At 35.0% G+C, this 57671-nt stretch carries 61 protein-coding genes, 3 pseudogenes and 1 riboswitch; of the genes and pseudogenes, 61 read left to right on the forward strand and 3 right to left on the reverse strand.

Annotation, left to right across the window (positions count from 1 at the left end; translation table 11 throughout):
- The first annotated feature begins 36 nt into the window (after positions 1 to 36).
- The 13 genes from C7N65_RS01225 to holA all read left to right on the forward strand — a co-directional run bounded on the left by C7N65_RS01225 (position 37) and on the right by holA (position 10246).
- Positions 37 to 723, forward strand: coding sequence for a 5'-methylthioadenosine/adenosylhomocysteine nucleosidase (locus C7N65_RS01225; RefSeq protein WP_105992646.1), 687 nt, complete (start codon positions 37 to 39; stop codon positions 721 to 723).
- 19 nt (positions 724 to 742) lie between these two features.
- The gene (locus tag C7N65_RS01230) at positions 743 to 1270 is read left to right on the forward strand and encodes a YqeG family HAD IIIA-type phosphatase (RefSeq protein ID WP_105992647.1); all 528 of its coding nucleotides are present in this window, start codon (positions 743 to 745) and stop codon (positions 1268 to 1270) included.
- On the forward strand, positions 1271 to 2371 hold the full coding sequence (gene yqeH, locus C7N65_RS01235) for a ribosome biogenesis GTPase YqeH (protein WP_105992648.1): 1101 nt from the start codon (positions 1271 to 1273) through the stop codon (positions 2369 to 2371).
- 12 nt (positions 2372 to 2383) lie between these two features.
- Entirely contained in the window at positions 2384 to 3193 is an 810-nt protein-coding gene (gene aroE / locus C7N65_RS01240) for a shikimate dehydrogenase (RefSeq protein ID WP_105992649.1), read from the forward strand.
- Positions 3194 to 3484, forward strand: coding sequence for a ribosome assembly RNA-binding protein YhbY (yhbY, locus tag C7N65_RS01245; protein WP_105992650.1), 291 nt, complete (start codon positions 3194 to 3196; stop codon positions 3482 to 3484).
- A gap of 1 nt (position 3485) precedes the next feature.
- Positions 3486 to 4058, forward strand: coding sequence for a nicotinate-nucleotide adenylyltransferase (locus C7N65_RS01250; protein ID WP_105992651.1), 573 nt, complete (start codon positions 3486 to 3488; stop codon positions 4056 to 4058).
- Positions 4048 to 4632, forward strand: a complete 585-nt coding sequence (gene yqeK, locus C7N65_RS01255) for a bis(5'-nucleosyl)-tetraphosphatase (symmetrical) YqeK (protein ID WP_105992652.1) — start codon at positions 4048 to 4050, stop codon at positions 4630 to 4632. The genes C7N65_RS01250 and yqeK overlap by 11 nt, the downstream gene beginning before the upstream one ends.
- Positions 4633 to 4983: a ribosome silencing factor gene (gene rsfS / locus C7N65_RS01260; protein WP_105992653.1), complete on the forward strand. Its 351-nt coding sequence runs from the start codon at positions 4633 to 4635 to the stop codon at positions 4981 to 4983.
- Positions 4984 to 5700, forward strand: coding sequence for a class I SAM-dependent DNA methyltransferase (locus C7N65_RS01265; RefSeq protein ID WP_105992654.1), 717 nt, complete (start codon positions 4984 to 4986; stop codon positions 5698 to 5700).
- 49 nt (positions 5701 to 5749) lie between these two features.
- A complete protein-coding gene (locus C7N65_RS01270) occupies positions 5750 to 6427 on the forward strand; it encodes a helix-hairpin-helix domain-containing protein (protein WP_105992655.1) in 678 nt (225 codons plus the stop codon).
- 70 nt (positions 6428 to 6497) lie between these two features.
- Positions 6498 to 6959 (forward strand): ComE operon protein 2, encoded by a 462-nt coding sequence (locus tag C7N65_RS01275; protein ID WP_105992656.1) that lies wholly within the window; start codon positions 6498 to 6500, stop codon positions 6957 to 6959.
- Between the two features lie 246 nt (positions 6960 to 7205).
- Positions 7206 to 9206: a DNA internalization-related competence protein ComEC/Rec2 gene (locus tag C7N65_RS01280; protein ID WP_234019035.1), complete on the forward strand. Its 2001-nt coding sequence runs from the start codon at positions 7206 to 7208 to the stop codon at positions 9204 to 9206.
- A 65-nt stretch (positions 9207 to 9271) separates the two neighbouring features.
- On the forward strand, positions 9272 to 10246 hold the full coding sequence (gene holA / locus C7N65_RS01285) for a DNA polymerase III subunit delta (RefSeq protein WP_105992657.1): 975 nt from the start codon (positions 9272 to 9274) through the stop codon (positions 10244 to 10246).
- Positions 10247 to 10279: 33 nt separating this feature from the next.
- Here holA and rpsT read toward each other — a convergent pair whose 3' ends face one another.
- Positions 10280 to 10531: a 30S ribosomal protein S20 gene (rpsT, locus tag C7N65_RS01290; protein WP_105992658.1), complete on the reverse strand. Its 252-nt coding sequence runs from the start codon at positions 10529 to 10531 to the stop codon at positions 10280 to 10282.
- Between the two features lie 262 nt (positions 10532 to 10793).
- On the opposite strand from rpsT, the gene lepA reads away from it, so the two are divergent.
- The 19 genes and pseudogenes from lepA to recO all read left to right on the forward strand — a co-directional run bounded on the left by lepA (position 10794) and on the right by recO (position 28709).
- Positions 10794 to 12617 (forward strand): translation elongation factor 4, encoded by a 1824-nt coding sequence (gene lepA / locus C7N65_RS01295; RefSeq protein WP_105992659.1) that lies wholly within the window; start codon positions 10794 to 10796, stop codon positions 12615 to 12617.
- Positions 12618 to 12686: 69 nt separating this feature from the next.
- The gene (gene hemW / locus C7N65_RS01300; RefSeq protein ID WP_105992660.1) at positions 12687 to 13808 is read left to right on the forward strand and encodes a radical SAM family heme chaperone HemW; all 1122 of its coding nucleotides are present in this window, start codon (positions 12687 to 12689) and stop codon (positions 13806 to 13808) included.
- 99 nt (positions 13809 to 13907) lie between these two features.
- Positions 13908 to 14867: a heat-inducible transcriptional repressor HrcA gene (gene hrcA, locus C7N65_RS01305; protein ID WP_105992661.1), complete on the forward strand. Its 960-nt coding sequence runs from the start codon at positions 13908 to 13910 to the stop codon at positions 14865 to 14867.
- 26 nt (positions 14868 to 14893) lie between these two features.
- A complete protein-coding gene (grpE, locus tag C7N65_RS01310) occupies positions 14894 to 15484 on the forward strand; it encodes a nucleotide exchange factor GrpE (RefSeq protein WP_105992662.1) in 591 nt (196 codons plus the stop codon).
- 51 nt (positions 15485 to 15535) lie between these two features.
- Positions 15536 to 17371, forward strand: coding sequence for a molecular chaperone DnaK (gene dnaK / locus C7N65_RS01315; protein WP_105992663.1), 1836 nt, complete (start codon positions 15536 to 15538; stop codon positions 17369 to 17371).
- 180 nt (positions 17372 to 17551) lie between these two features.
- Positions 17552 to 18686, forward strand: a pseudogene (gene dnaJ / locus C7N65_RS01320) (molecular chaperone DnaJ).
- Positions 18687 to 18691: 5 nt separating this feature from the next.
- The gene (prmA, locus tag C7N65_RS01325) at positions 18692 to 19630 is read left to right on the forward strand and encodes a 50S ribosomal protein L11 methyltransferase (protein ID WP_105992664.1); all 939 of its coding nucleotides are present in this window, start codon (positions 18692 to 18694) and stop codon (positions 19628 to 19630) included.
- A gap of 1 nt (position 19631) precedes the next feature.
- Positions 19632 to 20385 (forward strand): annotated as a pseudogene (locus C7N65_RS01330) (16S rRNA (uracil(1498)-N(3))-methyltransferase).
- 6 nt (positions 20386 to 20391) lie between these two features.
- Complete coding sequence (gene mtaB / locus C7N65_RS01335) at positions 20392 to 21738, forward strand: tRNA (N(6)-L-threonylcarbamoyladenosine(37)-C(2))-methylthiotransferase MtaB (RefSeq protein ID WP_105992665.1); 1347 nt, start codon at positions 20392 to 20394, stop codon at positions 21736 to 21738.
- Positions 21739 to 21868: 130 nt separating this feature from the next.
- Positions 21869 to 22045, forward strand: coding sequence for a 30S ribosomal protein S21 (gene rpsU, locus C7N65_RS01340; RefSeq protein WP_000048060.1), 177 nt, complete (start codon positions 21869 to 21871; stop codon positions 22043 to 22045).
- A gap of 209 nt (positions 22046 to 22254) precedes the next feature.
- Positions 22255 to 22959 carry an NfeD family protein gene (locus C7N65_RS01345; protein ID WP_105992666.1) on the forward strand — a complete coding sequence of 235 codons (705 nt, stop codon included), beginning with the start codon at positions 22255 to 22257 and terminating at the stop codon, positions 22957 to 22959.
- A gap of 28 nt (positions 22960 to 22987) precedes the next feature.
- Entirely contained in the window at positions 22988 to 23974 is a 987-nt protein-coding gene (floA, locus tag C7N65_RS01350) for a flotillin-like protein FloA (protein WP_105992667.1), read from the forward strand.
- Positions 23975 to 23986: 12 nt separating this feature from the next.
- Positions 23987 to 24613 carry a hypothetical protein gene (locus tag C7N65_RS01355; protein ID WP_105992668.1) on the forward strand — a complete coding sequence of 209 codons (627 nt, stop codon included), beginning with the start codon at positions 23987 to 23989 and terminating at the stop codon, positions 24611 to 24613.
- Positions 24614 to 24838: 225 nt separating this feature from the next.
- Complete coding sequence (locus C7N65_RS01360; RefSeq protein WP_105992669.1) at positions 24839 to 25786, forward strand: PhoH family protein; 948 nt, start codon at positions 24839 to 24841, stop codon at positions 25784 to 25786.
- Positions 25787 to 25792: 6 nt separating this feature from the next.
- The gene (gene ybeY / locus C7N65_RS01365; RefSeq protein ID WP_105992670.1) at positions 25793 to 26254 is read left to right on the forward strand and encodes an rRNA maturation RNase YbeY; all 462 of its coding nucleotides are present in this window, start codon (positions 25793 to 25795) and stop codon (positions 26252 to 26254) included.
- A 2-nt stretch (positions 26255 to 26256) separates the two neighbouring features.
- On the forward strand, positions 26257 to 26601 hold the full coding sequence (locus C7N65_RS01370; RefSeq protein ID WP_105992671.1) for a diacylglycerol kinase family protein: 345 nt from the start codon (positions 26257 to 26259) through the stop codon (positions 26599 to 26601).
- Positions 26602 to 26615: 14 nt separating this feature from the next.
- Complete coding sequence (gene cdd / locus C7N65_RS01375; RefSeq protein ID WP_105992672.1) at positions 26616 to 27023, forward strand: cytidine deaminase; 408 nt, start codon at positions 26616 to 26618, stop codon at positions 27021 to 27023.
- Entirely contained in the window at positions 27020 to 27919 is a 900-nt protein-coding gene (gene era / locus C7N65_RS01380; protein ID WP_105992673.1) for a GTPase Era, read from the forward strand. The genes cdd and era overlap by 4 nt, the downstream gene beginning before the upstream one ends.
- Before the next feature lie 25 nt (positions 27920 to 27944).
- Positions 27945 to 28709 (forward strand): DNA repair protein RecO, encoded by a 765-nt coding sequence (recO, locus tag C7N65_RS01385; protein ID WP_105992674.1) that lies wholly within the window; start codon positions 27945 to 27947, stop codon positions 28707 to 28709.
- Positions 28710 to 28757: 48 nt separating this feature from the next.
- On the opposite strand, the gene C7N65_RS01390 is transcribed toward recO, so the two are convergent.
- Positions 28758 to 30149 (reverse strand): glycine--tRNA ligase, encoded by a 1392-nt coding sequence (locus C7N65_RS01390; protein WP_105992675.1) that lies wholly within the window; start codon positions 30147 to 30149, stop codon positions 28758 to 28760.
- Between the two features lie 318 nt (positions 30150 to 30467).
- On the opposite strand from C7N65_RS01390, the gene C7N65_RS01395 reads away from it, so the two are divergent.
- The 29 genes and pseudogenes from C7N65_RS01395 to gcvPB all read left to right on the forward strand — a co-directional run bounded on the left by C7N65_RS01395 (position 30468) and on the right by gcvPB (position 57031).
- Positions 30468 to 31091 (forward strand): helix-turn-helix transcriptional regulator, encoded by a 624-nt coding sequence (locus tag C7N65_RS01395; protein ID WP_105992676.1) that lies wholly within the window; start codon positions 30468 to 30470, stop codon positions 31089 to 31091.
- A gap of 12 nt (positions 31092 to 31103) precedes the next feature.
- Positions 31104 to 31928 (forward strand): pyruvate, water dikinase regulatory protein, encoded by an 825-nt coding sequence (locus C7N65_RS01400; RefSeq protein WP_105992677.1) that lies wholly within the window; start codon positions 31104 to 31106, stop codon positions 31926 to 31928.
- A 115-nt stretch (positions 31929 to 32043) separates the two neighbouring features.
- The gene (dnaG, locus tag C7N65_RS01405; protein WP_105992678.1) at positions 32044 to 33816 is read left to right on the forward strand and encodes a DNA primase; all 1773 of its coding nucleotides are present in this window, start codon (positions 32044 to 32046) and stop codon (positions 33814 to 33816) included.
- Between the two features lie 80 nt (positions 33817 to 33896).
- Positions 33897 to 35006 (forward strand): RNA polymerase sigma factor RpoD, encoded by a 1110-nt coding sequence (rpoD, locus tag C7N65_RS01410; protein WP_105992679.1) that lies wholly within the window; start codon positions 33897 to 33899, stop codon positions 35004 to 35006.
- A gap of 129 nt (positions 35007 to 35135) precedes the next feature.
- Positions 35136 to 35807 carry a tRNA (adenine(22)-N(1))-methyltransferase gene (locus tag C7N65_RS01415; RefSeq protein WP_105992680.1) on the forward strand — a complete coding sequence of 224 codons (672 nt, stop codon included), beginning with the start codon at positions 35136 to 35138 and terminating at the stop codon, positions 35805 to 35807.
- On the forward strand, positions 35807 to 36901 hold the full coding sequence (locus tag C7N65_RS01420) for a Nif3-like dinuclear metal center hexameric protein (RefSeq protein ID WP_105992681.1): 1095 nt from the start codon (positions 35807 to 35809) through the stop codon (positions 36899 to 36901). Before C7N65_RS01415 ends, C7N65_RS01420 begins: the two co-directional genes overlap by 1 nt.
- Positions 36902 to 36924: 23 nt before the next feature.
- Positions 36925 to 38265: a DEAD/DEAH box helicase gene (locus C7N65_RS01425; RefSeq protein ID WP_105992682.1), complete on the forward strand. Its 1341-nt coding sequence runs from the start codon at positions 36925 to 36927 to the stop codon at positions 38263 to 38265.
- 16 nt (positions 38266 to 38281) lie between these two features.
- Entirely contained in the window at positions 38282 to 39175 is an 894-nt protein-coding gene (locus C7N65_RS01430) for a deoxyribonuclease IV (RefSeq protein WP_105992683.1), read from the forward strand.
- Positions 39176 to 39271: 96 nt separating this feature from the next.
- Positions 39272 to 40078, forward strand: coding sequence for a metal ABC transporter ATP-binding protein (locus tag C7N65_RS01435; protein ID WP_199790638.1), 807 nt, complete (start codon positions 39272 to 39274; stop codon positions 40076 to 40078).
- A pseudogene (locus tag C7N65_RS01440) lies at positions 40078 to 40985 on the forward strand (metal ABC transporter permease). Before C7N65_RS01435 ends, C7N65_RS01440 begins: the two are co-directional and overlap by 1 nt.
- Complete coding sequence (locus C7N65_RS01445) at positions 40927 to 41334, forward strand: Fur family transcriptional regulator (protein WP_105992686.1); 408 nt, start codon at positions 40927 to 40929, stop codon at positions 41332 to 41334. The pseudogene C7N65_RS01440 and the gene C7N65_RS01445 overlap by 59 nt, the downstream one beginning before the upstream one ends.
- Before the next feature lie 178 nt (positions 41335 to 41512).
- Positions 41513 to 42118: a superoxide dismutase gene (locus C7N65_RS01450; RefSeq protein WP_105992687.1), complete on the forward strand. Its 606-nt coding sequence runs from the start codon at positions 41513 to 41515 to the stop codon at positions 42116 to 42118.
- Between the two features lie 207 nt (positions 42119 to 42325).
- Positions 42326 to 44386 (forward strand): peptidoglycan D,D-transpeptidase FtsI family protein, encoded by a 2061-nt coding sequence (locus tag C7N65_RS01455; RefSeq protein WP_105992688.1) that lies wholly within the window; start codon positions 42326 to 42328, stop codon positions 44384 to 44386.
- Positions 44387 to 44516: 130 nt separating this feature from the next.
- Entirely contained in the window at positions 44517 to 45059 is a 543-nt protein-coding gene (locus C7N65_RS01460) for a 5-formyltetrahydrofolate cyclo-ligase (RefSeq protein WP_105992689.1), read from the forward strand.
- A 12-nt stretch (positions 45060 to 45071) separates the two neighbouring features.
- Complete coding sequence (locus C7N65_RS01465) at positions 45072 to 46532, forward strand: rhomboid family intramembrane serine protease (RefSeq protein ID WP_105992690.1); 1461 nt, start codon at positions 45072 to 45074, stop codon at positions 46530 to 46532.
- Positions 46513 to 46713, forward strand: a complete 201-nt coding sequence (locus C7N65_RS01470) for a YqgQ family protein (protein WP_105992691.1) — start codon at positions 46513 to 46515, stop codon at positions 46711 to 46713. Before C7N65_RS01465 ends, C7N65_RS01470 begins: the two co-directional genes overlap by 20 nt.
- Complete coding sequence (locus C7N65_RS01475) at positions 46713 to 47699, forward strand: ROK family glucokinase (protein WP_105992692.1); 987 nt, start codon at positions 46713 to 46715, stop codon at positions 47697 to 47699. The genes C7N65_RS01470 and C7N65_RS01475 overlap by 1 nt, the downstream gene beginning before the upstream one ends.
- A complete protein-coding gene (locus C7N65_RS01480; RefSeq protein WP_105992693.1) occupies positions 47699 to 48028 on the forward strand; it encodes an MTH1187 family thiamine-binding protein in 330 nt (109 codons plus the stop codon). Before C7N65_RS01475 ends, C7N65_RS01480 begins: the two co-directional genes overlap by 1 nt.
- Positions 48028 to 48651, forward strand: a complete 624-nt coding sequence (locus tag C7N65_RS01485) for an MBL fold metallo-hydrolase (protein ID WP_105992694.1) — start codon at positions 48028 to 48030, stop codon at positions 48649 to 48651. Before C7N65_RS01480 ends, C7N65_RS01485 begins: the two co-directional genes overlap by 1 nt.
- A gap of 59 nt (positions 48652 to 48710) precedes the next feature.
- Positions 48711 to 49685, forward strand: coding sequence for a competence type IV pilus ATPase ComGA (gene comGA / locus C7N65_RS01490; protein ID WP_105992695.1), 975 nt, complete (start codon positions 48711 to 48713; stop codon positions 49683 to 49685).
- On the forward strand, positions 49657 to 50730 hold the full coding sequence (gene comGB / locus C7N65_RS01495; protein WP_105992696.1) for a competence type IV pilus assembly protein ComGB: 1074 nt from the start codon (positions 49657 to 49659) through the stop codon (positions 50728 to 50730). Before comGA ends, comGB begins: the two co-directional genes overlap by 29 nt.
- Positions 50731 to 50748: 18 nt before the next feature.
- A complete protein-coding gene (gene comGC, locus C7N65_RS01500; RefSeq protein WP_105992697.1) occupies positions 50749 to 51078 on the forward strand; it encodes a competence type IV pilus major pilin ComGC in 330 nt (109 codons plus the stop codon).
- Positions 51079 to 51095: 17 nt separating this feature from the next.
- A complete protein-coding gene (locus C7N65_RS01505) occupies positions 51096 to 51506 on the forward strand; it encodes a prepilin-type cleavage/methylation domain-containing protein (RefSeq protein WP_234019036.1) in 411 nt (136 codons plus the stop codon).
- Entirely contained in the window at positions 51490 to 51801 is a 312-nt protein-coding gene (locus tag C7N65_RS12525; RefSeq protein WP_158698089.1) for a hypothetical protein, read from the forward strand. Before C7N65_RS01505 ends, C7N65_RS12525 begins: the two co-directional genes overlap by 17 nt.
- Positions 51785 to 52219, forward strand: a complete 435-nt coding sequence (gene comGF, locus C7N65_RS12890; RefSeq protein ID WP_415918783.1) for a competence type IV pilus minor pilin ComGF — start codon at positions 51785 to 51787, stop codon at positions 52217 to 52219. The genes C7N65_RS12525 and comGF overlap by 17 nt, the downstream gene beginning before the upstream one ends.
- Before the next feature lie 164 nt (positions 52220 to 52383).
- Positions 52384 to 52905, forward strand: a complete 522-nt coding sequence (locus tag C7N65_RS01520; RefSeq protein WP_105992701.1) for a shikimate kinase — start codon at positions 52384 to 52386, stop codon at positions 52903 to 52905.
- A riboswitch (glycine riboswitch) is annotated at positions 52902 to 53019 on the forward strand. (Overlaps the previous gene by 4 nt.)
- 81 nt (positions 53020 to 53100) lie before the next feature.
- Positions 53101 to 54195 carry a glycine cleavage system aminomethyltransferase GcvT gene (gene gcvT, locus C7N65_RS01525; protein ID WP_105992702.1) on the forward strand — a complete coding sequence of 365 codons (1095 nt, stop codon included), beginning with the start codon at positions 53101 to 53103 and terminating at the stop codon, positions 54193 to 54195.
- Positions 54196 to 54216: 21 nt separating this feature from the next.
- The gene (gene gcvPA, locus C7N65_RS01530; RefSeq protein WP_105992703.1) at positions 54217 to 55563 is read left to right on the forward strand and encodes an aminomethyl-transferring glycine dehydrogenase subunit GcvPA; all 1347 of its coding nucleotides are present in this window, start codon (positions 54217 to 54219) and stop codon (positions 55561 to 55563) included.
- On the forward strand, positions 55556 to 57031 hold the full coding sequence (gene gcvPB / locus C7N65_RS01535; protein WP_105992704.1) for an aminomethyl-transferring glycine dehydrogenase subunit GcvPB: 1476 nt from the start codon (positions 55556 to 55558) through the stop codon (positions 57029 to 57031). The genes gcvPA and gcvPB overlap by 8 nt, the downstream gene beginning before the upstream one ends.
- 98 nt (positions 57032 to 57129) lie before the next feature.
- On the opposite strand, the gene C7N65_RS01540 is transcribed toward gcvPB, so the two are convergent.
- The gene (locus C7N65_RS01540) at positions 57130 to 57516 is read right to left on the reverse strand and encodes a rhodanese-like domain-containing protein (RefSeq protein WP_105992705.1); all 387 of its coding nucleotides are present in this window, start codon (positions 57514 to 57516) and stop codon (positions 57130 to 57132) included.
- Positions 57517 to 57671 lie beyond the last annotated feature (155 nt).

Raw genomic sequence — 57671 nt, forward strand, 5'->3', positions numbered from 1 at the left:
ATATCACTGATAGTTAATTTGAAAGGGGAAATGACGATGATTGGTATCATTGGCGCAATGGAAGAAGAAATTATGATTTTAAGAGATAACATTACACATCTCGAAGAAATCACAATTGCGCATGTTAAGTTTTATAAAGGTCAGATCAACAAAAAAGATGTTGTTCTGACACTCAGCGGTATCGGCAAAGTCAATGCCAGTATTTCAACAGCATTGCTGATTAACGAATTTTCACCGGACGCTATTTTAAATACAGGTTCAGCAGGTGCACTTGATCATTCATTGAATATCGGAGATGTTCTGATTGGGACAAAAGCAATGTATCATGATGCAGATGCGCGTGCTTTCGGATACGAATTAGGTCAGATTCCTAATATGCCGTTAGCGTATGAAGCAGATAATGATTTGGCAGAACTTGCACAAGCTGTTATAGAGAAACAGCAGCTGACAGGCCGTTTAGGTCTCATTGTCAGCGGTGATAGTTTTATTGGTGAAGTCAAACAGCGCGAACATATTAAAGCACATTTCCCTGAAGCTATGGCAGTAGAAATGGAAGCAACAGCAATTGCACAGACTTGCTACCAATTCAAAGTACCGTTTATTGTTACAAGAGCAGTGTCTGATTTAGCAAATGGCGAAGCTAACGTAACGTTTGATGAATTTATTGGAAAAGCAGCGAAATCATCAAGTGAAATTGTATTACAAATGTTGAAATCTTTATAAGGATAAGGTGAATTGTTGTATGGGAATCTTAAGTAAAAACTTTATGCCGAATGCCTATGTGCAGTCTATACATGAAATTGATTTTGATAAGTTAGCAGAGAACGGTATTAAAGGTGTCATTACTGATTTAGATAACACTTTAGTCGGTTGGGATGTCGCAGACCCGACACCAGCTGTGATTCATTGGTTTAATATGCTCAATGAAAAAGGCATTAAAGTCACAGTAGTGTCTAATAACCACCAAAACAGAGTATCAAGCTTCTGCCAACCGTTAAAAGTCAATTATATTTTCGAAGCAAGAAAACCGATGGGCAAAGCATTTAAACATGCGGCAGATCGTATGGGGTTAAAACCAAAAGAAACAGTGGTCATCGGCGATCAAATGCTGACGGATGTATTCGGAGGCAACCGCCGCGGTATGTATACAGTAATGGTAGTACCTGTTAAAAAAACAGACGGTTTTGTGACGAAATTCAATCGTATTATCGAAAGACGTCTGCTCAACAGATATAAAAGAAAAGGCTATATTAAGTGGGAGGAAAATTGATTGACAGAAACGAGCAAATGTATCGGATGCGGCGCTGAACTACAGGCTGACGATCCGAAAAAACCCGGTTATGTCCCGGCGCATAATCTGCATAAAGAAGATGTAATCTGCCAGCGTTGTTTCAGATTGAAAAATTATAACGAGATTCAAGATGTCGGTATGGATAGCGAAGACTTTTTAGACTTGCTGAATAATTTAGCAGATAAAAAGGGACTCGTTGTTAATGTTGTGGATGTCTTCGACTTTGAAGGTTCATTTATCAATGCATTAAAACGTATTGTCGGCAACAAGAAAGTCATCTTAGCTGCTAACAAAGTGGATTTGCTGCCGAAACAAATCAATAAACGCCGTGTTAAAGAATGGTTGAAGAAATCAGCACGCAAATATGGTTTAGAAGCAGAGGATGTTGTCTTGATTTCAGCTGAAAAAGGCTATGCTATCAATGACTTGTTAGAAGCAATTCAAAAACATCGCAGCAATGACGATGTTTATATTGTCGGTACAACTAATGTCGGCAAATCTACTTTAATCAACAAATTAATCGAACAAAGCGTAGGGGAAAAGAATGTCGTTACGACATCAAGGTTCCCAGGTACAACATTGGATTTAATCGATATCCCATTAGACGATACGTCATTTATGTACGATACACCAGGCATTATCCAAGACCATCAAATGACACATTATGTATCAGAAAAAGAATTAAAACAGATTATGCCGAATAAAGAAATTAAACAACGTGTTTATCAATTGAATGAAGGTCAAACATTATTCTTTGGAGGACTTGCACGTATTGATTATGTCTCAGGCGGCAAACGTCCCTTAGTATGCTACTTCTCTAATCAGCTGCATATTCATCGTACTAAGACTGAAAAAGCAAATGATTTATGGCGTACACAGCTTGGAGACTTATTAACACCTCCAGGCAATCGTGATGACTTTGATTTAAATGATATGAAAGCAGTCCGCTTAGAAACGGGTAAAGAGAAAAGAGATATCATGATAGCGGGCTTAGGATTTATTACTATCGGTCCTGGCGCTAAAGTCATTGTCAGAGTACCGAAGTCTGTAGATGTAGTGTTAAGAAATTCTATCATGTAGCAGGTGATAATTATGAAATTTGCGGTAATCGGTCATCCTATCGACCACTCGTTATCTCCTATCATGCATAATGCCAACTTTAAAGCATTAGGGCGTGATGACACTTATGAAGCATTGAATATTCCACCCAAGCATTTTCATCTGATTAAAGAAATAATCAGCGAAAAGCAATTGGACGGCTTTAATATTACAATCCCGCATAAGGAAAGTATTATTCCTTATCTGGATGAAATCGATGTACATGCTTCTAAGATAGGTGCAATTAATACAGTTAAAATACAAGATGGCAAATGGACAGGGTATAACACAGACGGCATCGGTTATGTTAAAGGCTTAAAACGTGTGTATCCAGATTTAAAGCATGCGAAGATTTTATTGATTGGTGCTGGCGGTGCTAGCAAAGGATTAGCAGCTGCACTGAGTGAAATTGTAAATAAGCCGCTGACAGTTGCCAATCGTACGATGAAACGTTTCGATACTTGGGATTTAGAGGTCGAACAATATACACTTAAAGAAGCAGAAACTAATTTAGAACAATTTGATATTGTGATTAATACAACGCCCGCTGGGATGAATCATAACCAAGATGTTGTGATTTCATTGGATCAGTTAGCACCTGATACCTTAGTAAGCGATATCGTGTATATCCCAGAGAAAACACCGATACTTGCTTTAGCAGAAGCAAAAGGCAATCCTATCTATAATGGGTTGGATATGTTTGTGAATCAAGGTGCTGAGAGTTTTAAAATATGGAGCGGGGCAGAAGCGGATATTGAAGTAATGAAAAGTACAGTGATTGAACAATTAAAAAGGAGAAATTAAATGCTGACAGGTAAACAAAAAAGATTTTTAAGAAGCAAAGCACATCATGTTAACCCAACTTTCCAAATCGGCAAAGCGGGATTAAATGATAATATGATTGAGCAGCTGAATGAAATTTTAGAGAATAGAGAACTTATCAAGATTCATATCTTGCAAAATAACATGGATGATAAAAGTGAATTAGCACAAGCAGTCAGTGAAGCGACAAAAAGTGAATTGGTACAAGTAATCGGATCTATGATTGTGTTATATAAAGAATCTAAAGAAAACAAACAGATTGAACTCCCATAATATGACAAATAAAATTGTCTTATATGGCGGCCAATTCAATCCGATTCATATAGCGCATATGGTTGCAGCAAGCGAAGTATATCACCAGCTGAAACCTGATCGTTTTCTCTTTTTGCCGAGTTATATGTCGCCGTTAAAAGCACATCGTACTGAATTAAATACAAAACACCGTATTGCGATGTTAAAGGCAGCAATTGCGCAATTAAGCTTTGGTGAAGTCTGCTTAGATGAGATAGAACGAAAAGGCCAAAGTTATACGTATGATACGCTGCAAGCGATTAAAGCGGCACATCCAGATTCAGAACTCTATTTTGTGATTGGTACTGATCAGTACGATCAACTAGATAAATGGTATAAAATTGATGCATTGAAACAAATTGTGACGTTTGTCGTTGTGAACAGAGACAAAGCAGTTCAAGATGTTTCTAATGACATGATAGCAGTGAACATTCCTCGAATAGATATCAGCTCGTCTATGATCAGAACACGTGTTGCTGAAGGTGAATCTATTCAAGTGCTGGTTCCTGCAGAAGTGGAATCCTATATCAGGAAGGAGCGATTGTATGAAAATTAATGAAGCGGTAAAACTTGTAGAAGAAAAGCTGCCTAAAAAGCGTTATAAGCACTCTTTGCGTGTAGCAGAAACTGCTAAGCATTTAGCACAAATACACAAAGGGGATATAGAGAAGGCAGAACTTGCGGGTGTTTTGCATGACTATGCAAAATATGATGATTTAAGTTCTATGTACCAGATTGTAGGACAATATAACTTAGACCAAGATTTATTAAGTTATGGTTCAGAAATTTTACATGGCCCTGTCTGTGCGGTTATTATGAAAGAGAAGTATGGTATCGATGACCAAGAAGTTTTAGATGCGATTCACTTCCATACGACAGGGCGTGCGCAAATGTCGAAAACAGAAAAAATTGTTTTCATTGCGGACTATATTGAGCCGAAAAGAACAATACCTGGTGTAGAAGACATAAGAGAGATGGCAGAACAGCCAGGCAACTTAGATAAAACTATTTATGAAATTTCTAAAAGAACCGTGTTATTTTTAATTGGCAATGATATCTCTGTGTACAAAGCGACGATTGATTGTTTAAATTACTACAATTTCAGTGATGAAAGAATAAAGGATGATTAAATGCAAACAGAACAAATTTTAGATTTGGCGGTAGAAGCTGTTGAAAGTAAAAAAGCAGAAGAAGTGATTTCTCTTAATTTAGAGGGCATCAATGGTATGGCAGATTACTTTGTAATTTGTCATGGTAATAACGAGAGACAAGTACAGGCGATTGGAAGAGCGGTGAAAGAAGCGGCTGACAAAGCAGGTGTAGACATTACGGTCTTTGAAGGCTTAAGCGAAGCAAGATGGGTATTACTGGATTTATCTGGTATTATTGTTCACATCTTCCATAAAGACGAGCGCAGTTATTACAACATTGAAAAGCTCTATAGAGATGCACCGATGAAAACCTATGAGGAAGCTTACTAAATGGTTCAGTACCAAGGTTTTAGTCAATACTATGATGAATTAACACAAGATCAACCTTATGAACAATGGTTAGCTATTATACAGCAAGCTGCTTCAAAACGAGATTCTATTTTGGATATCGGTTGCGGAACCGGCAGCTTAACGCATTTATTAACAGATTTTAAGCATGTTACTGGTATGGATTTAAGCAGTGATATGCTAGCTGTTGCATCAAAAAAAGCTTCAAATATCAGATGGATAGAAGGCGATATGACTGATTTTGATTTAGGTCAAACTTATGATGTCATTACAATCTTATGTGATTCATTGAATTATGTTGCACAAAAGGATCAAGTTGCAGCAACTTTTAATCATGTATACGAGCATTTGAATGACGATGGAACTTTCATCTTTGATGTGCATTCCACATACAAAATGGAGACCTTATTTGCAAATCATAGTTATATTGACGAGACAGAACATATCTTCTTAGGATGGGACGCTGTTAAAGGCGAGGAACCCTATAGTGTTTGGCATTATATGACATTCTTTGAGCTTCAAAATGATGGCAGTTATCAACGTTTTGATGAAGAACATTATCAAAGAACGTATCTGCGCGAGGACTATATTGATATGTTGAAAAATGCCGGCTTTAAGTCGATTTCAACCTTCTATGATTTTGATGTTGAGAATCAAGATGAACAAAGCGATCGTTTATTCTTCATTGTAAAAAAATAAAGTAAATTCACTCCTTGAAACGTTTGTTATACAAAGGAGTGAATTTTTTATGTTTGACCAATTAAAACATTATTATGAGCAATACAAGCAATACACCTGGTTATCAGTAATTGGAATGTTGTTGCTGGTGGGTACTTTCTTATTTATCAATCCTAAAGAAGAAATTTCTCCAATAGAAGCTAAAGCTGCTGATAAACCTACGCATGAGTATCAAAAAGACAGCAAAAGTACTTCAGAAAAAGGAAAAGAACCTTCTGAGCCTATTAAAACGAATGGTGGAAAAGTTAAAAATATTGTAGTGGATGTAAAGGGTGCAGTAGAGCACCCTAACATTTACGAGATGAAAGATAACCAAAGAGTTAAAGATGTACTCGATAAAGCAAAAATAACCTCCAAAGCTGATTTGACCCTGATAAATCTTTCGGAAAAGCTTACCGACCAAAAAATGATAGTTGTACCTGAAAAAGGACAAACAGTCTCAAATGCAACCAGCACAAACGCTGCAGCTTCACCCAAACAAGCTGGAGGTACCCAGACTAAGGTTAACTTAAATAGTGCTAAAGAAAGCGAATTAACTACTGTTAACGGATTAGGGCCATCTAAAGCAAAAGCGATAATTGAATACAGAGAATCAAAAGGTCCATTTAATAGCGTAGATCAATTAAAAAATGTTAAAGGTATTGGTGAAAAATCCTTCGAAAAGCTAAAAGATTATTTCACAGTTTAGAGATAATGATTTATTAAAATGCCTTTTTGTAATAAAATAGTATTGTTATATAACAATGGAGGTGCAAAACGTGGACAGAATAAAATGGGAAGAGTACTTTATGGCGCAAAGTCATTTGCTTTCACTTCGTTCTACGTGCACTAGACTCTCTGTCGGTGCAACAATTGTAAAAGATAATAGAATCATTGCAGGAGGTTATAACGGCTCTGTAGCAGGCGAAGTACACTGTATTGATGAAGGCTGCTTAATGGAAGATGGTCATTGTATCAGAACAATTCATGCAGAAATGAATGCCTTATTGCAATGTGCGAAACAAGGGGTTTCTACAGAAGGGGCAACAATCTATGTAACACATTTCCCTTGCTTGAATTGCACTAAATCCATTATTCAAGCTGGTATTAAACAAATTTACTACGCCAAAGATTATCATAACCACGATTACGCAATTCAACTGCTTCAACAATCAGGAATTGAATATAAAAAGATACCATTTGATGCTGATCAAGTTGCAGAATTTTTAACTAAGAAGTGATAGATATTTGATATATATTGCACTTGCATTTTTAGATGGCATCTTATTGATTTATAATAAGCCGCTTGCTTACATGCTTGCTGGCTTATTATTATTCATAATTGCAAAAAGAAAGCTCCCAATATTATTAACTATAGTTATATTATGTCAACCCATAATAAGTTATACGATTTTTTCTAGCCATATTTCAAATAAATCCAAAATTTAAAGTGGTTTAAGACTTCAACATCTTTCAAAGGGCATTTAATGCTTCAACATTTGCAAATAAAGAAAGAAAAATATGCAGAATCAAAGGTTGAAATTCGAGATTTTCCCGTAAAATTGATTTACTTTCCAAAAAATCTTGCGGAAATAAACAAATTAAAGGGGATGGCTGCAAATCTAGACTGCTATATAGAAGGTCAATTTAAAATTGATCCGGACTTTAATGATGCAATATCTTTAATCGTAAAAAAATTAGACTATGCATCATGCAAGCCAGTAAAATCTCATAACTTGGAATCATTAATAGCACAACATAAATTTTATTCTCTTCATCGTCTCAAACTCTATTCTCCATATTGGCAAAATACATTTGCGATGATCACTGGTGATGTCAGTTATATTAGTCCGAGTGAATTAGAAACTGATAAGGAACTTGGTATTTATCATTTGCTTGCCGTCAGCAGCTCTCATGTTGTTGTTATCGCCTCTATTTTCTATTTTGTGTTTAATAGACTCTCTATTCCTCTTGTCTTTATCAAAATTATGATTATTACAGTATTATTGTTATTTGCTTACTATACTGATTTTGCGCCAAGTGCGTTACGGGCCATTTTATGTATGAGCTTAGTAATGATACTACCGAAAAAGTTTTACCATTCTCTAATTGATATCTTATGTACAGTATTTTTATTTCTATGCATCGTTAACCCTGATATTGTATTAGATATCGGTTTTCAATTTTCATTTTTAATTACATGCTTTATATTATTATCCTCGCCAGTACTTAATAATAAATCCACTTTATTTACCATGTTTATCATGACATTGATTGCGCAATTCGGCTCCTTTTTGATTAGCGCTTATCATTTCAACCAAATTCAATGGATTGGATTTGTTTCTAATTTTATATTTATTCCTTTTTACTCGCTTATTTTATTTCCACTTGCTATTGTTACTTATTTTTATTATCAGTGGTTTCCGTCGAATTCGTTGCTTAATTTACTGATAGTTAAATTATATGCCATTCATGATCAATTACTAATTCCTTTATTCAAGTACTTAGTACGATTTCGTTGGTTCATAGGAGAGATGAATGGTTTTCTCATTGTAATGACACTCGTTTGGTTGATTATCTTGCTGGTGTTAACAACCAATTCTAAGATTAAAGCAACTTTGATTTTATTTGTGGTTGGAAGTGTTGTTCTCACATATATTGCATCTATCCCACACACGAGATTCACTGCACTGAATGTAGGACAAGGAGATGCATTTTTATTTGAAACTCGACATAGACAACGTATTTTAATCGACACAGGTGGAAAAGCACAAGATGAAAACCAAGCTTTTAACTTTAACTCAAAAGATTCAAATGAATCACATTCCATCAGCAAGTTTCATATTTTAACCACATTAAGAAAAAGGGGAATCTCGTCACTTGATTATGTCATAGTGACACATCCACACGCTGATCATATTGGAGAACTTAATTATGTAATGACTCACGTGCACGTTAAAAATTTGATTGTTAACTTTAAAAGTTTTCCTGTTTCTTCTTTAATGCAGCTTCATGGATTATGTCATCAAAACAAGACGCATTTAATTGATGTTAATACAATAAAGTCTATAAGTTTGGGTGAAAATAAAATCACATTTTATGATACTGCCTTAACACAAAGCAAAGACTTGAACGATCATTCAATCATTGCTTTAATTCAAACGAAAAAATATAACATTTTAACAACAGGAGATGCTACTACTAAAAATGAAAATCTTTTGCTGCAAAAATACAAATTGCCAAAAATTGATATTTTAAAGGTTGGTCATCATGGCAGTCAAACGAGCAACAGTGTTACGTACATTAATGAAGTACATCCGACTTACAGTATAATTTCCAGCGGCAAAAACAATGTGTATAAACTGCCTAATAAAACTGTGTTAAAACGTTTAAAAGATGTCCATTCCATGATTTACAACACTCAAAACAATGGTGAAGTGACTTTTAATTTAGAACACAATATAGAAGTCATAACGCAAAATCAATAGGAATGGTGTCATATTAATACAAATGCTATAATACTAAAGTATGCTAATTTTGAGAGGTGCCAGTTGTGGAAAATAATATTATTACAATTTACGGTGAAGTACCTGAGCTAATTGATAAAAAGACAAATGAGCTTACACAACAATATTTGCAAACAGATAAAGATGACTTTAACTTTGCCAGTTTTAATTTAAACGAAACAGAAATCAGTGTATGTATTGAAGAAGCAATGACTTTACCTTTTTTCTCAGATGAAAAAGCAGTTGTGATTAAAAATGCTTATGTATTTACTGGTGAAAAGGGCAGTAAAGATGTCACGCATAATTTAGAACAGCTGCAAGAATTTATTGAAAAGTTCGATGGACCCTCACTTGTAATATTTGAAGTATATAACCAAAAATTAGACGAACGTAAGAAGCTTGTGAAAGCTTTAAAAAAACATTCAAAGCTGATTAAAATAGAACAAATGTCTGAAGAAGAATTGAAAAATTGGATTAAAACATCTTTGAATGAACAATATAAAGACATTAAGCAAGATGCGTTAAACCTTTTTATTAATTTAACAGGTATTAATTTCAATTTGGTAAAGCAAGAGTTGGATAAGATCATTTTATATTTAGGGGATAGACCTACAATTACAAAACAAGATGTTGAAACGATTGTTAATAGAAGTTTGGAACAAAACGTATTTCTATTAACTGATTACATTCAACAAGGTAAGAAACCAGAAGCTGTAAATTTGGTGAATGATTTGATTACCATGAAAGAAGAGCCAATCAAGTTATTGGCATTAATAGCAAGTAATTTCAGACTGTACTACCAATGTAAAATTTTAGCAAAAAAAGGGTATTCTCAACAACAAATTGCTAAAACAGTCAGTGTACATCCGTTCAGAGTTAAATTAGCTTTAAGAGCATCAAGACAATATGATTTAAGGCATTTAATGCAAATCATGAACGCATGTGCTGAAACAGACTACAAACTTAAATCTTCTTATATGGATAAACAATTAATATTGGAACTTTTTATTTTGTCCATATAAAAAAAGTTCAAGCCAAGAGCTTGAACTTTTTCATTATTTAGCTGCAACCATCAATTGTGATTTTACGCGGTCAGCTTTATTTGAGTGGATTAAGTTAGCTTGTGCTGCTTTATCAACTTTTTTCACAGCGATACGTACTAATTCTTCTTTGTTATCAGCGTTTTCAGCGATAGCTGTTTTCGCACGTTTAACTGCAGTACGCATAGCATTTTTTTGAGAAATGTTTTGTGCTTCAGCTTTGTTAGTTGTTTTAACACGTTTAATAGCAGATTTAATATTTGGCATCGAATGTCACCTCCTATAGTGATCTATGCTCATCAAATAAATATTTGATTACAACAAGAAATATTTTATCAAATGTACTATTAAACTGCAATCATTTATTTTTAAAGAGGCTTTTAACAAGCCCAGATTTACAGTAAAATAGAGTCTGACAATAAATGTACAATAAATTGCCATTAGTTGCAATTATGGGGCAAACACGTTATTATATCAAAGAATATCATACATAATGCTCTATTGAATATTATGAAAGCGAGTAGATAGAATGAATAATCAAGAACGGTTAAACCGACAAGAAAATATTAGAAACTTTTCTATCATTGCCCACATTGACCATGGGAAGTCAACTTTGGCTGATAGAATTTTAGAAAATACAAAAAGTGTAGAAACAAGAGAGATGCATGCGCAATTATTAGACTCAATGGATTTGGAAAGAGAACGCGGTATTACGATCAAATTAAACGCAGTTCGATTGAAATATGAAGCAAACGACGGCAAAAGTTATATTTTCCATCTTATCGATACACCAGGACACGTCGACTTTACTTATGAGGTATCACGTTCTCTAGCAGCTTGTGAAGGGGCAATATTAGTAGTGGATGCTGCTCAAGGTATTGAAGCACAAACTTTAGCTAACGTGTATCTTGCATTAGATAACGATTTAGAATTGCTTCCTGTAGTAAACAAAATTGATTTGCCGGCTGCAGAACCAGAAAGAGTTAAACAAGAACTAGAAGATGTCATTGGTTTAGACCAAGATGAAGTGGTTTTAGCAAGTGCTAAATCCAACATCGGTATTGAAGATATCTTAGAAAAAATTGTTGAAGTTGTTCCACCGCCGCAAGGTGATCCTGAAGCTCCATTAAAAGCATTGATTTTCGACTCTGAATACGATGCATATCGCGGTGTCATTTCATCTATCCGTATTATCGACGGTGTTGTAAAAGCCGGAGATAAAATCAAAATGATGGCAACAGGCAAAGAATTCGAAGTAACAGAAGTAGGTATCAATACACCTAAACAATTGCCTGTTGAAGAATTAACTGTCGGAGATGTTGGTTACATTATTGCCAGCATTAAAAATGTAGACGACTCACGTGTAGGTGACACTATTACACACGCTGAGCGACCAGCTGCAGAACCTTTAAAAGGTTATAAGAAAATGAATCCGATGGTATTCTGCGGACTCTTCCCGATTGATAATAAAAATTATAACGACCTAAGAGAAGCATTAGAGAAACTTCAATTAAACGATGCTTCTTTAGAATTCGAACCAGAAACATCTCAAGCATTAGGTTTCGGGTTCCGTACAGGTTTCTTAGGTATGCTGCACATGGAAATTATCCAAGAGCGTATCGAAAGAGAATTCGGTATTGAGCTTATTGCTACGGCACCATCTGTTATTTATGAATGTGTCTTGAAAAATGGAGACAAAAAAATTGTTGATAACCCTGCTCAAATGCCTGAACGTGATCAAATTGAAAAAATTTACGAACCATACGTTAAAGCAACTATGATGGTACCTAACGATTATGTTGGAGCTGTAATGGAACTTTGCCAACGTAAACGCGGTCAATTTATCAATATGGATTACTTAGATGATATTCGAGTAAATATTATTTATGATATACCATTATCAGAAGTTGTATTCGACTTCTTCGACCAATTAAAATCAAACACTAAAGGTTATGCATCATTTGATTATGAATTGATTGGTTATAAAGAAAGTAATCTTGTTAAGATGGATATCTTGCTTAACGGAGATAAAGTGGACGCATTAAGCTTTATCGTTCACAAAGACTTCGCGTACGAACGCGGTAAAGCTTTAGTTGAAAGATTAAAAACTTTAATTCCGCGTCAACAATTCGAAGTGCCTGTTCAAGCAGCAGTAGGTCATAAAATTATTGCACGTACAAACATTAAATCAATGGGTAAAAACGTACTTGCGAAATGTTACGGTGGGGATATCAGCCGTAAGCGTAAATTATTAGAAAAACAAAAAGCAGGTAAGGCTAAAATGAAAGCTGTAGGTAACGTAGAGATTCCACAGGATGCATTCTTAGCTGTACTAAAAATGGATGAAGATTAATAAAGGTTGGGACACTCGAACGTCCCAGCTTTTTATTTTGAATTTCATCCCTAAAAGAGAGGCGAAACCATGAAAGTAGAAAGTGCATATATTCATATCCCATTTTGTGTCAGAATTTGTACTTACTGTGATTTCAATAAATATTTCATTCATAATCAACCTGTCGATGAATATTTAGATTGCTTGATTGAAGAATTTAAAACTGCCGATAATAGAAATTTGAAAACGATGTTTGTCGGTGGCGGTACTCCCACAGCTTTAAGTAATGAACAATTAGAAAGATTATTGCAAGCCATCAATACACATTTTAATATCTCAAATGAATATACGTTTGAAGCGAACCCTGATGAACTTACACCTTCAAAAATCAAATTATTAAAGGATTATGGTGTCAATAGAATATCGATGGGGGTACAGACGTTTGATCAAGATTTATTAAAAGTACTTGGACGTACGCATCAAACAAACGATATTTATAATGCTGTGGATTTATCAAATCAATACAACATTGATTCAATCAGTTTAGATTTAATGTATCATTTGCCAGGTCAAACGATAGAGCAGTTTGAAAAAAGCTTGGATATTGCACTATCAATGGATATCAATCACATTTCAAGCTATGGTTTAATTTTGGAACCTAAGACTCAATTTTATAACCTATATCGTAAAGGAAAATTAAAATTACCTAGTGAAGACTTAGGTGAAGAAATGTATCAATTGCTTCTGAGTAAAATTAATCAATCTTCAATGCATCAATATGAAATCTCAAACTTCAGTCAGATTGGTCATGAATCTGAACATAATAAAGTATATTGGAAAAACGAAGGGTATTATGGCTTTGGTGCAGGCGCCAGCGGTTACGTGAAGGGCGTAAGATATTCTAATGTTAATCCAGTCAATCACTACATTAAGAAAATACAAAATAACGAACGCCCTATACTTCATCAGACAACACCAACGCGTAATGAACAAATGGAAGAGCAAATGTTTTTAGGTTTACGTATGAATCAAGGCGTAGATAAAGCAGTTTTCAAAGAAAAATTCCAAACTGACATTAATCAAATCTATGAGAAATCATTAATAGATTTAAGCAATAAAGAACTGATTATTAATGATGCCAATCATGTTGCTTTAACCGACAGAGGGAAAGTAATCGGCAATGAAGTTTTCGAAGCATTCCTGATTGATTAACTTTTTTTGCAGTCCAATGCTTTAACATTGACTTACTTTGACCAATTTGATAAATTATAATTAGCACTTGGAAGAAGAGAGTGCTAATGAGGTGGAAACATGATTACAGATAGACAATTGAGCATTTTAAATGCCATTGTTGAAGATTATGTAGATTATGGTTTACCTGTTGGATCTAAAACGATTATAGAGCGGCACAACGTAAATGTCAGTCCTGCTACTATTAGAAATGAAATGAAACAATTGGAATCAATTGGTTTAGTAGAGAAGTCTCATGCTTCGTCAGGCAGGTCGCCGTCAATGAAAGGTTTTAGATATTACGTAGACCAACTGTTGGAAAATACTTCTCCTCTTAAAGAATCGCACAACCAGCGTTTAAACAAATTATTAATGGAGTATAATTTCAATTTATCTGCTGCATTAAGTGTTTATGCAAATGAATTGTCATTATTTACCCAGTATACTACGTTGGTAATGAAACCGAATCAATCAAAAGATTTAATCAGCGATGTTCATTTGTTTAATGCGACCGCAAATTTGGTTATTATGGTAATTGTGTTCGAAACAGGTGACGTAGAGCACATTCAATTGACCATAGATGAAAAGATTTCTAAATCGCGTTTAATCCAAATTGCCAACTACATCAAAGAAATTTATAATAACAAAGGCTTTGAAGATAAAACATTTGAACAATCCAATGATATCTCAACGGTTCATCAATTAACAGATTTGCTTTACCAAAGGGTAAATGATAGTCAAAACGACATTTACCTTGGTGGAAAGTCTAATTTAATTGATACATTAAATGAACAGAATGTGAATTCAATACAACAAATTCTTCAATATTTAGAGTCCAATAAGATATTGAAACTGTTCGAAGAAGGTAATCACTCTGGTATCGATGTTAAAATCGGTCAAGAAATAGATAATGGATTAGAAGATATTTCCATTGTGATGAGTGATTATCATATTGATGAGCATCTTAAAGGGCACATAGCTGTTATTGGACCAACCGCTATGCGTTATCAAAATGTAATTCAATTACTATACAAAATATAGTGTTGAAACGTATTGGAGGACGGAAAATGGCAGAAAAAGATCAATCAGTAAACAATGAAGAAGTTGCTGAAAATGAAGAAACAGCAGTAGATTCAAATACTGAAGAACAGACTCAAACAACAGAGAATAATGAAGACGTTCAAAATGATTCAGAAGAGAATCAACAAGAGAATGAAATCCAACAACTTAAAGATGAGTTAAATGAAAAAGAAGAAAAATATTTACGTCTATATGCTGAGTTTGAAAACTATAAAAGACGTATTCAAAATGAAAATCAAACTTTAAAAACTTACCAATCTCAAAGTGTTTTAACAGATATCTTGCCGACGATCGATAACATCGAACGTGCATTGCAAATCGAAGGCGACGATGAATCATTTAAATCTCTTCAAAAAGGGGTACAAATGGTTTATGAAAGCTTATTACGCGCATTGGAAGAAAATGGTCTTGAAAAAATTCAAGCGCTTGGCGAACAATTCGATCCAAACTTCCATCAAGCTGTAATGCAAGATAATGATGATTCATACGAATCAGGCGCTGTTACACAAGAGCTTCAAACTGGTTACAAATTGAAGGATCGTGTATTACGCCCTTCAATGGTAAAAGTAAACCAATAAAAATAACTGATTAAATAAAACAACAAATGTAATTAGGAGGAATTATTAGTTATGGGTAAAATTATCGGTATTGACTTAGGTACAACAAATTCTTGCGTGTCTGTTTTAGAAGGCGACGAACCAAAAGTTATTCAAAATCCAGAAGGTGCACGTACAACTCCATCAGTTGTTGCATTTAAAAATGGTGAAACTCAAGTAGGTGAAGTTGCTAAACGACAAGCAATTACAAACCCTAACACAATTCAATCTATCAAACGTGAAATGGGTACTGACCACAAAGTAGACGTTGATGGAAAATCATATACACCACAAGAAATTTCAGCAATGATTCTTCAAAACCTAAAAAGCACTGCTGAAAGCTATTTAGGCGACAAAGTTGATAAAGCAGTTATCACAGTACCTGCATACTTCAACGACGCTGAACGTCAAGCAACTAAAGATGCTGGTAAAATTGCTGGTTTAGAAGTTGAACGTATTATCAACGAACCAACAGCAGCTGCATTAGCTTATGGTTTAGATAAAACTGAACAAGATGAAAAAGTTTTAGTATTCGACCTTGGCGGCGGTACTTTCGACGTATCTATCCTTGAATTAGGCGACGGCGTATTCGAAGTACTTTCTACTGCTGGCGACAACAAACTTGGCGGTGACGACTTCGACCAAGTAATCATTGACTATTTAGTAGAAGAATTCAAAAAAGAAAATGGTATCGACTTATCTCAAGATAAAATGGCATTGCAACGTTTGAAAGATGCTGCTGAAAAAGCTAAAAAAGACTTATCAGGTGTATCTCAAACTCAAATCTCATTACCATTCATTTCTGCTGGAGAAAGTGGTCCATTACACTTAGAAATCACACTTACACGTTCTAAATTCGAAGAACTTTCTGATGATTTAGTACGTCGTACAATGGAACCAACTCGCCAAGCATTAAGCGATGCTGGTTTAACAAGCAAAGATATCGATGAAGTTATCTTAGTTGGTGGTTCTACTCGTATTCCTGCAGTTCAAGAAGCTGTTAAAAAAGAAATCGGCAAAGAACCAAACAAAAGTGTTAACCCTGACGAAGTAGTTGCTATGGGTGCAGCAATCCAAGGCGGCGTTATCTCAGGTGACGTTAAAGACGTTGTATTATTAGACGTTACACCATTATCATTAGGTATCGAAATCATGGGCGGCCGTATGAATACACTTATTGAACGTAATACAACAATCCCAACATCTAAATCTCAAGTATATTCAACTGCTGCAGATAACCAACCAGCTGTAGACATTCACGTATTACAAGGTGAACGTCCAATGGCTTCAGACAACAAAACATTAGGACGCTTCTCATTAACTGATATTCCACCAGCTCCACGCGGTGTACCTCAAATCGAAGTTACATTCGACATTGATAAAAACGGTATCGTTAATGTAACAGCTAAAGACTTAGGTACTAATAAAGAACAAAATATCACAATCGAATCAAGCTCTTCATTATCTGACGATGAAATCGATCAAATGGTAAAAGATGCTGAACAAAATGCTGAAGCTGACAAAAAACGTCGTGAAGAAAGTGACTTACGCAACGAAGCTGACAGCTTAGTCTTCCAAGTTGAAAAAACATTGAAAGACTTAGGCGACAACATTTCTGAAGACGACAAAAAACAAGCTGAAGATAAAAAAGAAGACTTGAAAAAAGCGCTTGAAGGTGACGATTTAGATGATATTAAATCTAAAAAAGAAGACCTTGAAAAAGTAGTTCAAGATTTATCAATGAAAGTTTACCAACAAGCTCAAGAAGCTCAGCAACAACAAGGTGATCAAGGCGGCAACAACAGCGATGTTGAAGATGCTGACTTCACTGAAGTTAAAGATGATGATAAAAAAGACGATAACAAATAATATTTGAAATCGTATATGTTTGAAAGCTGCTATAACTAAATAATAGAAGAAGGCGGCTTCTTGAATTAAAATTTAAGTCAAAGTCAATTGTACATTGGCTTTGACTTTTTATTATTTAACGAACTATACTTTAAAAGGTAAATAAAATCTATACTAGCAGAAAAGATAGGAGAGATTACAGTGGCAAAAAGAGACTACTATGAAGTCTTAGGTGTCAGCAAAGATGCGTCAAAAGACGAAATCAAAAAAGCCTACCGTAAATTATCCAAAAAAATATCATCCAGATATTAATAAAGAAGAAGGCGCAGAAGACAAGTTTAAAGAGGTCACTGAAGCATATGAAGTCTTAAGTGATGAAAACAAACGTGTAAACTATGATCAGTTCGGCCATGATGGACCGCAAGGCGGTTTCGGCAGCCAAGGCTTCGGCGGACAAGACTTCGGTGGATTCGGCGGCGGATTCGAAGATATTTTCAGTTCATTCTTCGGCGGCGGCGGTGCTCAAAGAGATCCTAACGCACCGCGTAAAGGCGATGATTTACAATATACAATGACAATTTCATTCGAAGAAGCAGTGTTCGGCACTGAAAAAGAAATTTCAATCAGAAAAGAAGTAAAATGTGAAACTTGCGGCGGTTCAGGTGCAAAACCAGGTTCTAAAAAGAAAACTTGTCATTACTGTAATGGTGCAGGACACGTATCAGTCGAACAAAATACTATATTAGGCCGTGTACGTACAGAAAAAGTTTGTCCAGTATGTAATGGTACAGGTGAAGAAATTGAAGAGCCATGTCCTACATGTCACGGTAAAGGTACTGAAACTAAAAACGTTAAACTTAAAGTAAAAGTACCTGAAGGTGTAGACAATGATCAGCAAATCCGTTTAGCAGGCGAAGGTGCACCGGGTCATAATGGTGGACCTCAAGGTGATTTATATGTTGTATTCAGAGTTCAACCTTCTGATAAATTCATTCGTGAAGGCGATGACATCTTCTACAACTTGAAAATCAGCTTCCCTCAAGCAGCACTTGGTGATGAAATCAAAGTACCTACACTTAATGGTCATGTTATGCTAACTGTGCCAGAAGGTACACAAGATGGTAAGCAATTCCGCATGAAAGACAAAGGCGTTAAAAATGTTCACGGTTATGGGCATGGTGATTTATTCGTTAATATCAACGTTGTAACTCCAACGAAATTAAACGAAAAACAAAAATCATTAATGAGAGAATTTGCGGAAATCAGCGGTGAAGAAATTGAAGAACAACCTTCAAACTTCAAAGAACGCGCACGCAGATTCTTTAAAGGAGATTAAATGCGATGAACTGGATGGAAATTTCAATTGTTGTGAATCATGAAGTCCAAGATGCTGTGTCCAATATACTAGAAAATATGGGGTCAAACGGCGTTGCTATAGAAGATTCTAATGATTTAAAAGGTAATTTAGCGGATAAATTCGGAGAGATTTATGAGTTGAACCCAGAAGATTATCCGACAAGCGGCGTTAGAATAAAAGCATACTTTAATGAATTGGATTACTCAGATCAATTAAAGCAAGATATTTTAAATGAATTGAACAATTTGGATGATTTAGATAAAAATATCTTCAGTTTTGATGAAAAAACAATTCAAGAACAAGATTGGGCTAATGAGTGGAAGAATTATTTCCATCCTTTCAAAGCCTCTGATAGATTTACAATTGTTCCAAGTTGGGAACAATACGATAAAACAGATTCTGATGAGTTGTTGATAGAATTAGACCCAGGTATGGCCTTCGGAACAGGAGATCATCCAACAACAAGCATGTGTTTAAAAGCGATAGAAAGATATGTGACACCTGATCATTCAGTAATAGATGTAGGCACAGGCTCTGGTATTTTAAGCATTGCTTGCTCTCTGCTTGGCGTTAAAAAGATAAAAGCTTTGGATTTAGATGAACTCGCTATCAAAGTAGCAAAAGAAAACTTTGAAAAAAATGGTTGCGTAGATCAAATTGAAACAGCAACAGGCAATTTACTACAAGGTGAAACACATCACTATGATGTTGTTATAGCAAATATATTAGCGCATATTATTGAAGAAATGATAGAAGACGCTTATAATACTTTAAATGATGATGGTTTATTTATTACATCTGGTATCATCGAAGAGAAGAGCGATGAAATTATCAATCATATGAAGCGTACAGGATTTAATATCATTTCTATTAATCACGACAACGGTTGGGTTTGTATCGTTGGCGAGAAAGCGAGCAATTAATATGCAAAGATATTTTTTTAAATCAAAACGCTGATGAAGATCAGCGTTTTTTTATTACTGATAAAGAAGATATACATCATATAGCAAATGTGATGCGCCATCAGAACGGCGACAAAATCATAATTACTTTCGAAGATTTAAAAGTTTATACATGCGTCATTATTTCAATCAGCGACACAGAAATTGAAGTTGAGTTGGAAGAAGCACAACCGAACGATACTGAATTGCCGGTTGAAGTTACTATTTGCAGCGGGTTGATAAAGGCAGATAAATATGAATGGCTGCTTCAAAAATCTACGGAGCTTGGTGCCTCTCATTTTATCGCTGTACAAATGGACCGCTCAGTTGTGAAATTAAACCAAAGCAAAGTAGATAAGAAAATGGTACGTTGGAACAAAATTGTTAAAGAAGCAGCAGAACAAAGTTATCGACTTGTTATTCCGACAATAGAATTTGTATCGAATTTAAAGGAAGTTTATGTTAATATAGATAAATATGATTATGTACTAGTCGCTTACGAAGACGTTGCCAAAGAAGGCGAAATGAGTGAATTTAAACGTGCTCTAAAGCAATTTGGCAAAGGAGAACGTGTATTAATTATTTTTGGACCAGAAGGCGGTTTAAGTCCTGAGGAAGTTGAGTTGTTCAAAAACAATGGATACATAGTGGGCTTAGGTCATCGGATTTTAAGAGCAGAAACAGCTCCATTGTATGCGCTTAGTGCAATTAGTTATGAAAAAGAATTAATGGGGTGAAAATAAATGTCAACAGTAGCTTTTCATACTTTAGGTTGTAAAGTAAACCATTATGAAACTGAAGCAATTTGGCAATTATTTAAAGATGCCGGCTATGATCGTGTTGAATTCGATACTAATGCCGATGTCTTTGTTATAAATACATGTACAGTCACAAATACAGGCGATAAAAAAAGCAGACAAGTTATTAGAAGAGCAATTAGAAAAAATCCAGATGCAGTCGTATGCGTAACAGGTTGTTATGCACAAACTTCATCTGCGGAAATTATGGATATTCCAGGTGTAGATGTTGTCGTTGGAACACAAGACCGTACGAAATTACTTGGTTATATCGAAGAGTTTAAAGCAGAACGTCAACCAATCAATGGTGTCGGCAACATTATGAAAAACCGTAAATATGAAGAGTTGGAAGTGCCTTACTTTACAGACAGAACACGTGCTTCACTTAAAATCCAAGAAGGCTGCAACAACTTCTGTACTTTCTGTATTATTCCTTGGGCACGTGGTTTAATGCGTTCAAGAGATCCAGAAAAAGTTGTGGAGCAAGCAACTACTTTAGTCAACTCTGGTTATAAAGAGATTGTATTAACAGGTATTCATACTGGTGGATACGGTCAAGACTTAAAAGATTACAATTTAGCTCAATTACTGCGTGATCTTGAAGCAGTAGATGGACTCGAAAGAATCAGAATTTCATCAATTGAAGCAAGTCAATTAACTGATGAAGTCATTGATGTTATTTCAAATTCAAATAAAGTCGTACGTCACTTGCACGTACCATTGCAATCAGGTTCAGACACAGTTCTAAAAAGAATGAGACGTAAATACTCAATGGCGCATTTCTCTGAACGCCTGATGAAATTACATGAAGCATTGCCTGGATTAGCAGTAACAAGCGATGTGATTGTTGGGTTCCCAGGCGAAACAGAAGAAGAGTTCCAAGAAACTTACGACTTTATTCTTGATCACCATTTCTCTGAACTTCACGTATTCCCATATTCTGCTCGTACAGGTACACCTGCAGCTAGAATGGATGGACAAATTGATGAAAGTGTTAAAAACGAACGTGTCCATAAATTGATTGAATTAAGTAATCAATTAGCAAAAGAATACGCATCTCACTTTGATCAAAAAGTACTTGAAGTCATTCCTGAAGAAACAGGTGACGAACCTGGTACATTAGTAGGTTATGCAGATAACTATATGAAAGTACAATTCGAAGGCGATGAATCATTAATCGGCGAATTGGTCAGAGTTAAAATTACTGAAGTCGGCTATCCTTTAAATAAAGGCTATGTTACACGAGTTATTGATCATGCGACAAACAGCAGTGAATTCTCTGCTATCGTATAATGTACAAAAAATTAATTATTCTAATTGACCGCAACAATCAGTTATATTATAATTATGATTGCATGGTTTACACTCAACCATGTGAATGAATTTTAAAGTTCCGTTGTTATTTGGAGGGAGGGAAATACAGATGTCTAAAACAGTAGTCCGTAAAAACGAATCACTTGAAGATGCATTACGCCGTTTCAAACGCTCAGTTTCTAAAAGCGGTACAATTCAAGAAGTACGTAAACGTGAATTTTACGAAAAACCAAGTGTTAAACGTAAAAAGAAATCAGAAGCTGCACGTAAACGTAAATTCAAATAATTATTAAGTCTGTTGACTCCCTCAACAAACAATTAATTATTATATTAAGCAGTTTATAGACTCCAAGTTTTCTTATTGTAAAACTTGGGGTTTTTTCTTTTATTTAATAAAAATAATCTTATCTATTTTTTTGCGTATTAAAATGTATCAATATTCCTATAATTACCTAAAGCAATCATGTATAATAAAACTGAGAGCGAGGTGAATCTATGTCACATCAAGCTGAAATCCTACATAATATTTCAGTATTTCAGACTAATTCTGATCCCTTATTACATCAAATCAGCAATGTCATCACAAGTCCGTTAATTTCATTAATTCTGACTTGTATTATCTTTTTAGGTTTTCTTTATCAACTCTATTCTAAACGCATTAATTTTATGGGGATTATTGCGTCCATCGCTTTATTAATTCTATTTCTAGGTTATTTAATTCAAGGTGAAGTTTCACTAATATCCATTGGTTTATTCATTATAGGTGTTATACTGCTTATAATAGAATTTTTCGTTGTGGGTGCCATTATAGGAATCATCGGGATAATTCTGATTACCATCAGTATTATTATGCTCGGTGATAATATTTTATGGATGCTGATCAACGTAGTTATTGCTTTGATTCTGACTATTATAGAATGGGTGATTTTAGTGAAAGGATACAATAAGAAGATTTCGCTGTTTGAAAAAGTAATATTAAGGGATTCCACTACATCTGAAGCTGGCTACACTTCACATGATGACCGCTCTAATTTAGTAGGCCAAACTGCTGTCACTTTAACTGAATTACGTCCTGCCGGTATTATCTCGCTTAATGATGAACGTATCGATGCAGTATCTGATGGAACATTTATTCAAAGAGATGTGAAAGTCAAAGTAACAGAAGTTGAAGGTTCGAGAGTAGTTGTAAGAGAAGTTTAAAAACACATAACACTAGGAGGCACATTACATGTTAATACCATTAATAATCATCATTGTTATTGCAGTAATCGCTTTATTAATCTTATTTTCATTTGTACCAATCGGTTTATGGATCTCTGCAATAGCAGCTGGTGTAAAAGTAAATATCGGTACATTAATCGGTATGCGCTTAAGACGTGTATCACCGCGTAAAGTTATTGCACCATTAATTAAAGCACACAAAGCTGGTTTGAATTTAACAACTAACCAATTAGAATCTCACTACTTAGCTGGCGGTAATGTTGACCGCGTTGTAGATGCAAATATTGCTGCGCAGCGTGCAGATATTAACTTGCCATTTGAAAGAGGGGCAGCTATCGACTTAGCAGGTCGTGATGTACTTGAAGCAGTACAAATGTCTGTTAACCCTAAAGTCATTGAAACACCATTTATTACAGGTGTCGCAATGAACGGTATCGAAGTAAAAGCTAAAGCAAGAATCACAGTACGTGCTAATATTTCTCGCTTAGTCGGCGGTGCCGGTGAGGAAACAATTATTGCCCGTGTCGGCGAAGGTATTGTTTCAACAATCGGTTCAAGTGAACATCATACAGTCGTTCTTGAAAATCCAGATAACATTTCTAAAACAGTACTCAGCAAAGGTTTGGATTCTGGGACAGCATTCGAAATTCTATCCATCGATATCGCAGATGTAGATATCGGTAAAAACATCGGTGCTGACTTGCAAACTGAGCAAGCATTGGCTGATAAGAACATTGCTCAAGCGAAAGCTGAAGAACGTCGTGCTATGGCTGTAGCTTCTGAACAAGAAATGAAAGCTCGTGTTCAAGAAATGCGTGCTAAAGTTGTGGAAGCTGAATCTGAAGTACCATTAGCAATGTCTGAAGCACTAAGAAAAGGCAATATTGGTGTTAAAGATTACTATAACTTGAAAAATATAGAAGCAGATACAGGAATGCGTGAATCAATCAATAAACGTACACAACCTGACGATAATGAGTCACCAGATAAGTAAAGAGGTGATTAAATGAGTATCGGTCTTATAATTTTTATCATCAGTATTGTTATTTCATTAATCAGTGCAATCAATGATAAAAATCATAAAAAGCGTCAACAAAACCAACCAAAATCACCTAGAAGACAGCCTACAACTGAGCGAAAGCCTCATAAAGGCTTCTTAGAACAGTTAGGTGATAAGTTTGAAGAGATGGAAAAACAATTTGAAGCAGAAACACAACCTTCAAAACGTAATTCCTCTCCAAGACAATCAGAACCTGATCAAACGAGAACTCAAGAGACACGTCAACGAAAAACTGAATCATCTTCCAATAAGAGACTGAACCAACATGAAAAAGAACAAGAACTAAAGCAAGCACTTAACAATACTTTAAATAGTGAATTAAGTGACCTGCGTTCTGAAATGGACAGAAACAAAGAAAAGCAAATGGCAATTCTCGAACGTCGTGCACAAGAAATCATTGCGGATAAATACTTATCTGAACGTGCAAAGCGAGAACGTCTTAAACAGCTTTTCGCTAATAAATTCAGTCAGCATCGAGAACAAAACAATGATGATTTACGATTTAACGATGATGAAGTCTTAAACGGTATGATTTGGTCTGAAATATTAAAAAAACCGAAACAACTTCAATAATAAAAGAAATCGGGCTTGCGATGAAAATTGCAAGTCCGATTTCTCTTTTGATTCTGTCTCATGAACATTATTGGATTAATAATACGTTAGAACATGATATAATGAAACTATGAATATGTGGAAATTATTAACTAAGTCCGTAGTTTCCGTTGACAATAATATTCTGCATCTTAATTAAAATGAACACGCTGTTTGCCAGCGATATATGTGAAAAGGAGTTAATGTATGCCAGGAATAATAGTTATTGACGATATGCATCAAGCCCAAGCTTTAATCGGTAATAATGATGAACACTTGCAAGCAATTGAAGAGGCGTTTAATGTCATTGTTCATGCAAGGGGGCAAGAGATAGCTGTAAAAGGGCAGCAACAAGAAGAAATAGAAAAAGCAGAAGCTGTAATTAAAAACCTTTTAAAAGTAATTGATCAAGGCGTATCGATTAATCTTAAAGATGTGGAAGCAGCAATTAAAATGGCAGAAAGAGGGTCAATTCAACATCTTGTTGATTTATACGATGAAGCCATCACTAAAGATGCTTACGGTAAAACCATTCGTGCTAAAACAATGGGACAACGACTGTATTTAAATGCGATGAAGCATAATGATTTAGTATTCGGTATCGGACCTGCAGGTACAGGTAAAACTTTCTTAGCTGTGGTTTATGCTGCTAAAGAATTGCGACAAGGTAATGTGAAAAGAATTGTACTCACTCGTCCGGCAGTTGAAGCCGGAGAATCATTAGGTTTCTTGCCTGGTGACTTAAAGGAAAAAGTAGATCCTTATTTAAGACCGCTTTATGATGGTCTGCATACTGTATTAGGACCAGAACAAACTGCGCGATTTATAGAAAGAGGCATTATTGAAGTAGCACCGCTCGCATATATGCGCGGACGTACACTTGATGATGCATTTGTTATTTTAGATGAAGCGCAAAATACTACACATGCGCAAATGAAAATGTTTTTAACACGTTTAGGATTCGGCTCTCAAATGGTAGTGACAGGCGACATGACACAAGTCGACTTGCCAAAAGGCGTTAAAAGCGGGTTGAAACAGGCAGTTAATAGACTATCAGGTGTTAAAGGTATCAGTGTTCAAACATTAGATCAAAGCGACGTTGTACGCCATCCATTGGTAAGCAAGATTATTAGCCGCTACGAAGGAGATGAATAATCCGTTATGTTTACAATCGATTTTTCTGACCATACTGATGAAGTGGAAGAAGAATGGTATGAACAAATAGAAAGCTTGCTTAATTTTGCAAAAGAACAAGAAAACATCGAAGATGATGCGGAACTTTCTGTTACATTTGTAGATCAAGCAGAAATTCAACAAATCAACCGCGACTATAGAGATAAAGATAAAGTTACGGATGTTATTTCTTTTGCGTTAGAGGAAGATGAACCTGAAATTGAAGGTTTGGATATTCCGCGTGTTTTGGGCGATATCGTGATTTGTGCAGATGTCGCAAAGGCACAAGCAGAACAATATGGTCATTCATTTGAAAGAGAACTTGGATTTTTAGCACTTCACGGCTTTTTGCATTTATTAGGATATGATCATATGAATGAAGAAGAAGAAAAAGAAATGTTCGGCAGACAAAAATCAATTCTAGATGCTTACGGCTTAACGAGAGATTAACAATGAAACGGTTTATATATCCGATAGAAGGACTTGTCACGATTTTAAAAAAGGACCGCAATTTCGTATGGCACTTATTCATTGCCTTTATCGTGGTAATTGCGGCTTTCTTTTTCAAGATTAATCGTATTGAATGGATTGCAGTTATCCTCTCTATTTTTATGGTTTTAGCGTTTGAAGCAATCAATACAGCAATTGAATATGTTGTTGATCTTGTAACGGATGAATATCAACTCTATGCCAAGTACGCTAAAGATATTGCTGCTTTAAGTGTACTTTTAGCTTCAATAGCTGCAGCTATTATAGGTCTGATTATTTTTATCCCTTACATTCTAAGTCTAATATAAAGGAGATAGAAAATATGGCTTATAGTCAAAATCATTTTAACAAAGTCAGAGAAGCACAAAGTCGCGCCTATGCACCTTACAGTAATTTTAAAGTAGGCGCTTATTTAAAAACGAAAGATGGTAAAGAGTTTTATGGCGCTAATGTAGAAAACGCGGCATATGGAGAAGCAATCTGTGCTGAACGTTCCAGTTTAGTTGCCGCAATCAGCCAAGGCTATCGACCAGGTGATTTTGAGTCTATCACAGTAACCGTAGATGCTGAATCTCCTTCTTCGCCTTGCGGGGCATGTCGCCAAGTAATCAAAGAACTATGCGATGATGATATGCCGATTTATTTAACCAATCATAAAGGTGATATGATTGAAACTACAATCAGCGAATTACTCCCACTAGGTTTTTCAGGAAAGGATTTGAATTTATGACAGAACACAAATCAGGATTTGTCTCTATTATCGGCAGACCTAACGTAGGTAAATCTACGTTTATGAATAGAGTACTAGGACATAAAATTGCTATTATGTCAGACAAAGCACAAACAACAAGAAATAAAATACAAGGCGTTATGACAGAAGATGATGCACAAATTATATTTGTGGATACACCGGGTATTCATAAACCTAAACATAAATTAGGCGATTATATGATGAAAGTTGCTAAAAATACTTTATCAGAAGTCGACGCTGTTATCTTTATGGTAAATGCTGATGAAAAAATCGGCAGAGGCGATGAATACATTATGGAAATGCTGAAAAATGTTAAGACACCTGTATTTTTAGTAATTAATAAAATCGATTTGGTGCATCCTGATGAAATTATGCCGATTATCGAAAGTTATCAAGAGTGTATGGAATTTTCAGAGACAGTTCCAATGTCAGCACTAGAAGGGCTGAATGTCGAACACTTTATCGACGTACTTAAATCATATTTACCTGAAGGTCCTCAGTACTATCCTGATGGCCAAATTTCAGATCACCCGGAACAATTTGTGGTAAGTGAATTAATCAGAGAGAAAATCTTACATTTAACAAGTGAAGAAATTCCACACTCTATTGGTGTCAATGTCGATAGAATGGCTAAAGAATCTGAAGATAAAGTACGCATTGAAGCCACAATCTTTGTGGAACGCGACTCTCAAAAAGGGATTGTTATCGGCAAAGGCGGTAAAAAGCTGAAAGAAATCGGTAAACGCGCGCGATTAGATATTGAACATCTTCTCGGATCAAAAGTGTATCTGGATTTATGGGTAAAGGTCCAAAAAGATTGGAGAAATAAAGTCAACTTTATCCGTCAAATGGGCTATATCGAAGATCAAGATTAATAATAGAAGGTCGGTGGTACCTTTTATGTTAGTGAAACAAAAAGGAATAATTATTAAGACGGTTGATTATGGAGAATCTGATAAAATCATCACGATTTTAAGTGAAAGCGGCGCAAAAATTCCGCTTATGGTCAAACGTGCTAAAAAAAGCCGCACTGGTATGCAGGCCAATACACAAATGTTTGTTTACGGATTATTTATCTATGCGAAATTACGAGGATTAGGTATTTTGAATTCCGTGGATGTCATCAGTCAGAATTATCAATTACGCTTAGACATTTATGAAAGCAGCTATGCTGCATTGTGTACTGAGGTCATTGATAAATCCATGGAGGAAGAACAAGTGTCAAAGTTCAACTTTCAATTATTGGACTTCTGTCTTGATAGGATTGCACAAGGGTATAGTTCTCAACTCATGTCCGTCATTGTCTTGTTGAAGAAAATGCCTGAGTTTGGTTTTACGATTCCCTTCAATCAAGATGTGTTAAGCGGTAATACCGATCAATCTGTTTTATGCGGTTATAGCTTTAAGTATCATGGAGTCATTGCACAAGAAAACTTTGCTAAAGATGAACGTGCAATTCCTATATCTAACAAAACGCTCTATTTGTTAGATGTATTGCAAAAGCTGCCGATAGATAAAATGAATGCTTTAAAGATTCATCAAACGATTGTAGATGAGATGTCTGAACTTTTGATTATGTTATACAGAGAATATGCAGGGGTTTTCTTTAAAAGCCAGAAGCTGATCAACCAGCTGCATCGCTTAGAATCTCATAATAAAAAATAACAAGCGTATCGCTAATTTGCGATACGCTTGTTTTCTCTGTAAATACAATTAGAATTTAACTTTTTCAGCTAAGAAATCATTTAATTCTGAGATAGGCATACGAACTTGTTCCATAGTGTCGCGTTCACGAACAGTAACTTGTTTGTCTTCTAATGAATCGAAGTCAAATGTAATACAGTAAGGTGTACCGATTTCATCTTGACGACGGTAACGTTTACCGATTGATTGAGATTCATCAAAGTCGACTGTAAAGTCTTCGCTCAATTGTTCGTAAACTTTGATAGCTTCCTCAGATAATTTTTTGCTTAATGGTAAAATAGCTGCTTTGTATGGTGCAAGAGCAGGGTGGAAGTGTAGTACAGTACGTTCATCTTTACTGCCTTCAACACCTTCACGATCATAAGCATCGCATAAGAATGCTAATGTTACACGATCAGCACCAAGTGATGGTTCAATACAATATGGGATGAATTTTTCATTTGTTTCAGGGTCATGATATTTAAAGTCATCACCTGAGTACTCACTATGTTGTTTCAAGTCATAATCTGTACGGCTTGCGATACCCCAAAGTTCGCCCCAACCGAATGGGAATTTGTATTCAATATCAGTTGTCGCATTTGAATAGTGAGATAATTCATCTTCATCATGATCTCTTAAACGAAGATTGTCATTTTGGATACCAAGGTCTAATAACCATTTTTCCGCAAATGTTTTCCAGTAATTTTGCCATTCGATTTCTTCACCAGGTTTACAGAAGAATTCTAATTCCATTTGTTCGAATTCACGTGTTCTGAAAATGAAGTTGCCCGGTGTGATTTCGTTACGGAATGATTTACCGATTTGACCGATACCGAATGGTAATTTTTTACGCATAGAACGTTGTACGTTTTTGTAGTTAACAAAAATACCTTGTGCAGTTTCTGGACGTAAGAAGATTTCGTTAGTTGAATCTTCAGTTACACCTTGGAAAGTTTTAAACATTAAGTTGAATTGACGGATATCTGTCCAGTTAGCAGTACCGCTTACAGGATCTTTGATGCCTTCTTCATCGATAATACGTTTCATTTCATCAAAGCTTAAACCGTCTGCGATAAAGTTTTCATCGCCTTTTTCATTTTGCATATATTCTTCGATTAATTTGTCTGCACGATAACGAATTTTACTGTCTTTGTTATCGATCATCGGATCGTTGAAGTTGCCTAAGTGACCTGATGCTTCCCAAGTTCTAGGGTTCATCAAGATTGCAGCATCTAAACCAACGTTGTATGGTGATTGTGAAATGAATTTTTTCCACCAAGCACGTTTAATATTATTTTTTAATTCAACACCTAATGGACCATAGTCCCAAGTGTTTGATAAACCACCATAAATTTCACTGCCTGGGAATACAAAACCTCTGTGTTTAGCCAGTTGTACTACTGAATCCATATCTTTTGCCATAAAAAAACACTCCTCTTTAATAATAAAAAACTCATCCCAAGATAACGGAAAATAAATTCCGAAATCTTGGGACGAGTTTAATATTTCATAATTCATAATCATAAAAATAACCCGCGGTTCCACCCAAATTAGTGAAGACACTCGCTTAGTTTATATAAGTTTTTAGGCCAATTTTATTGTTAAGCTCGCACCATCCTTAACTCGCTTCAAATTTAATTCTAATGCATCACAAAATTAAAGGCAAGTGTTTATATACATTTGTAGAGCAATTCGATTACAGTTATAATATGAATTGTAAGTGTGAAGGGGTGAAGACATATAGAACTGAGTAACAGGCAAAGCGAGATTATAGAAATAGTGAAGCATAACGGGCCGATTACTGGGGAGAAGATTGCCGAACAACTAAGTTTAACGAGAGCGACGTTAAGACCTGACTTAGCAATTTTAACAATGTCTGGGTTTCTCGAAGCTAGACCTAGAGTAGGTTACTTTTATTCTGGTAAGACAACAAATCAATTATTAACAGAAAAACTGCGCCAATATGTTGTTAAGGACTATCAATCGTTACCGATTATTTTAAAAGGCGACATTTCTGTTTACGAAGCAATTTGTACCATATTCCTTGAGGATGTGAGTACATTATTTATAGTCAACAGCAATAATGATTTTATTGGTGTGTGTTCAAGAAAAGACTTACTCAGAGCATCTATGATTGGTGAAGATATACATACTATGCCAGTCAGCGTCATTATGACAAGAATGCCGAATTTAACACACGTCCTGGAAAACGACTTAGTCGTATTAGCTGCACAGCTTATGATAGAAAAAGAAATTGATTCTTTACCAATCGTTCGTGGTAAAGAGAATGGTAAGTTAGAAGTAATTGGACGTATTTCAAAAACTACGATTACAAAGCTATTTGTATCAATTTTTGATGAGTAGGAGAAGGATTTCATGCAAAAGATAAAAATAATAATTGCATCTGATTCGGTAGGAGAAACAGCCGAACAAGTTGCAAAAGCTTGTGTTTCTCAATTTAATTCCAAAAGATTTCAAAGTGAAGTCGTGCGTTATCCATATATTGAAACCAATGAAAATGTGGATGAAGTCATTGAAGTCGCAAAAGAGAATGAACTGAATATTGTAGTCTTCACATTAGTCAAACCCGATATTAAAGAATATATGGAAAATCAACTTGCGGAGCATGAAATCAAGCATGTTGATATCATGGGACCGCTAATGAACATTTTAACTGAAGAAATCGATGAAAAACCTTATTATGAACCGGGCATTGTCCATAAACTTGATGAAGCATATTTCAAGAAAATAGAAGCGATTGAATTTGCGGTTAAATATGACGATGGCAAAGACCCTAAAGGATTGCCAAAAGCAGATATAATATTAATTGGTATTTCACGTACTTCCAAAACACCTTTATCGCAATTTTTAGCACACAAACGTTATAAAGTTATGAATATACCGATTGTACCGGAGATTAATCCTCCTGAAGCATTGTTTGAAGTCGATCCTAAAAAATGTATTGCTTTAAAAATCAGTGAAGAAAAGCTGAACATTATTAGAAAAGAACGTTTAAAACAATTAGGATTAGGCGATTCTGCAAGATATGCGACAGGCCAACGTATCCAAGAGGAGCTCGACTACTTCGAAAAGGTTGTTGAAAAAATCGGCTGTCCTGTCATTGATGTTTCTGACAAAGCTATCGAAGAAACAGCAAATGACATCATGTATATCATTGAACAAAACAATATGAATAAATAAACTGCCGAATACGCTGATAGTGCATTATCAGCGTATTTTTTAAAAATGAGCGAATAACTTTTAATTTTTATAGAAAATGATATAATAATATGACTAATGTATATAGGTGGTTAGTGTGCGAATAGAGCAATCAGTAATAAATGAAATAAAAGATAAAACAGATATTCTGGATCTTGTAAGTGAATATGTGAAATTAGAAAAAAGGGGACGCAATTATATCGGTTTGTGTCCTTTTCATGATGAAAAGACACCTTCATTTACCGTTTCTGAAGATAAGCAGATTTGCCATTGCTTCGGTTGTAAAAAAGGCGGCAACGTCTTCCAGTTCACACAAGAGATCGAAGGCATTTCATTTGTCGAGGCTGTTAAAGAGCTTGGGGAACGGGTAAATATAAAAGTAGATGTCGGCAATTCAAATGAACAAAACCAGATTGCTTCAGATGATTTAATGATGATTAAAATGCATGAACTCATGCAAGAGTATTATCATTATGTCTTAATGAAAACTGTAGAAGGCGAGAAGCCGCTTGAATATTTGAAATCAAGAGGATTTTCAGAACAGCTTTTAAGAGATAGAAAAATCGGTTTTGCGCCTGACAACTCTCATTTTTGTCATGATTTTTTACAAAAGAAAGGATATGATATTGAGTTAGCGTATGAAGCTGGCTTACTTTCTCGAAACGAAGAAAACTTCAGTTATTATGACCGATTTAGAGATAGAATCATGTTTCCTTTACAAAACGCGCAAGGCAGAACAGTAGGCTACTCAGGACGAACATATAAAAACCAAGAACCTAAATACTTGAATAGTCCTGAAACACCTATTTTCCAAAAACGCAAATTATTGTATAACATCGATAAAGCACGAAGAGTAATTAGACAAAAGAACGAACTTATTTTGCTCGAAGGTTTCATGGATGTCATTAAAGCTGATAGTGCAGGGGTTAAACAAGTTGTTGCGAGTATGGGAACTCAAATTTCCCAAGAGCACATTGCATTTATTAAAAAACTTACATCTAATGTGACTTTGTTATTTGACGGCGACTTTGCCGGACAAGAAGCAACTTTGAAAACAGGTCAGCAACTACTTGAACAAGGACTCAATGTCTTTGTTATTCAGCTGCCATCTAAAATGGATCCGGATGAGTATATTACTAAATACGGGGAAGATGCATTCAATAAATATATCGACCATGAGAAGCGTGCATTTGTCTTGTATAAGGTCAACTTATTCAAAGATGAAATAGCACATAATGATATGGCTTACGAAAAATATTTAAAAGAAATAACAGATGATATTTCTTTAATGCCGTCAGGGATTTTACAGAAAAAAGTATTGCAAGACGTTTCTGAATTGTTTAAAGTTAGTTTTGATAGTCTAAATAATGAAGTGGTAAAGCATAATCATCAAACATTTCAACAAGTGCCATCTGCTCCGCCTGCATTCAAGCAGCAGAAATTTACTAAACAAGAAGATGCTGAGCGTAAACTATTGAAGCATTTCATGTTCAATAAAGATGTATTTCTTGAGTATAGTAAACAAGTCGAGGCAGATGACTTTACAAATCAACAATTTAAGCGTATATTTAATATTTTGCATGACTATTATACTGAGAACGAATATTATGACTTAAGCACTGCACTATTGTATAGCGATGGCGAAACAGATCGCGAAACATTAATATCGCTAGACAATCTTCTACTTAACAACAATCCCTACGAGCATGAGCTTGATGAATATATTCAAATCATTATTAACAGCCGTAATAATGAATCAGCAGAATCACTCAATGAAAAATTGCGTGAAGCTACAAGAATCGGCGACAAAGAATTGCAGAAATATTATTTGCAAAAAATTGTAGCATTAAATCAAAAACGAATGAATTAAAATAAAACTATAAGAATCATTAATAGCGTTGACCTAGGTTAACGTGTTGTGTGCGTATATTAATTTTGGGAGGCCTTTTTATGTCTGAAAACCAAGTAAAAGTAGTTAAAAAACAAACCATCGATCCGACATTAACTTTGGAAGATGTAAAAAAACAATTATTAGAAAAAGGGAAAAAAGAAGGTCATTTAAGCCATGAAGAAATCGCTGAAAAACTTCAGAATTTCGATATGGACTCAGATCAAATGGACGAATTCTTTGATCAATTAAATGATAATGATATCAACCTAGTTAACGAAAAGGATAGTTCTGATACAGACGAAAAATTGAATCCTAATGATTTAAGTGCCCCTCCAGGTGTTAAAATTAATGATCCGGTCCGCATGTATTTAAAAGAAATCGGAAGAGTGGACCTTTTAAATGCACAAGAGGAAATCGAACTTGCGAAAAGAATCGAGCAAGGTGATGAAGTTGCAAAAGCACGTTTAGCAGAAGCCAACTTACGTTTAGTTGTAAGTATTGCTAAAAGATATGTAGGTCGCGGAATGTTATTCTTAGACCTTATTCAAGAAGGTAATATGGGCTTAATCAAAGCAGTAGAAAAATTCGACTTCAGCAAAGGGTTCAAATTCTCTACTTATGCGACATGGTGGATTCGTCAAGCCATCACACGTGCTATTGCTGACCAAGCTCGTACAATCAGAATTCCGGTGCATATGGTTGAAACGATTAATAAATTAATCCGTGTTCAACGTCAATTGCTTCAAGACTTAGGTCGTGATCCAGCACCTGAAGAAATCGGGGAAGAGATGGACTTACCGCCTGAAAAAGTACGTGAAATCTTAAAAATAGCTCAAGAGCCTGTATCATTAGAAACACCGATTGGTGAAGAAGACGATAGCCACTTAGGCGACTTCATTGAAGACCAAGAAGTACAAAGTCCTTCTGATCATGCGGCTTATGAGTTATTAAAAGAACAATTAGAAGATGTATTAGATACATTAACTGACCGTGAAGAAAATGTATTAAGATTACGTTTCGGTCTTGATGACGGACGTACAAGAACACTCGAAGAAGTAGGTAAAGTCTTTGGTGTTACAAGAGAACGTATTCGTCAAATCGAAGCTAAAGCGCTTAGAAAGTTAAGACATCCAAGCCGTAGCAAACGACTTAAAGACTTTATGGACTAATTAAGTGAAAATAGCGAGACAATAAGCTGAAAATGTTTGGCTGACGAAGGCTAGGAAGTATGGAATTCACCTACAGTCAATCGAATTTATTGCTTGTTGTCTCGCTTTTTATGTTAGAGAGGTACAAACATGATTGTATTAAACCAAAGATTAACAGCAGTAAGTAAATATATCACAGGCAGTACATTAGCTGATATCGGTTCAGACCATGCCTATTTGCCGATATATGCTATACAAAACGCATTATGCGCTTCTGCAATAGCCGGTGAAGTGGTTAAAGGCCCATTTCAAGCCGCGCAAGAGAATGTTAAAAAATATGGCATGGAAAAAGTAATTGATGTTAAACTTGGTAATGGATTAAATGTATTAGAATTAAATAATCATATCGACACGATAACAATTTGCGGAATGGGCGGTCCGTTAATTGCTGATATTTTAGATAAAGGCAGTGAAAAGCTTGGTAACCATCCACGCTTAGCTTTGCAAAGCAATATTCAAACATCAGCTTTAAGAAGAACATTAATGCAATTAGATTATCATATTGTTGAAGAAGAAATTATGGAAGAAAAAGGGCATATTTATGAAATTGTAATCGCTGAATATGGACCACAATCGATGGATGAATATGCATTGAAGTTCGGCCCGAAACTATTGGAAAATAAAACTGCAGTATTTACAAAACATTGGCAACGAGAATTAGATGCTTTAAAGAATATCAAAAAGCATTTAGATGAATATAAACATAAAGACCGTTTAGAACAAATTGATCGTGAAATTAAACTCATTCAAGAGGTGTTATAATGAAAACTTCAGAATTACTTTCTATTATTAACCAGCATGTACCCTTTGCTTCTGCGGAATCATGGGATAATGTAGGTTTATTAATCGGAGATACCAATCAAGAAGTCAATGGCATTTTAACAACATTAGACTGCACATTTGATGTAGTAGATGAAGCGATTGAAAAAAATATTAATACAATTATTGCTCACCATCCGCTTATCTTTAAAGGTGTTAAAAATATTAACGAAGGCGGTTATGGTACAATCATCCGACGTTTAATTCAGAACAATATTCAACTGATAGCACTGCACACAAATCTAGATGTATACCAATACGGTGTCAACGCTATGCTTTCAAAACGAATCGGCATTAAAGATACAGAAATCTTAGAACCCCAAACAGAAAGCTATTATAAAGTTCAAGTGTTTATCCCTGAAGAAAATGTAGTTGAGTTTAAAGATCAAATGAATGACCAAGGGTTTGCTTCTGAGGGAGACTATGAATATTGCTTCTTCTCTACTAAGGGAGATGGACAATTTAAACCTGTAGACGGTGCTAATCCCCATATTGGACAACTTAATGAAATTGAGACGGTAGAAGAAGTCAAAGTTGAATTTATGATTCAAAATAACGAACGCGCTAAAGCAGAACATTTCATCAATGCACTACATCCATATGAGACACCTGTTTATGATTTTATACCTTTAACAAAATCATTGAACCGAGGTTTGGGTATGATTGGCGACTTGCCTGAACAAACTACATTAAAAGCATTAGCTTCAGCTATTAAAACACAATTGGATATTCCAAGTGTCAGATTCACAGGCAATCCTAATGCATTAATTTCAAAAGCTGCCGTAATCGGCGGTTCTGGTATCGGTTATGAACAATACGCTCACCAAAAAGGTGCAGATGTCTTTATTACAGGAGATATCAAACACCACGATGCCTTAGACGCAGAAATCGATGGTTATCATCTAATTGATATTAATCATTATAGTGAATATGTGATGAGAGATGGATTAAAAACATTGCTGGAACAATGGCTAGAAGGCAAAGTTGATAATATCGAAGCATCACATTTAAATACTGATCCGTTTAATTATGTATAAATCAAAGAAAAGGAGGGATTTTAATGGCCGTAGAACATCCGTTTAACCAATTTGAGCTTAGTTCACAATTAATTGACGCTGTAAAAGACTTGAATTTTAATCAGCCAACTGAAATCCAACAAAGAGTAATACCTAAAATTTTGAAAGGGAACAACATTATCGGTCAGTCTCAAACTGGTACTGGTAAATCACATGCATTCCTATTACCACTTATGGAAGGCATCGATCCAACGGTGCAAGAGCCGCAAGCAATTGTAGTAGCACCGACAAGAGAATTAGCGCAACAGCTATTTAATGCTGCACAGCATCTTGCTCAATTTAAAGGTGATGTAAAAGTATCATTATTTATCGGCGGTACAGATTTCGAAAGAGATAAACAGCGTTGTAATATTCAACCGCAACTCGTAATTGGTACACCGACTAGAATTAATGACTTATCTAAAGATGGCACTTTGCATGCACATCTTGCACATTACCTCGTTGTTGATGAAGCAGATTTAATGATTGATTTAGGTTTAATTGAGGACGTAGACCATATTGCAGCACGCTTGGATGAAAGTGCGCATATTGCAGTGTTCAGTGCGACGATTCCTAAGTCATTACATCCTTTCTTAAATAAATACTTGAACCAACCTGAATTAATCGAAGTTGATAGCAAAACACAAAACAAGAAAAACATCGACTTCTATTTAATCCCGACAAAAGGTGCGTCAAAACTAGATAAAACGAAAGCTTTGATTGATATTGTTAATCCATATCTTTGCCTGATTTTCTGTAATAGCCGAGAAAATGCAGATGAACTTGTGGAAGCGTTAACCGCTGATGGTTTGAAAATCGGTATGATTCATGGCGGTTTAAGTCCACGTGAAAGAAAACAGCAAATGAAACGAATTCGTAATTTAGACTTCCAATTTGTGATTGCCAGCGATTTAGCTTCTCGCGGTATTGATATTGAAGGTGTCAGTCATGTGATTAACTATGATGTGCCGAAAGACATTGACTTCTTCACACACCGTGTGGGCCGTACAGGCAGAGGACAGTATAAGGGCGAAGCATTTACACTTTATACACCAGATGAAGAAGACTTAATTGCAGAAATCGAGAAAAAAGGCTATCACTTTAAAGATGTCGACATCAAAAACGGCGAGTTAGTTGAAATCAAAGCACACAATACGCGTAAAACAAGACAAAATAAAGATGATCACTTGACTACACAAGTCAAACAGAAAATCAGACGCGGCAATAAGAAAAAAGTTAAACCAGGATATAAGAAAAAATTCAAAAGAGAACTTGAGCAAGCAAAACGTCAAGAACGTAAACAATACAGTAAGCGCAAAAACAGAGAGCAGCGTAAAAACAAGTAAAGGATAGGTGGAAAGATTGTTAATAGGGTCTCACGTACCGATGAATGGTAAAAAAATGTTATTAGGTTCTGCTGAAGAAGCACATAGATTAAATGAAAAAACGTTTATGATTTATACAGGTGCACCTCAAAACACGAGAAGAAAACCTATTTCAGAATTAAATATCGAAGCTGGAAAAGAGGCAATGAAACAATACGGACTGTCTAATATTGTTGTACATGCACCTTATATTATTAACATCGCAAACACTCAAAAACCACATGTCTTTGAGTTAGGTGTTGAGTTTTTACAAAAAGAGATTGAACGTACCGAAGCAATCGGCGCAAAAGATATCGTATTGCATCCTGGCTCTCATGTAGGAGCTGGTTCTGAAGCAGGTATTAAAAAGATTATCGAAGGCTTGAACGAAGTACTGACAAATGAAAATGATGTACGTATCGCTCTAGAAACTATGGCAGGCAAAGGTTCTGAAGTAGGCAGAACGTTTGAAGAACTTGCGCAGATTATTGATGGTGTCAATCACAATGAACGCCTTTCTATTTGTTTTGATACTTGCCATACACATGACGCAGGTTATGATGTCAAACACGACTTTGATGGGGTATTAGATGAATTCGATAAAATCATCGGATTAGATCGTATCAAAGTCTTACATGTGAATGATAGTAAAAATGAAGTAGGCGCACATAAAGACCGTCACGAAAATATTGGTTTTGGTCACATCGGCTTTGATGCATTAAATTACATCGTGCATCACGAGGTCTTTGAAAATATTCCTAAAATACTAGAAACACCATTTGTCGGCGAAGATAAGAAAAATAAAAAGCCGCCATATAAGCATGAAATTGAAATGCTTGAAAATCAAACATTTAACCCAGATTTAAAACAAATTATTATGAATGAATCTTAACATCGAGTGTGATGTGGCGCGATTAAAAGACAAAGTCAGCTTTGTCTTTTAATTTTTTGTTATATTCTTAATCGTAAGCATTACAATTTACATAATATGAAGATAAGGTTATATTTATTACGAGGTGAAGATATGTCTACCCCAGTTTTTGAATTGAAAAATATCAATTACTCTTTTGGTACAAAACAAGTACTCGAAAATATTAATATAAAGATTTACAAAGGCGATTTCTTAGCTATTGTGGGACCTAATGGAGCAGGAAAGTCCACAATTTTAAAATTAATGCTAGGCTTGCTGCCGATGCAAAGTGGAGAAATGTTTATTGATGGCATTAAGTATCAGCGCAAGGTATCCGAATTAAAAATCAGCTATGTTTCTCAAAAAGCAAAAGCATTTAATTCAGGATTTCCAGCAAGTGTAAAGGAAGTAGTACTTAGTGGATTAACGAAACAAAAACGACTCTTTCAATGGTTTAACAGAAAAGATGTTGATAAAGTGAAAAGCATTCTTAAAAGGTTAAATATTGAATACTTGCTCAATAAGAACATCGCAGAATTATCAGGGGGACAGCAGCAACGTGTTTTAATCGCAAGAGCACTGATATCCGATCCATCTGTTTTAATATTAGATGAACCGACAAACGGAATTGATGCTAAGCATGTAAATGAATTCTACAACACGTTAGAACAGTTGAAACAAGAAGGTGTTACAATTATTTTAGTAACACATGATATTGGTGTAGTTGTTGATACTGCTACTAAAGTAGCTTGTCTCAATAAACATTTGCACTTCCACGGACCGGCACAAGAATTCAAATCATTAGATCAAGTAGAAATTTCAAAAATATACGGCTATCCTGTAAAATTCGTGGATCATCAACATGAAAGGGAGTGCTGTAACTAATGATTGAAGCATTAATGAATTTTGATTTTATGAGATACTCTTTAATAAGCGGGATTTTAATCGGATTTATCGCACCATTTATCGGTGCATTCATAGTTGTCAGACGTTTATCGCTGATTGCTGATGCTTTAAGCCACGTCACATTAGGCGGTATCTCATTTGAAATGTTCTTAGCAACATTGTTTCCGGTGTTTATGTATGTCAATCCGATGTGGGGCGGAATCGCCTTTGCAGTGATCGGTGCTTTATTGATTGAAAAGTTAAGAACGTCCTATCAAAATTACCAAGAAATTGCTATACCTATTATTATGAGCGCAGGTATAGGTTTAAGTGCAATATTTATTTCTTTAGCTGATGGATTCAACCAAGAATTAGTTGGATTATTATTCGGTTCTATCAGTGCCGTTTCATTAAGTGATATGGTAACAGTGCTTACTATTGCAGTCATTGTTACATTGTTCATTCTACTATTTTATAAAGAACTCTTTATTTTATCGTTCGATGAAGAATATAGTAAGGTTATCGGCGTTCCTAGATGGATACAATTTTTATTTATCATTATTGTTGCAATGGTAATTTCTGCATCAATGAGAGTAGTCGGAATTTTACTTGTAAGTGCACTTATGACTCTTCCAGTAGCCATTGCAATGAGAATAACAAAAGGTTTCAAACAGCTTATTTTCACTAGTATTATTATTGGTGAAATTGCTGTTATCGGAGGATTAGTAATCGCCTTTTACCTAAATTTATCTCCTGGCGGTGTCATCGTAGTATTATTAGTATTACTATTAGTAATCGTTATGGCTATTCAATATATGCGCTCTAGATTTAAAAAAGGAGTAAGTTAAATGAATACAGCAGATGCTATAAAATTATTAAAAGACGAAGGTCACAAATATACAGATAAACGAAAAATGATTATCGATATTTTTGTTAAAGAAGACAAGTATGTAAGTGCGAAAACGATTCAACAAAGAATGGATGCGGCATTCCCTGGAATTTCTTTTGACACAATCTATAGAAATTTATATTTATTTAAAGATTTAGGTATTATTGAAAATACTGAATTGGATGGAGAAATGAAGTTCAGAATCGCATGTACACATCATCATCACCATCACTTTATTTGTGAAGTATGCGGAGATACAAAAGTGATTGATTATTGTCCAATGGATGCTATTAAAGCACAACTTCCTAACGTGCTGATCCATACACACAAACTTGAAGTTTATGGTGTATGCGAAAAATGTCAATAATGAATTTAAAATTAATAAATATACCAACTCAATATGTTTAAATAATCTTCTTCAGGATATAGATATAGAGGAAACAGTCATATTCTAGATTTTACATTTTCTTATAAGCAGAAAAATTGTAAGGTATCTAACGAATTGATATAGTAGTGTTGAAAACAATTTAGGAGGATGATTATTTATGGCTTTTGAATTACCAAATTTACCATATGAGTTTGATGCATTGGAACCACACATCGATAAAGAAACTATGGAAATTCACCATGACAAACACCATAACACTTATGTTACAAAATTAAACGCAGCAATCGAAGGTACTGATTTAGAAAACAAATCAATCGAAGAAATTGTTGCTAATTTAGATAGTGTACCATCTGACATTCAAACTGCAGTACGTAATAATGGCGGCGGTCACTTAAACCATTCATTATTCTGGCAAATTCTTACACCTAACTCGGAAGAGAAAGGTACAGTAGTTGATAAAATTAAAGAACAATGGGGTTCTTTAGACGAATTCAAAGATGAATTTGCTAAAAAAGCTGCTGGACAATTTGGTTCAGGATGGGCTTGGTTAGTAGTAGATAAAGACGGTAAATTAGAAATCGTTACTACAGCAAACCAAGACAACCCAGTAACTGAAGGCAAAACTCCTATCCTTGGTTTAGATGTTTGGGAACATGCTTATTACCTTAAATATCAAAACAAACGTCCAGACTATATCAATGCATTCTGGAACGTTGTAAACTGGGAAAAAGTTGACGAATTATATAACGCAGCAACTAAATAAGTTCTAGTTATAACTTGATATATTGAATATCAACTTTAGCAGCAATTGGTCAATACCAATTGCTGTTTTTTAATTTTGCATAGAATCCTTGTAGCGGCTTTTATTAAATTCTTAAATTTATACTGTGATTTCTATGCAAATTATAGAAAAAAGTTCCGTTTTCATATATCATTTGTTTAGAGAACTGTTGAATTGAGGTAGGTTGTATTGTTAAAAAGAATAAAGGAAAAAACGAATGATGAAAAAACTAGAAATCTTATGGATAAAAGGATTGGATTTTTCTTCGGTCTCGTAGTTGTAGTATTTTTAATCATTGTTTTAAGGTTGGGTTACTTACAAATCGCACAAGGTTCTCACTATAAGCAGCTCATAAAAAATGATGAAAATATTACGGTCAATGAATCTGTTCCTAGAGGACGAATTTTAGACCGTAACGGAAAAATTCTTGTTGATAATGCTTCTAAAAAGTCTATTACATATACAAGAGGTAGAAAGACTTCGCAAAAAGATATATTAAAAGTAGCTGAACGTTTATCTAAATTAATAGATATGAAGACTGATCGAATTACCAAAAGAGATAAACAAGACTTTTGGATTCAATTACACCCTAAAAAAGCTGAAGATTTAATGAAAAAAGAAGATAAGATGCTGAATAACGGGGAAATCACACAAGAACAATACGACGAAGAATTACACAATAAAATCAAAGGTAAACAACTGGATGAGTTATCTGATAAAGATTTACAAGTTTTAGCGATTTATCGTGAAATGATGTCAGGTTCAACATTGAATCCTCAAACAATTAAGAAGGATGATGTCAGCGATAAAGAATATGCTTCAGTATCTCAACAACTGTCCAAACTTCCTGGTGTCAATACCTCTATGGATTGGGATCGCAAATATCCTTACGGTGATTTACTAAGAGATTTATTCGGTAGTGTATCTACCTCAGAAGAAGGTATTCCGAAAGAATTAACGGATGATTATTTATCTAGAGGTTATTCTAGAAATGATCGTGTAGGAAAGTCTTACTTAGAATATCAATACGAAAGTATTCTTCGAGGCAAAAAGAAAGAAATGAAATATACGACAGATAAATCTGGTGAAATTACGAATACAAAAGTCATTAACCCTGGATCCCGCGGGGATGATTTAGTGCTGTCAATCGATATTGATTTACAGAAAAAAGTAGAAGAAGCTTTAGAAAAGCAAATTACTAAATTAAGAGGCGAAGGCGCTAAAAACATGGACAATGCATTAGTGGTTGTTCAAGACCCTAATAATGGAGATATTTTAGCTATGGCCGGCAAGCAGATTAAACCAAATGGTGAATTAACTGATTACACTATCGGAAACTTCACATCGCAATATACTGTAGGTTCATCAGTTAAAGGCGGTACATTGCTTACTGGTTATCAAAATAAAGCAATACATGTCGGAGAACATATGATAGATGAACCGCTGCATTTCCAAGGCGGACTCACTAAGCGTTCTTATTTTAACCAGAACGGTAAAGTAGATATCAACGATAAAGAAGCGCTAATGCATTCATCAAACGTTTATATGTTCAAAACCGCGTTAAAACTTGCTAAAGACCCATACCATTTCAACATGGGACTTCCAACAGATATTACTGATGCGGGTCAAAAATTGAGAAAAGGCTTAAATCAAGTCGGTTTAGGTGTTAAAACAGGTATCGACCTTCCTAATGAAGTAGCGGGACAAATTGAAAAACTGAACACTAACAGCGGTAACTATTTAGATCTTGCAATCGGACAATATGATACGTATTCACCGTTGCAACTATCGCAATATGTATCTACTATTGCTAATAATGGTTACAGAATCACACCGCATGTCGGCTTAGAAATCAGAAAAGCGACTGACAAAGATACATTAGGACCAGTTAAACACAAAATTCGCGGCAATGTCTTAAATCGCCTGAATAACTCACCAGATGAAATCAAGCAAGTCCAAAAAGGATTTGATATGGCATTTAACAAAGAACCAGGTACAGGTTACCAAAGTTTCCATAATACCGTTGTTCCATCTGCCGGGAAAACTGGTACTGCCGAAGTGTTCCAAGACGGCAAGCCAAGAGTTAACTCTACTTATGTAGGTTATGCACCAAAAGATAACCCTAAATTAGCATTTTCAATTGTCTATACGAACCAGCCTGTCCCTGAACCTTGGTTGCAAGGCGGAGACTTAGGCAGAGATATTATTAATTATTATTTCGAAAAAGAAAAGAAATCATCTAAATCATAAAATAATGCCGATGGCCTGCAATCTAGGTCATCGGCATTTTCATTAGCAAACAACATACGGGTCTAATGACACTTCAATATAGAAACGTTATAATAAACATATCACTAAATAGAAAAATCGGGGTGTAATCATGAAAAAATCTGAATTAAGGAAATCAACATTGCAAAAGATGCAGACAATTGATAATCAAAATAAAGAGAAAGCAGACCAATGGTTAGCTGATCAGCTTTTTAATACAGATGAATATAAAGCAGCGCAAACCATCGGCATCGTACTTTCTATGGATCATGAAGTGAACACAAAGCCGATCATAGAAGAAATTATACGTCAAGGTAAAAAAGCATTTGTGCCCGCTACCGATTATCAAAACAAATCAATGACTTTTCAAAATTTAACTGATTTTTCGCAACTCAAAACGGATGAAAAAGGCATTCAATATGTAGATGCGGATACAGAAAAAACTAACGACTTGGATTTACTTATTGTTCCTGGCGTCGTTTTTAATCATGATGGATATAGAATCGGTTACGGCGGCGGTTATTTCGATAAATTCTTAAGCCGTCATCGAACTCAAACATTAAGTTTGGTTTATGATGTACAAATGAACGATTCATTTACAGAAGAAGCACATGATGAAGTCGTAGATCGTCTTATCATTGCTGAAACTAGATAAATTGGAGGCACCATGAATATAGAAAAACAATTTTGGAAATTAATATATTTTTATGTAAAATATTTGAACTACCAAATCGCACATACTAATGAAAATGAAACAGAAGTTTGGTTGTCCAATAAGAATAAGAAAAAGTTAGTAATTATCAAAACAGGTGTAAGCAGTACACAAGAACTTCGTTTTGATAAAAGCAGAGTATTAGAACATCAAGAAGAAATTGCTGCGTATACAGGTTTTAAACCTCAAGATGTAACTTTCAATTATCTTACAGAGAAAATGTTTACCTATGAAAATCTGAGTGAAATACATCCAATCAGAATGCGCTTTAATGTTATTCGGAACCAAAAAGAGTTACTGAAAGTGTTGCCGAATCCATTATTAACAAAACTCTATGCCAGAGATAGCGAAAAAACATCGCTTTATTACAAGCGGCGTTTGCACAGTAATAATCCTTTAGAAAAATACATGATGAAATTTGCACCGGTTACATATTCTCTGATTGCAATTAATATAATTGTATGGTTGTTTATGTTCTTGATTGTAAATGCATTTTCAAGCAGAAGCTTACTAGATTGGGGCGGATTGGTTCATTTTAATGTGGTGCATGGCGAGATTTATCGACTTATCACTTCCATGTTCATACATTTTAATTTTGAACACATATTAATGAATATGCTTTCACTCTTTATTTTTGGTAAATTAGTCGAAGCCATCGTCGGCCACTGGAAAATGCTAGGTATCTACTTTATTTCAGGGATTTTCGGAAATATCGTTTCTTTAGCAATAGATACGAACTCTATCTCAGTAGGTGCAAGCGGAGCAATATTCGGTTTAATAGGCAGTTTGTTTGCGATAATGTATATCAGTAAAACATATACTTCTAAAATGCTGATGCAGCTGATTTTTGTTTTAGCCATCTTAACCGTGGTTTCATTGTTTATGGCTAACGTGAACATCTATGCACATATTGGCGGATTTGTTGGAGGCGCATTAGCCACATTTATCGGTTACTATTTCAATCGTGATCGTAAAATGTTTTGGATTTTATTAGGTACAGCAATATTACTGCTTTTGATTCTGTTAGTAAGAACATTCACTATTAAGGAAGATAACATTTATGATAAATTAATAAGTGATGAGATGAGCAATGGTAATTATAATAAAGCTGAAGCACTTATCAAGCATACAATGGATAAAGGGTATGCTGATGATGAAACTTATTACCTCAGCGGCTTGCTTAAAGCTACTAAGGACTCTAAAGCTGAAGGTATTTCAACATGGGAGCGCGGATTAAAACATTACCCTGAATCCGGCATACTGAATTATGAACTTGCAATTGCAAATCGTTCATTAGGCGACGATAAATCTGCATTACGACACATAAAAAAAGCAGTGAAATCCGAACCTGATAATGAAAAATATAAGTATTTAAAAAAAGAGTTGGAAAAACAAAATGAATCGAAAAATAGATAGTTTTTATGATGTTCAACAATTACTTAAACAATTTGGGTTTATAGTTTACTTTAAAAATAAAAGCGACATGTATGAAATGATGGAACAAGAAATAAGAGAACTTTATGAGTATCAACTTATCTCAAAGGATGCATTTATCAAATGTATTTTAATTATCAATCAAAGAAGGATGAATAAGTAATGAGAAATTTAATATTGGCAGCCGATGTCGGTGGAACAACATGTAAACTAGGAATTTTTGACAAAGATCTTGAAAGAATCACAAAGTGGTCGATTCAAACTGATATTAGTGATACTACAGGTGTTGTATTATTAAAATCAATTTATAGTTCATTTGTACAAAAAATGAACGAGTTGGAATTAAAAATGGAAGATGTTATAGGTTTCGGCGTTGGTGTCCCAGGCCCAGTAGACTTTGAAACAGGCATTGTTCATGGTGCAGTCAACCTAAACTGGCCAGGAGATGTAAATGTTAGAGAAATTCTATCCCAATTTGTGAATTTCCCTATCTTTGTCGACAACGATGCTAATGCAGCTGCGTTAGGTGAAAAACATAAAGGTGCTGGTCATGATGCTGATGATGTTGTTGCGATTACATTAGGAACTGGTGTCGGTGGGGGTATTATCTCAAACGGCAAACTTGTGCATGGGCATAATGGTTCTGGTGCTGAAATCGGTCATTTCAGAGTAGACTTTGATCAACGTTTTGCATGTAACTGCGGAAAGTATGGATGTTTAGAAACAGTAGCATCTGCGACAGGTGTTGTGAATCTAGTAAAATTCTATCATCCGAAACTTACAATTAAATCCTCAATCCTAGAATTGATAAAAGAAGATAGAGTAACAGCGAAAGATGTTTTCGATGCCTCTAAACAAGGTGATTTATTCTGCTTATTCATTACAGAACGTGTCGCTAATTATATTGCTTATGCCTGCAGTATTATCAGTGTCATGAGCAATCCAAAATATATTATTTTAGGTGGAGGTATGTCTGATGCTGGTGATATTTTAATTGAAAATATCAAAACAGAATACAGAAACCTAACATTTACACCAGCACAAAACGGTACTGAAATTGTTAAAGCGCAATTAGGCAATGATGCAGGTATCACAGGTGCTGCGGGATTAATTAAAACATATGTTATTGATGAGGAGCGTGCTAAATAGTGGCAATTGTAGATGTAGTTGTAATTCCGGTAGGTACAGAAGGTCCTAGCGTGAGTAAATATATCGCTGATATCCAAACTAAATTAGAAGAATACAAAGAACAAGGATTGATTGATTATCAACTTACACCAATGAATACACTGATAGAAGGCGAATTAAAGGATTTATTCACAGTGGTACAAGCGATTCATGAATTACCTTTTGATGAAGGCATTGAAAGGGTATGTACAAATATAAGAATAGACGACCGTCGTGACAAATCTAGAAAGATGAACGATAAATTGGTGTCTGTTCAAAAACAATTAGACAAAAAACGTGGTGAGCAATAATGAATATTTCATCTCTAGCTTTAGGAATTGCGAATACAAATACGTACTTTATTGAAGGTCAAGACGGCGTTTTGCTAGTCGATCCATCAAGTGATGGTCATCAAATCATTTCGAAACTTGAATCCATTGATAAGCCTTTAAAAGCAATTATTCTAACACATGCACATTTCGATCATATCGGTGCATTAGATGAAGTTCTAGAGCAATATGATGTTCCAGTTTATTTACACAAAGAAGAATTTGACTTTCTTACTGAACCTGAGAAAAACGGTTCGCAAAAGTTCAGCCAATATGGATTAAAACCAGTCGTAAGCAAAGCACAACCAACTGCTTTAGATGAGGGTGAACATACAATTGAAGGCTTTAATGTAAAAGTAATGCATACGCCAGGACATTCACCAGGCAGTTTGACATACGTGTTTGACGAATTTGCGGTAGTAGGCGATACTTTATTCAACAATGGTATCGGGCGCACAGATTTATATCGTGGAGATTATGAAACACTTGTGGATTCAATTCAAGATAAAATTTTTACGATTCAAGATGATCTTCCGCTATATCCTGGACACGGTCCATCTACAACAGTTGAAGACGAACAATTAAACCCATTTTTACATGGTTAAAAATTTAATAGAGTAAATGAATCACCTCCTGCGTTTATCTATGTAGGAGGTGATTTTTTATGAAAAAATTGTTTGAGAAAATTTTAACGGATGCAATCTCTAATCGTGTTTCAGACATTCATTTTATCCCGATAGAAAATGCAGTAACAATCAAATTCAGAGTGAATGATATCTTATCGGATTATGAAATGATTGAAACTGCTACTTATAAACGACTGCTTAATTTTATGAAATTTCTATCGGGATTAGACGTATCAACTTACCATCAAGCACAAAGCGGCCAAACAACATTCAGGCTTAAAACGCTATACAATTTAAGAATTTCAACGTTGCCGCTTTCATTAGGGATGGAGAGCTGCGTTATCAGAGTCTCACCGCAATATTTTACTAATGAATTTGAGAGCGAAGGCCCAAAACACTTTCATCACTTGATGAATAAGAAGCAGGGACTGATTCTTTTTACAGGGCCAACCGGTTCTGGTAAAAGTACAATGATGTATGAAATGGTGACATTTGCGAAAGAGACCTTGAACCTTAATATTATTACTGTTGAAGATCCTGTTGAAAAACGCATTTCCGGCATTACCCAGATTTCCGTCAATGAAAAAGCAGGCATCAATTACGAAAATTCATTTAAAGCCATCTTAAGATGTGATCCAGACATCATTTTAATCGGAGAAATCAGAGATGCACAGATTGCAAAATGTGTTATACAAGCTTCATTGAGCGGGCATTTAGTACTTTCAACATTACACGCAAATGACTGTGAAGGCGCATTGCTAAGACTGCTGGAAATGGGGATTACACCCCAAGAAGCGCAGCAAGCAATAGCGCTCATTTCTAATCAACGCTTAGTGACAAATCAATCCGGATTTCGGGAATTAGCATATGAAACCATGTACCAATCTGATATTCAGTACTTTTTCAAAAACAATCATACAATGCCTAAAAGTTTTATAAAGTTAAGTAAGGTACTTTGTCGTATGAATAAAGAGGGGGTTATCTGTGAAGAAGTATTTAAACGCTATACTTGATTACAATGTTAAAAAGAAAAAGCTGCTTACAGATAAAGATCAGTTGATTTTATTGTTCAGACTTAATATCTTGCTTAATCATGGATTTACGCTCTTAGAAGCTTTCTCATTTTTAAATATGCATATAAAATACAAGCAAAAGAACACATCTGAGACTATTCTGAACCTCTTAAAAAACGGTGAAAACTGTCATCATATTCTTTCTTTTTTGAACTATCCCCAAACGATTGTAACTCAGATTTATTTTGCGGAAAGGTTTGGCAGATTATCAGAAAACCTGACTGAGTCCCACGCTTTCTTAAAACGAAAAGCAGAAGCTAAGCAGCGTTTTATTAAAACAATTCAGTATCCTCTTATCTTAATCGGTATATTTATGTGTATGTTGTTTGGTATCAATTATTTTATCTTGCCAGAGTTTCAACAAATCTATACGACAATGGATATTCAGCTATCACCGCTTTTAAAAACCCTCAATTTTATCATTCAGCACTTTCCTCATATATTTCTAATATTTTCAGGACTTGTTTGCTGTGTTGCTCTTATAATCCACCTGTACATCAAAAAATTGAACACCCCTCAAAAAATTAAATTCATTTCTAAACTTCCGCTTATCAAAACCTACTATAAATTATTCAAAACCTACCAAATTGCCAATGAATTAGCTTTGTTTTATAGAAATGGTATTGTGCTTCGACAAATCTCCTTAATTTATACAGAACAAAATATCGATTTATTTTTAAAATACCTTGGAGAAATGATGATTAAGAAGATAGAAGAGGGCATGAAACTGCCGGAAATTCTTAGTTCTATCGGCTGTTTTCAAGCTGAGTTAATTCAATTTATCGAACAAGGAGAAAAGAGCGGTAAAACAGATATAGAACTTTCTATTTATACAGAAATTCTGCTTAGCCAAATAGAAAATCAAATGAACAAGCAAATAAAAATCATACAGCCAGTAATATTTTTACTGCTTGGTTTTCTGATTATCTCACTTTATTTAGTTATCATGCTTCCAATGTTTGACATGCTTCAATCTATTAAATAAAAGAAAGGCGGTTTCCTTATGAAGAAACTCTTATCAAAATTAAAACAGCGTCACCTTAAAGCTTTTACATTACTAGAAATGTTGTTAGTCCTCTTAGTGATAAGCGTTCTATTAATTTTAATCATTCCAAATATCGCAAAACAATCTAAACATGTGCAAGATACAGGGTGCGAAGCCCAACAAAAAATGGTGAATAGCCAGATAGAAGCATTCAGTTTGAATAAAAACCGAGCGCCATCATCCATCGATGAACTTGTAAGTGAAGGTTTCTTAAAAGAAGGGCAAAAAACATGCAAATCCGGCAAGACAATTACAATCAGTGATGGCGAAGCTAAAGTTAATGAATAGCCATGAAAGCATTTACTATGCTAGAAACATTGTTAGTGCTTGCTATGATAAGTATTTTGACTTTCTTAAGTCTTAAAATTCAAAACGCGAGTCACCTAAGCAGGGTCGAAAATGAATTATCCGCAAAAAATTTAGCTGCTCAAATCACATATTTAAAATCACAAGCTATTAAAGATCATACCAGCATTATGCTGATTATTAATAGAGGCAGCGATCAAATTAAAGTCGTCAATACTGACCATCAAGTCAAATATATTAAAATAGCGAATGGTGTTATTGAAAATAATAGAAATATGGATAGTGTCATTATTGATTCTAATGGCGAATTTAATCATTTTGGTTCTGTATATATCCGCATTGACCAAACACTATTTCGTTTTATCTTCCATATTGAGAAAGGAAGTTTGCGCATTGAAAAACAAAATTAATTGTTCAACGCTGCGTGCTTCATTTTTATTGGATTCACTGACTTCGTTTTCTTTAATAACCACTATTTTACTTATTTTCTTACCAATCCTAATCAACCAGCATGCATATTATCAAAAAGAAATCGATAAAGCAGATATGTATCGTACCTTAATTACGGTAATCCAACATTTTAACAGAGAGGAAATCAATCAAGGTATCCAAATTGAACACTACGAAATTACTAACATTAATAAAAAGTTATGTATTCAAAGCAATACAACACACGATCGCTATTGCTTTGATATTAAACAATAGAAAAATTAAGGCTTTTACTTTGATTGAAATGATGTTTTCACTATTTATCTTTTCATTAACGATGAGTCTGATCCCGCCGTTATTTCAAACCATTCAAAAATTGAATGTGCAAATCAATGATACATCTCTTATCAATTATGAATTATTTGCACAAGATATTACTCGTGAACTGAAAGGCGTTCCAATAAATGAAATAAACGTTGAAAAAAGGCGAATAAAAATTGATAAAAAAGAAAAACAAATTTACTATATATTCAATAATCATAAGCTGTATAAAAATATTAATCAGCGCGGCAACGTGACATTAATCGGAAATATCAGCAGCTGTAAGTTCACAAAGATAGACAATCAATATATTAAGGTGGAATTAACACTTGTCGAAAATCGAGAAAAGTACTATAAAGTTCTTATCCTCTGAACCAAAAGGGTATATGCTGCCATTTATTTCAATGATATTTATGGTTTTTATCATCATAATTACTTCCTATAGTTATCAATATAGCTTAAAATTAAAGACACTGAACAATCTTAACGTTAACTATGAACAGCAGCTAGGGCAATTAGTTGAGAAGGATGATAAATATGAAATTCAAACTAGAAGATAAAGTGCCATTAATCTTCATAGGATTTATGGGTACCGGAAAGACAACTCTTGGTCAATATACTGCAAACCAGACCAACAGCAGCTTTGTCGACTTGGATCATTTGATTGAGCAGCGTACCAATCAAACGATACCAGATATATTTGCCTCACAAGGCGAGTCTGGATTCAGAGAGCTTGAAACTCAATATTTACAGGAAGCAATTGAGCAATATGATATAATTTCAACTGGAGGCGGAATCATTGAACGACCGGAATCTTTGGAATTATTATCAAAATGCAAAAATGTTATTTGGTTAGATACAGACATTAATCTAATTTTTGATAGAATTAAAAATGATGCTAATCGACCTAATGCGGCAAATAAAGCATTCGACGAATTAAAAAGGTTGTATTTATCAAGGGTTTCACGATATAATGAAATCGCATTCAGCAGAATGGATACAAACAAGGACTTAGATTTACTACATCAAGAATTGATGAACATTTTAAATTGCGAATGACCAGTATTGGAGAGAATGAATAATTTCACTTTCTGAAAAAAGTAAAATTAATTCATCGCCGAAGGTGCAAGATTTCACATCGAATCTCTCAGGCAAAAGGATAATACTGCGACGCGTTCCTGAAGGTAACTACAGGGTGGCAATTTGGTTTGCTATCCTGTTTTTAATATTTAATCACATATAGGGGGTTGCAAGATGTCAAATGATTTAAAAAAGACACCATTATACGATCGTTTCCTAGAAAGCGATGCTAAAATTGTTGAATTCGGCGGATGGGCTATGCCTGTTCAATTTTCAAGTATCAAAGAAGAACATAACGCAGTTAGGGAAGTTATGGGAATCTTTGATGTCAGCCACATGGGCGAAGTTTTAATTGAAGGAAAAGACGCTTCAGAATTCATTCAATATGTGCTTTCAAACGATACAGATCAGTTAACTGATAGCAAAGCCCAATATACTGCACTTTGTAATGAAAAAGGCGGTATCATTGACGACTTAATCACATATAAATTAGATGATAATAAGTTCTTATTAGTGGTGAACGCAGCTAACACTGATAAAGACTATGAATGGATTAAGTCTCACTCAGATAAATTTGATGTATCAGTAGAAAATGTTTCTGATCAATACGGACAACTTGCTGTCCAAGGTCCAAAAGCACGCGACTATGTTGCTGGCTTAGTAGACGTTGATGTTTCTGAAATGAAACCATTCGAATTTAAAAAAGATGTCAAAATCTTTGGTAAAAATGTAATCTTGTCACAATCTGGTTACACAGGTGAAGACGGTTTCGAAATTTACTGCGACTCAAAAGACGTTGTAGCAATTTGGGACGGTCTTTTAGAAAATGAAGAATTGAAACCTGCAGGTCTTGGTGCACGTGACACATTACGTTTAGAAGCTGGTCTTCCTTTACATGGTCAAGATTTATCTGAAGATATTACACCATATGAAGGCGGCATTGCTTTTGCAGCTAAACCATTAATCGAAGCTGATTTCATTGGTAAAGAAGTATTGAAAGACCAAAAAGAAAATGGTTCTAAAGTGAGATCAGTTGGATTAGAAATGATTGAAAAAGGTATTCCAAGAACTGGTTATGATGTATTAGATTTAGATGGTAACAAAATAGGGCAAGTTACTTCAGGTACACAATCTCCAGCTACTGGAAAAGGAATTGCATTAGCTATGATTGACCGCGATGAATTCGAAATGGGTAAAGAAGTCATCGTTCAAGTAAGAAAACGTCAAGTTAAAGCTAAAATTGTTAAGAAAAATCAAATCAGTAAATAATTTAATGAAGGGGTGGCAGTGGTGAGTCATCGTTATATACCATTAACTGAAAAAGATAAAAAAGAAATGTTAGAGACAATTGGTGCAAGCTCAATCGAAGAATTATTCGGAGATGTGCCAAAAGAAATTTTATTAGATAGAGAACTTGATATTCCAAGCGGAGAAGATGAAACTTCTCTATTCAAACGTTTAAGCAGAATTGCTAACAAAAATATAACTAAAGAAGATCATACTTCATTCTTAGGTGCTGGGGTTTATGACCATTATACACCTGCTGTTGTGGATGCTATGATTTCACGTTCAGAGTTCTATACAGCTTATACGCCGTACCAACCAGAAATTTCACAAGGTGAACTTCAAGCTATCTTTGAATTCCAAACATTAATTTGCGAATTAACTGGTATGGATGTAGCAAACTCTTCAATGTACGATGGAATTACAGCATTTGCTGAAGCATGTATTTTAGCATACAGTCAATCTAAAAAGAATAAGATTGTAGTATCTAAAGGCTTGCATTATCAAGCACTACAAGTACTTCACACTTATTCTAAAGTAAGAAACGACTATGAAATCGTAGAAGTAGACTTAGACGGCACAATCACTGATTTAGAAAAATTAGAAGCTGCTGTTGATGAAGATACAGCTGCAGTTGCTGTTCAATATCCAAACTTCTATGGTTCAATTGAAGACTTAGAAAAAATCCAATCATTTATTAAAAGTAAAAAGACGTTATTTATCGTCTATGCAAACCCACTTTCACTTGGCTTGTTAACACCTCCAGGTGATTTCGGTGCAGATATCGTTGTAGGTGATACACAACCATTTGGTATCCCTAGCCAATTCGGCGGACCACATTGCGGATACTTTGCTACAACTAAAAAATTAATGCGTAAAATCCCAGGTCGCTTAGTAGGTCAAACAAACGATGATCACGGCAACCGCGGTTTCGTATTAACTTTACAAGCACGAGAACAACATATCCGTCGTGATAAAGCAACATCAAACATCTGTTCAAACCAAGCATTAAATGCATTAGCTTCATCTATCGCAATGTCAGCGCTTGGTAAACAAGGTATTCAAGATATTGCTGAACAAAACTTTGAAAAAGCTAACTATGCTAAGCAATCATTTGAAAAAGCAGGCGTAGAAGTATTACCAGGCACATCTTATAACGAATTTGTTATCAAGTTGAATAAACCTGTTAAAGAAGTTAACGAAAAATTATTAGATGAAGGCATTATCGGCGGTTTCGACTTATCTGAAGTAAACGACGATTTAGGACAAGCAATGCTAGTTGCAGTAACTGAATTAAGAACAAAAGCCGAAATTGATACTTTTGTTGAGAAAGTGGGTGAGATTAATGGTTAGTAAATCAAGTCCATTAATTTTCGAACGTTCAAGAGCAGGAAGATATGCATATTCTCTTCCAGAAAAAGAGATTGACAATATTGAGATTAAAGATATTTTAGATGATAAATTCATCCGTAAAAACAAAGCAGAATTCCCTGAAGTTGCAGAATTAGACTTAGTAAGACACTATACTGAGTTATCTAATAAAAACTTCGGTGTAGATACAGGATTCTATCCTTTAGGTTCTTGTACTATGAAGTACAACCCTAAAATCAACGAGAAAGTTGCTCGTATTCCTGGATTTGCAGAAGCACATCCATTACAACCAGAATCAGAAATCCAAGGTTCTCTTGAAATCATTCACAGTTTACAAGAAGAACTAAAAGAAATTACTGGTATGGACGAAGTTACGTTACAACCAGCTGCAGGTGCACATGGTGAATGGACAGCACTTATGATTTTCAAAGCTTACCATGAGAAAAACGGCGAAGGTCACCGTAACGAAGTAATCGTACCTGACTCAGCGCATGGTACTAACCCAGCGTCAGCTGCTTTTGCTGGTTTCAAATCAGTAACTGTAAAATCAAACGAAGACGGAGAAGTCGATGTAGAAGACTTGAAACGTCTTGTTAACGAAAACACAGCAGCAATCATGTTAACAAACCCGAACACACTTGGTATTTTCGAACACAATATCATGGAAATCGGTAAAATTGTTCACGATGCTGGTGGTTTATTATACTATGACGGCGCTAACTTAAACGCTATTATGGATAAAGTAAGACCTGGTGACATGGGCTTTGACGCAGTTCACTTAAACTTACACAAAACATTCACTGGTCCGCACGGCGGCGGTGGTCCTGGTTCAGGTCCTGTTGGAGTTAAGAAAGAACTAGCAAGCTTCTTACCAAAACCAATGGTAGTTAAAGATGGAGACACTTATAAATATGATAATGATATTGAAAACTCTATCGGCCGTGTTAAACCATTCTATGGTAACTTCGGTATCTACCTACGTGCTTACACATATATTAGAACAATGGGTAATGTTGGTCTTAAAGAAGTATCTGAAGCAGCTGTGCTTAATGCAAACTACATTAAAGCACGTCTTAAAGATGCATTCGAAATTCCATATTCTCAATACTGTAAACACGAATTCGTATTAAGCGGATCTAAACAGAAGAAAGACGGTGTCCGTACATTAGATATGGCAAAACGTCTATTAGACTTCGGCGTACACCCGCCTACAATCTACTTCCCGCTTAACGTTGAAGAAGGCATGATGATTGAGCCGACAGAAACAGAATCTAAAGAAACATTAGATCACTTCTGCGACGCTTTAATCCAAATTGCTAACGAAGCGAAAGAAGATCCGGATAAAGTGCTTGAAGCACCTCATAGTACTGTTATTGACAGACTTGACGAAACAAAAGCAGCAAGACATCCGGTATTGAAATTCGAAAACTTGCATGAAGAAAAACTTTAATCTATAAATAGAGAATCCTCCGTTATTTGATAGCGGAGGATTTTTCATATAAAAATACGGCAATGACTTTAAGTCATCGCCGCTATTTTTGATTGATGCTATTTTTTTGCTTTAACTTTTCCGGTCCATTTTTTGTAACCGCCTTTAAGCATATAAATATCTCTATATCCATTTTTTCTTAAAATACGTGCTGCTCTGTAGCTTGCTACTCCGTTAGCATCACATAAATAAATAGGCTGGTCCTTTCTAAGACCTTTAAATCGTTGACTAAATAGTGTCATTGGAATGTTTCTGGCACCGATGATGTGACCGTAGTCATAGTCAACTTTTTCACGTACATCAATAACTTGAGCTTTGCGCAGACCTTTGTGGAACTCGTCTTGGTTCAATTCTGTCACAGCTCTTCGATTGATGAAAAATTGGACTAACATATATAAAGCAATAATAACTAAAACAGCTAAAATGATTATCCAAAAGCTATTCATCATGCTTCCTCCTATTTTTACCGATACTACAATTATAAGACTGTTTCATTCAATTATCAAAAAGTTTTTCTCAAATTTGAAAGGAGTTTGTCTTTTATTAAGATATTCATAAATAAAAGAGATTGAAGGTATCGAAAGTTTTCATTTAGCAAATT

Origin of the sequence: Staphylococcus simulans (assembly GCF_002994445.1) — a bacterium.
Lineage (GTDB): Bacteria > Bacillota > Bacilli > Staphylococcales > Staphylococcaceae > Staphylococcus > Staphylococcus simulans_B.

Coding starts and splice junctions, on each gene's coding strand:
- recO (WP_105992674.1), top strand. CDS start 27,945: ATGTTAGTGAAACAAAAAGGAATAATTATTAAGACGGTTGATTATGGA.
- lepA (WP_105992659.1), top strand. CDS start 10,794: ATGAATAATCAAGAACGGTTAAACCGACAAGAAAATATTAGAAACTTT.
- C7N65_RS01520 (WP_105992701.1), top strand. CDS start 52,384: ATGAAATTCAAACTAGAAGATAAAGTGCCATTAATCTTCATAGGATTT.
- C7N65_RS01465 (WP_105992690.1), top strand. CDS start 45,072: ATGAATATAGAAAAACAATTTTGGAAATTAATATATTTTTATGTAAAA.
- C7N65_RS01370 (WP_105992671.1), top strand. CDS start 26,257: ATGAAACGGTTTATATATCCGATAGAAGGACTTGTCACGATTTTAAAA.
- gcvT (WP_105992702.1), top strand. CDS start 53,101: ATGTCAAATGATTTAAAAAAGACACCATTATACGATCGTTTCCTAGAA.
- aroE (WP_105992649.1), top strand. CDS start 2,384: ATGAAATTTGCGGTAATCGGTCATCCTATCGACCACTCGTTATCTCCT.
- C7N65_RS01360 (WP_105992669.1), top strand. CDS start 24,839: ATGCCAGGAATAATAGTTATTGACGATATGCATCAAGCCCAAGCTTTA.
- rpsT (WP_105992658.1), bottom strand. CDS start 10,531: ATGCCAAATATTAAATCTGCTATTAAACGTGTTAAAACAACTAACAAA.
- grpE (WP_105992662.1), top strand. CDS start 14,894: ATGGCAGAAAAAGATCAATCAGTAAACAATGAAGAAGTTGCTGAAAAT.
- C7N65_RS01475 (WP_105992692.1), top strand. CDS start 46,713: ATGAGAAATTTAATATTGGCAGCCGATGTCGGTGGAACAACATGTAAA.
- rpoD (WP_105992679.1), top strand. CDS start 33,897: ATGTCTGAAAACCAAGTAAAAGTAGTTAAAAAACAAACCATCGATCCG.
- comGC (WP_105992697.1), top strand. CDS start 50,749: ATGAAGAAACTCTTATCAAAATTAAAACAGCGTCACCTTAAAGCTTTT.
- yhbY (WP_105992650.1), top strand. CDS start 3,194: ATGCTGACAGGTAAACAAAAAAGATTTTTAAGAAGCAAAGCACATCAT.
- C7N65_RS01250 (WP_105992651.1), top strand. CDS start 3,486: ATGACAAATAAAATTGTCTTATATGGCGGCCAATTCAATCCGATTCAT.
- cdd (WP_105992672.1), top strand. CDS start 26,616: ATGGCTTATAGTCAAAATCATTTTAACAAAGTCAGAGAAGCACAAAGT.
- hemW (WP_105992660.1), top strand. CDS start 12,687: ATGAAAGTAGAAAGTGCATATATTCATATCCCATTTTGTGTCAGAATT.
- rsfS (WP_105992653.1), top strand. CDS start 4,633: ATGCAAACAGAACAAATTTTAGATTTGGCGGTAGAAGCTGTTGAAAGT.
- C7N65_RS01265 (WP_105992654.1), top strand. CDS start 4,984: ATGGTTCAGTACCAAGGTTTTAGTCAATACTATGATGAATTAACACAA.
- C7N65_RS01485 (WP_105992694.1), top strand. CDS start 48,028: ATGAATATTTCATCTCTAGCTTTAGGAATTGCGAATACAAATACGTAC.
- C7N65_RS01280 (WP_234019035.1), top strand. CDS start 7,206: ATGCTTCAACATTTGCAAATAAAGAAAGAAAAATATGCAGAATCAAAG.
- C7N65_RS01470 (WP_105992691.1), top strand. CDS start 46,513: ATGAATCGAAAAATAGATAGTTTTTATGATGTTCAACAATTACTTAAA.
- C7N65_RS01225 (WP_105992646.1), top strand. CDS start 37: ATGATTGGTATCATTGGCGCAATGGAAGAAGAAATTATGATTTTAAGA.
- gcvPB (WP_105992704.1), top strand. CDS start 55,556: ATGGTTAGTAAATCAAGTCCATTAATTTTCGAACGTTCAAGAGCAGGA.
- C7N65_RS01270 (WP_105992655.1), top strand. CDS start 5,750: ATGTTTGACCAATTAAAACATTATTATGAGCAATACAAGCAATACACC.
- yqeK (WP_105992652.1), top strand. CDS start 4,048: ATGAAAATTAATGAAGCGGTAAAACTTGTAGAAGAAAAGCTGCCTAAA.
- C7N65_RS01450 (WP_105992687.1), top strand. CDS start 41,513: ATGGCTTTTGAATTACCAAATTTACCATATGAGTTTGATGCATTGGAA.
- C7N65_RS01400 (WP_105992677.1), top strand. CDS start 31,104: ATGCAAAAGATAAAAATAATAATTGCATCTGATTCGGTAGGAGAAACA.
- dnaK (WP_105992663.1), top strand. CDS start 15,536: ATGGGTAAAATTATCGGTATTGACTTAGGTACAACAAATTCTTGCGTG.
- rpsU (WP_000048060.1), top strand. CDS start 21,869: ATGTCTAAAACAGTAGTCCGTAAAAACGAATCACTTGAAGATGCATTA.
- C7N65_RS01505 (WP_234019036.1), top strand. CDS start 51,096: ATGCTAGAAACATTGTTAGTGCTTGCTATGATAAGTATTTTGACTTTC.
- hrcA (WP_105992661.1), top strand. CDS start 13,908: ATGATTACAGATAGACAATTGAGCATTTTAAATGCCATTGTTGAAGAT.
- mtaB (WP_105992665.1), top strand. CDS start 20,392: ATGTCAACAGTAGCTTTTCATACTTTAGGTTGTAAAGTAAACCATTAT.
- C7N65_RS01420 (WP_105992681.1), top strand. CDS start 35,807: ATGAAAACTTCAGAATTACTTTCTATTATTAACCAGCATGTACCCTTT.
- C7N65_RS01425 (WP_105992682.1), top strand. CDS start 36,925: ATGGCCGTAGAACATCCGTTTAACCAATTTGAGCTTAGTTCACAATTA.
- era (WP_105992673.1), top strand. CDS start 27,020: ATGACAGAACACAAATCAGGATTTGTCTCTATTATCGGCAGACCTAAC.
- C7N65_RS01460 (WP_105992689.1), top strand. CDS start 44,517: ATGAAAAAATCTGAATTAAGGAAATCAACATTGCAAAAGATGCAGACA.
- comGA (WP_105992695.1), top strand. CDS start 48,711: ATGAAAAAATTGTTTGAGAAAATTTTAACGGATGCAATCTCTAATCGT.
- C7N65_RS01435 (WP_199790638.1), top strand. CDS start 39,272: ATGAAGATAAGGTTATATTTATTACGAGGTGAAGATATGTCTACCCCA.
- C7N65_RS01345 (WP_105992666.1), top strand. CDS start 22,255: ATGTCACATCAAGCTGAAATCCTACATAATATTTCAGTATTTCAGACT.
- C7N65_RS01415 (WP_105992680.1), top strand. CDS start 35,136: ATGATTGTATTAAACCAAAGATTAACAGCAGTAAGTAAATATATCACA.
- C7N65_RS01390 (WP_105992675.1), bottom strand. CDS start 30,149: ATGGCAAAAGATATGGATTCAGTAGTACAACTGGCTAAACACAGAGGT.
- C7N65_RS01355 (WP_105992668.1), top strand. CDS start 23,987: ATGAGTATCGGTCTTATAATTTTTATCATCAGTATTGTTATTTCATTA.
- prmA (WP_105992664.1), top strand. CDS start 18,692: ATGAACTGGATGGAAATTTCAATTGTTGTGAATCATGAAGTCCAAGAT.
- ybeY (WP_105992670.1), top strand. CDS start 25,793: ATGTTTACAATCGATTTTTCTGACCATACTGATGAAGTGGAAGAAGAA.
- floA (WP_105992667.1), top strand. CDS start 22,988: ATGTTAATACCATTAATAATCATCATTGTTATTGCAGTAATCGCTTTA.
- C7N65_RS01230 (WP_105992647.1), top strand. CDS start 743: ATGGGAATCTTAAGTAAAAACTTTATGCCGAATGCCTATGTGCAGTCT.
- C7N65_RS01445 (WP_105992686.1), top strand. CDS start 40,927: ATGAATACAGCAGATGCTATAAAATTATTAAAAGACGAAGGTCACAAA.
- C7N65_RS01540 (WP_105992705.1), bottom strand. CDS start 57,516: ATGAATAGCTTTTGGATAATCATTTTAGCTGTTTTAGTTATTATTGCT.